The organism is Bacillus cereus group sp. MG4 (assembly GCF_040460055.1).
In the GTDB taxonomy this organism is placed as follows: domain Bacteria; phylum Bacillota; class Bacilli; order Bacillales; family Bacillaceae_G; genus Bacillus_A; species Bacillus_A wiedmannii.
In genome coordinates this window covers 57,672-115,342 of record NZ_JARVGZ010000002.1, presented here as the reverse complement: position 1 = coordinate 115,342, position 57,671 = coordinate 57,672, and the positions used below count along the sequence as shown (strand labels likewise).

Below are 57,671 nucleotides of genomic sequence, written 5' to 3'. Positions count from 1 at the left end.
TGTTCTAGCATGATATGTTTGGCATGCGGAAGATGTCCCTCGTTCCATTCCGATTGATTTCGAACATCAATAACGGGATGGGTTCCCGATTGTATAAGAGGAAACAATTCTTGAACAGTTCTTTCTTCATACGTCTCTAATGACTCTATATCTTCCAGTGTGTTTGAAGGCATATAGGCTATCGTACGATCTAGTCCAATTGCTTCCAAATCTCTCCGTACCTCGTTTATATTTGCAGACAGAGGATCGATAACGATGATAAGGTCCTGGCTATCCTCTAGGAGCCAACCACACCAGGTTGTAAAAGACTGGTTATAAGGAATATTCAGGGACCCCTTTACGTGACCAGATGCAAAAAACGTTGGTTCTCTTGTATCAATGATTTGTTGGTCGGTATGTGCTAGTTGTTGCCATGCAGGGAAAGAATGTATTTCTTTTATGAGACCCTGTGTACGAATCGGCGGACCATCTTGATTGATTCGTTTCATTTTAGAAAAATAAGGTGGTGGTTCCGGCTGGCCACTTAATACATGCATCACAAAAGAATTTTGTTCCTCTGTTTGAAAGGCCCAATTAAAAAGTTTCTCATAGCCCATTGTAGAAGAGGGAATGGCGCCTAATGATTTTCCGCATGCGCTACCAGCACGATGGGAGGGCCAAATTTGTAGGTATATCGGCATCGTTTTGATTTTTTGGATCGAATGAAATAAGTCTTTGGCACTACTCTTCGCATGATGTGGAATACCAACAGCGGTTTCTAATAAATCTGGTCTACCTACATCACCAACAAATAGAAAATCTCCTGTAAAAATCCCTATCGGTTTGTCATTGGTTTCATTATGCTGTTTTGTATCTATGACTAGAAATGAAATACTTTCAGGCGTATGTCCTGGCGTGTGAATAACTTGAAATTGAATCGTACCAATATGAAATGCACTACCACCTCTGACAAGATGGTATGGCACTTGATCGAGATACTGATACTGCCACGTACTGTCCCCTTCAGCTGATGCATAAAACATTGCGTTACAAGATAACGCAAGCTCTTTTGCACCAGATACAAAATCAGCATGAATATGTGTTTCCGTTACCGCAATGATGTCTAATCCTCGCTTTCTAGCAAATTCCATATATTGTTCGATGTGACGTCCTGGATCGATAACGATGGCCACTCCGTGATCCTGGCACCCCATGATATAAGAAGCATGAGCCAATTTTTCATGATAAAAACATTCTAATAACATACATCAGCCCCCTTATATTTCAAACTCTTTTTTAACCAGAATTCCTTTTGACAATGTTTTATTTCTTATACAATGCCTTTTAGCATATATCTCCAATATAGAAAAGGAAGTGCATATCTCTTTAACAAAAACATACTATATCTTTCTTTTGATTGATCAAACGGAAATGTTTCTTGTTCTTCCTGATGATAATCAAATTCTGCTAAAATCAAACTTTTATATCCCGTGACAATGGGGCAAGATGTATAGCCATTGTATGTCGCTTGTACCTCCTGTCCCTGTAAAAATGCCAACAGGTTTTCTCTTACAACAGGGATTTGTTTTCGAATAGCCGCCCCCGTTTTAGAAGTTGGCAAATTGGTACAATCCCCAATCCCAAATATATTGGGGTACCGTACATGCTGCAGTGTATAAGGGTTTATATCTACCCATCCTTCTTCGTCTCCTAGTAAACTATTCTTGATCATATCAGGTGGTCCCATAGGCGGGACAACATGTAAGAGGTGATACGGTATGCTTTCTCTATTACCTGTTTGTATATCTTCAAAAATCGCTTCTTTTTTTTCAGCGTTAATTTCTACTAAATTCTGATGAAAGTTCGTTATAATTTGTTTCCTCTGAATTACCTTTTCTAAAGAGGAAGCATAGCGAGGTACATGAAAAATATGTGGATTTGCTGTTTGAAACATAATCTTACTTTTCTCCCGGACACATTGGCGACAAAAGTATTCCTCGGCTAAATACATAATTTTTTGGGGTGCACCGCCACACTTGATAGGGGTATTCGGATGCGTAAAGATAGCGTTTCCTCCTTTAAATTGTTGGATTTCTCTCCAGGTTGCATCCGTATAGTCATACGAATAATTACTACAAACCCCATTTTTCCCAATCGATTCTTTCAATCCTTTAATGTGATTCCAATGCATTTGAATACCCGCAGCTACAATTAACATTTCATAGGCAATAACAGTTCCATCCTCTAGCAGCAACCTGTTTTCTACAGGGCTTATTTCCACAACGTTCCTTTGTATCCAATGTACGCCTTCTGGAATGAGGTCGGATTGCTTTTTCATCGTTGCTTCTTTTTTGACAATCCCAGCTCCCGCAAAGGTCCATAGTGGCTGGAAATAATGTGTTTGAGCAGGGTCTATGATGGCCACCTGTTCTGTTAATACAGGGGCATGACGGAGTAAATGAGCAGCCAAGGAAATCCCAGCTGTACCAGCTCCGATAACAACAATTGTATATGCTTGTTTCATGTTTATTCACGTCTCCCAAAAGTTTATTCGAACGTATGTCTTCCGTTCTACTGTAATTGAAAAACAGCACTCACAGGATTATGATCACTATGTGTAAACTGTAAATCGTGTCCCTTGACTTGAAGGATTTCCACATTAGGTGAGACTACAAATCCATCAATAATGGTCACAAAACTTTTTCCTTTGATGTATGCCGTACGATTATCGCGTACCGTATACACAGAAGAATCTACAGCCCATTGAAACCCTCCTTCTGTAAAATCTTGGGGCAAACGCACTAACCATTTGGGCCAGGCGGCTAGAAATGCGGGGTCTTGTAACTGAATATCTGACAGTAGCTGATTCCAGTCGCCACCTATAATCACATAATCCCCCTTCTGATACTGTGTATGCATATACTGTTTTATGTATTGCAGTTGTTGTTTGCGGATATTCCCACCTGCATCATATGCCGAGACATGTAGATTTACGATTCGTAAGTTCTTTCCATTTTCAACCGGGATCATGTGTTCTACCATCGTACGATCTAAATCAAAGAGTTGTTTGGGCCAAGGTTCTCTCCCTGGTAATTGAAAACGAGTTGCCTGTTGTATGAAGTAGGTAGAAAAAGTAGCCAGTCCTGATTCCACATATCCCATGGGACGCAAAAAGGGAACCGGAACCCATGGATTCCTATAATTATAACCGAATGTAGAAGCGTGGTAGGATAACTCCTGTTGAAAAAATTGATATTCATTTTGATCAAAAGAACGGAATGCTTTGATATCGACTTCTTGTAACAAGACAAAATCTGCATGGTCTTCTTTTAAAAAGGACGACATGTGCTGTAAATTCTGTTTGGTTTGTTCTTTACTACGAGAACGTGAGCCTGTTCCTCCGTCCATGAAGAAATCTTGTTTTGCATCTAATCCTGCGTAACCAATGTTGAAGGTAGTAACTTGGAATGGCGTATAGGATGGTAATCTGTTTTCTTGCGAGTTTTCTATCATAAGATTTACAGATTCGGATGGCTTTTTATGCTTCCATGTAATAAAAGCTAAAAAGATGATAGGCAGTCCGAGCAAAACCAATGAGAAAGTAACCAATATTCGGGTTCCCCTTTTCATCCTCTTCCCCTCCTTTTTCTATGTTCCTAGACAATCCTGCCAGGTCTCCCCATTATATATCGGATATAAGGGAAGTATTTTGAGAAATATCTCGAAACGGCTAGAATAAAAGGTTTTTCTCTTTTGGAGACCGAATATCATGAGAAATTATATGTACAAAAGGGGGCCGAGAAGATGTAATCTTCATTTGAAAGTGTATGTAAAGATAAAAACATGAGGGGGTATTCATTTGAAACATTGTAAAAGACTACTGCAATCCTTTCTTTTGCTTTTCTTATTTTTCATTTTTTATAACGCACCTTCTGTATCTGCAGAAACACATCCAAATTACGGAAAGGTATTTCCACCAAAAGAAACATTCCAGCCAGGGGATTGGTTTGTGGGAGCAACGCCTACACAGGTAGATCCTACCAAATCACCGATTGTATTTGTGCAAGGAAAAAACGGAAAGGCAAATGATTGGTATGGAGATACTTACTATCATGGAAAAAATACGATGTATGACCTTGCTTACGATGCTGGCTATCAAACTGCTTTTGTACAACTGTACGATGCGGCGGGAACAGGGTCGGTAAGTCCTTGGACAAATGGGAAACTATTAGCTGCAAAATTAGAAGTCATTTCGCAACATTTTGGAAAAAAAGTCAACATTATCGCGCATAGCAAAGGGGGCATTGATACACAAGCGGCTCTTGTACAATATGGGGCGCATCGTTTTGTGGATAAGGTCATCACACTTGGATCCCCTCATTATGGGACACATCTAGCAGATTTATCCTATAGTTGGTGGGCGGGATGGCTTGCCTCTTTACTAGGGCAACAAGATGAAGGAACGTATGCGTTACAAACCGGGGAAATGGCACGATTTCGTTCGATTATTGATAGTAATCCTGCCACAAAATCCAATCAATATTACACGATAGCAGGAACCAGTTGGGGGCCTACTTTTTCTGCTTTATCTATGGGAGGATTGTATTTGTCACCATATGGAAATAACGATGGCCTTGTCAGTGAATGGAGTACCACTTTGCCGTACGGTGCCCACCTTTTTTCTGATGTTACATTAGATCATGATTCAATTCGAACGGGAAGTGCCGTCTTTTCTCGCATAGAACCTTACTTACGAACGAAAAAAATGGGGCCAGCATGGTCACCGTCTGCCGCGCCTTCTAGGAATGAGCCCTATACAGAGTTAGGACCGACAGAAAACCAAACGGTTTTAGGCGGAGAACTGATCCCACATCAAGAAAACCGCGCTGTGTTTTCTGTGGATACATTGACATCAGGAACTGTATCGGTTTTGACTGCGCGTAAACAAGTAGAGATACAACTTATTTCGCCATCAGGGAAGGTTTACACCAAACAGGATGCGGTAGTAACAACGGGTGATGATACCTTTTTTAAAGGGGCCTTTATTCATACATTTCAAATAAAAAGTATGGAAGTGGGAGACTGGAAGATACGTATGAATACGAAAGGGAAAGATGCTTATTTAGCGATAATACAGTATCAACAAGAAGCACCTTTCCATTTGAAAATACCGGCTAAGCTGAAAGCAAATCAAGCAAAATTACAAATCCAATCTGCTGATAAAAACCCAGTTGAAGCGGAGGATGTCTCTATGACGGTTCGAATTGTCGATGAGACAGGTACACTGATTTCACAATCTGATGGCGTTCAGCAAGTAGATGCACATACGCTATCTACCACGTTACAGCATATAGAGCAATCCGGTGTATACAATCTTACCATTGATGTGAAAGGGAAAAATAAGGCGGGGCATCCATACACACGTACGATTATACGTTCTATATATATTGAGAAGTAATATATATATTAAAATTCTATAAACAGAAAAAGGTGCCCCTAGGAGCACCTTTTTCTGTTTATTACATGTATTCATTTTCAATCTTATCATGATCCATGTAACTGTTTCTGGACTAGGATGGTCCATACCCATGCATGTTCTAATAAGAAAGGTATACAAATAGTGATGGACCTTGTAGGATTTGAACCTACGACCGGACGGTTATGAGCCGTCTGCTCTTACCAACTGAGCTAAAGGTCCTTAGAAAAGCATATGGATAAGGAGCATATATGTATTACATACTCTTTTTCTTAGCACTCATTATTTTTGGAAAAAGAAAAACACTCTCATGAGTGTCTTCCTTTGACTTGATAACCACTTTAATTTTAATAACATCTCTTGATATACTGACAAATATACATAAAATTCCTATCTAGATTGATTCTATCATATGTACCTAACATTTTTGTTGAGAAAATAATCGCGCTCACTATGACTTCGCACATACACAGCTGATATATGTGATGGGAGAAGGAACTTACTGTGAATTATTCAGGTACCATTTCAAAAGTGACAAACTCTTCAAGATGTTGTAACGTATCATGAAATTCATTTTTATCAAAGGATGCACAGCGCCCCCTCACTTGTACCACTTTTCCCTTTTCATATTGAGGTTCAAGATATGTGATTACAAATATATCTACATTACGATCTGGAAAACAGTAAAAAATCACTTTTTTTCCGGACCAAGCTAATGGATAAATGTTTTTTAATTTTTTCCTTGTGGCTTCATCTCCAAGATGCGGTGCAGTATCTGTTTGTCCTACAAAATCAGTTCTTTGTTGATGAACAGTTTGTAATAATGCCTGATTCACATCAGTAAAAACATAGTCCCCTTCGTCTTGTTTGAACATAAAATACATACGTGAATGATGTTTCTCATAGTCTTGCAGCAACTCTTCTAATAATGAACATAAGACCATTTTCATCTCTTTTTAATCCCTTCTGTGAGAATGATAGAATATAGGTTTATTTTAATTCAAATGTTGAGAAAAAACAAATTAAAAATTCTGAATTTTAAAGTTATTTTTATTACCCTCGAATATCTACTGGTCTGTAATTACATTGCTCCTAAAAAGTTTATCCCTTCGGAATATGCATGATCTTACACATTCATTTTAAGCGCCATGCACCCTATATGTAATAAAAAGTTGTTACATATAGATTACAAAACATCTTTATTTCTCAATCATTTAGCTATAAGGACAATATGTTTTTTCTAATATAATAAACTTGGTTCATTTCATACAAATTATAAATAAAGGGGGTTTTTTATAAAAACATCTAACAAATTCTATGTTATTCTCAAGCAAATTAGCCTCCATTTATGAAAAACTTCATCAAAAAACAGAGAACCACTATCATCTATTTAATACATTTGATGAAGTAAGATTAGATATTATTATCCCCTTTTGAAATGCATGGACAAACGAAATATGGAAGGATTGATCATGTTGCATAAAGAACAAGCTTATACATTTCTAAAACAAGTGTATCAAGATGTTATTTTAGATTTGAAGTTAGATAAAATATCAGAGTATTTTAGTGACCAATATATGCAAGTTACGGATGGTACCGAGGTGAATATACAAGGGTTTCATACTCACATGGAAACTTTAAAAAGTATAGTAGACACACTAGAATTGTCTCCTTTTTATGATTTTTTATTTGATGAAGAGAAGCAAACAGCAACGCTAAGATATGAGATTCATGTAAAGAAGAAAAATGGGAATAGTGGTGTCGTAGAAATCATAGCGATTTTTGAATTGAAAGATGGGAAAATTTTACGTTGTAAGGAACTAATTCGTTCCTTACAACCTGATGATGAATTTAATACTATTGGAAAAATTAATATAAAAAAATAATACCTAAGTTTGCATGCATCATATGTTGCGAAGCCAAAACCTAAGCTCAGGTTTTGGCTTCGTTTGGCTAGTATACGGCTTATGTTCATCCTATTGAAGCAAATTTACTTCCTTCCATACCCACTAGCATGTCTCTCAATAAGAACTGGCAGATGAGCAAAAATACCGCATGCTAACATTGCAAGCTTTTTATGCACTTTTAAATACCATCCATATTCTTATAACATCGTTGATACATCATTCATATAGTCCACGCTTTTTCAAATGCTCACGTAAACTACTGGCGCGACATTTTAACCGTTTTGCAATTTCCACATATCCCATTCCTGTATTCCGTAACTGAACCGTATCCTCACACAATTGATCCCATTTCCATTCTGCATTCTTTGCTCTCACATTTTCCTCCCCAGACAAATGCTTTCCTAACTGGTATACTTCTTTCCCCCATTTACAATTTGCAATGCAATGTTGATAGGAGCCGAATAGATATTCACATCCACGGCAATGCTGTTCTTGTATATTTATAATTTGAATTCTCGTTTCTTTTGCATTCATCTTCCATTCTCCCCTATGTTTCTTTTTCCTTATGATAACAAAAGAAACATATTTTGTTTATGAAACTAATTCCGGCGCTAAAATAGCTTGTTTTACAATTTTCGACACAAATAACTCATAGAGCATCTTATTCTTTTGTAACATGTATCCAAATTTTAATTGAGAAAATTCGGATTGTGTTTACAAGAGGAGAGACTCGATTTATTATATACGCATATATAAATTGAAAATTTAAAGGAGGTTTGTTATGCAAGCGAAAATAGGAGAAACAATCGTATTTGAAAGAGATGGTATGGAGATTACTGGTATCGTGATCAAAAAGTATGAACGATCCATATTAATTGAAATTGTAACCGCTATGGGTGGCGACTTTCCATATGATAGAACCGTTGTGAATCATAAAAAATATCGACTTTGTATAGACAAGACTAAATAACGGGGAGACTTTTTATGTATAAAAATAAGCGAGTTTCATTTTAAAAAATAATAATTCTCAATGGTATTGATGTTTCTTGTTTCATGATATGGAACTTGATTACGAACCGCTATGTCTAATTAGTATGAATCGTAATACAAGATTTTAGAAATATAAATTGGTAAGGTCACTGAAGATAGAGCGATACAAAGGTAACCCCCCTCCGCTGATTCAGAGGATAATCAATCGAAATAAGGAGCATACAGTGTATATGGAGTTGTATTTCACCTACGAAAAACACCTATTGTATTTAAAGGTATCTAAAACCTTTATAAACGGTTAGTAATCGATTTATTCGTTTTGCTATTCAACTTAATTTAAAACGTCTTACAATAGAATATCAGCGCCACAAATGAACTGACAGCGAGAACGTTTGGTCGTTACAACCAATTCATATGAATTATTGGTTGTAACGATAGGTGCTTTTTCTGCAGGTACACACAATAAATTAGATACATTGATTATCGCAACAATGCATGAATCTTTTTAGCTATGCCTGATTGTACAAAATAGTGGTTCTGGTGCAAAAAATTCGAGGAATTGCAAGTAATCTCTAAACTTTGGACATACTGATAGTATTACTCTATAAAAGATGTGTGATTAGTATGCAAAGGGATAATTTGTTTAAATGGAAGCATTACCAACCGGATATCATTGTATTAACTGTACGTTGGTACCTACGGTACAATCTAAGTTTTCGAGACTTGGTGGAAATGATGGAAGAAAGAGGATTATCCTTAGCTCATACCACGATTATGCGCTGGATCCATCAATACGGGCCGGAACTGGATAAACGGATCCGACGTCATCTTAAACAAATGATTCATGGCGAGTGGATGAAACGTACATAAAAGTAAAAGGGCAATGGGTGTATTTATACCGCGTGGTTGATTCTGAGGGAAATACGATTGACTTTTAGCTCAGTAAAACTAGGAATCATAAGGCTGCAAAGCGATTCTTTAAGAAAGCTTTGCAGTCTTTTCATGTCTCAAAACCTTGTACAATCACAATTGATAAAAATCCTGCTTATCCAGTTGCCATCACTAAATTAAAGAAAGAGAAAAAAGTGCCGTTAGGCACTCAAATTCGACAGATAAAATATCTAAATAACGTAGTGGAGCAAGACCATCGGTTCATTAAAAAACGTTTACGCTCTATGTTAGGATTTAAATCTTTTGACACAGCTATATGTATTCTTGCAGGAGTAGAAGCCATACATATGATAAAAAAAGAACAGGTTGATTTACGGAATCAGTCTGTTCAAAATCAAAAAGAATTTATTCATCAATTATTCGGATTAACAGCGTAAAGAACGATTCCGATAGGAATCCCCATTGCTCTTTGGAATGTATCCTTTATTTGCACCAGAACCATATGACGGAAATGGTATATTTTAGAGGGGCACAGAAACCCATATAAAGAGATGGGGGATCAAGTTTTTGTAAGATACCTTGTTGTAGACAACACTGGCGTTTTACTTTCACCTGATAGTGGGCTAGGTATTGGAGGAAGGGGGTTACGTACGCATCGCGTGCAGTTTTTTCGTAAAGTGTTCAAAATCAATAAGGAGATATACAAAATTTTGTATATCTCCTTATTCTTATTCTATATTTGTAGTGTCCAACTATGGCACAGGACTTTATTACGTGTGTTTTTTATGTTTGCTTTCATTCAATACGCCATCAGCTAGAAATTTAATGCTAGCTCCAATACTTAAAGCAAATATAACTCCCCCTATTTTAGTCTGATAGAAATTAAATATAAATAATACAAGAGAAAGTACAATACTTAAGATGGCAATCATATAATACTTATTCATAGACTCACTCCTTTTATTGTAATGTTGAAAGAGTTTTATTTCGAATCTCATAGATAAAATCACTTAGTTGATTTTTAAACTCTTCAATATGAGTAACAAATAGTAAACTATTTCCTTTTTCAAGAAAGGTAATTAAAACTTTATATATTTCTTGTTGAGAATTTTTATCAAGTGCTGTAAAAGGTTCATCTAATAATAGAAGGTTAATATTACGACTAATCATAGAGATAAGAAAGAGTTTATATTTCATTCCCAAAGAATAAGTATGTACTTGATCATGTAAAGATTCTTGACTAAGTTCAAATAAATCACAGTACATTTGAACATTTTTCAGGTAATTCTCTTTATCTTTTATTTTCCACAAAGAGCATATATACTGAATATTTTCCCATCCTGTAAGTAAATCAAAAATGGGTGGGTTGTTAGGAATAAAAGCGGTAGTTCTTTTGAACGCTAACAAATCAATTTGTTTTTGATTCTTATAAATTTTTGTTTCAGTTCCTGTCAGTATATAATTTAACAACGTAGTTTTACCAGAGCCATTTGCTCCGGTGATACAGTAGGATTTTCCATCTTCAATGACTAAAGAGGATTCTTGTAATATTATTTTATTTTCAAATTGTAATCTCGGTACTTGAATCTTATATGTCAATATCTATACCTCCAAATAATTGAACCATGTTTAAGCTGATAACTATAATAAATAAAATGGATAAAATAATTTTTGAAAATTTTGTACTAAACCCTACTAATTTCGTGAATCCAACATACATAGCTATACAAACGAATCCAACACTTAGTAATGAGAATACTACAAAAATAAACTGAGGTAAATCTCCTCCAAAATTTATAATGGTTAGAAAGTTTAATGCTTGTGTAATTAAAAAGATTGAAGTTCCTGATAATATTACACTATACATTCTTTTTATGGATAGATCCGGTTTATTCATTAGACCTATCAATGACCAAAACATTGTAAAAATAAAACATAGTATGAGTATAAAGGGTGTTATCATTGCCGTTATTAACACCAGTATAGTTAACCAATCTTTGAATTCATGAAAGGATTTGAAATTGAAAATAATTGTAGATAATAACGTGTTAAAAAATAATAAAGAAACAATATTAAATAAAACAATCTTTTTTTTGTTATTAAAAAATGAACTAGAATTCTTTTCGTTTTCTTTCATAGAAATTCTCCTTTTAAAATGAACTATAGTAACCTTCAATTAAAGATGCGAATCCACAACATATCGATGCAATTAAAATCACACTTCCTATTTCTAAATAGACTTTTTCCCAAAAAAAGGATACGGTTTTTATTTTTATTAGAATATAAATAGGTAAACAAGTAATAGAAGACATTAAAAATATGGACAATAATTCGGGTAATGCGTGTGGTAAAAATCCAGTGAATATAGGTGAAATCCCTACACTTTTAAATATCGTATATAAAGTCTCACCAACTATTACGCCGTTAAAAACGACAACAAAAAGGGAATAGACACCTCCTGTTAAAGTACCTATAACTAAAATACTGAAAAGCACTAAAATGTTATTATGAAAAACTGTAGATGTATCTAACTCTTTTGGGTGTAAATGAATAATTTGATCATTTACAGAGAAACATCCGTAAATAAACCCACTCAAAAATAATAATAATTGTAACAGTATGAATAACTTCCAAGGAAAAATTATAAGTTTGGTTTTCATTTTTTCACAACCTTAACCATGTAGAGTCAAATTTTTTAATGTTATTGACAGCATAGTTTTTTGAAACAAATATAAATGCTCCGCTTATTAAAATATAAAAGATTACATAGGTAGAAAAAATATAAAACATCACTTGTACTGGAATCTGCATAAATAACAAGAAATATAAAAAATATAATAATGGTAGAACTAATATCTTTCGTGGTAGGGCTTGCATTTTATTAATAAGTTCCTCTTCTTCTGTGGCGCCCACATCCATATAAGTAATATAGTCTGTTTTAATTAGAAAGGTAGTGGCCCACATTTGAACGATAGGCACTAATATGAATGTAATACATATTATGATTATCCCGAAGATATATGTAATATGTATAAACATCATATATATAGTAACCATCAACAAACATATGGTAGGAATACTCATTAAAGTATACATGAGTAAAATTTTACTTCTATATAATGGATATATACCTGTTCCAGAAAAACGAAATAGTATAATTTTTTCTTTTATTGCACCTAATAAAAATAATTGAGGGTACTCTGTTCTTAATTCAAAACAATGATTAAACATAATTAACAATACTAACGCCATAAATAGTAAATATTCTAAGACATTATCATGTGAAGATTGAAATAAGTTCACAAAAAGTCCCATATAAAATAAAGATTCATATGTAAAAAAAATCATTTGAAAGAATTTTGGTGAAATTAAAAACCTTTCTCTTTCCAATAATGTAATTTCAAATCCCAAAATATCATCTTTAAATATTCTCCTATTAAATGATGAATATAGTTTTGAGAAATAATACAGTAAATCTTTTTTATTTGTTAGTGAAACTATAAACCTATTTAGTAAAGGTTTACTTTTTATAGATAACACAAGTGCTATACATAGCAATAAAACGAAGCTCATATACGGTGAGAAAATGATAGAATCACAAATTGCCTTTGATACAAATAATATTTTATTTATGCTATCTTGCAAGGGATGCATAATGGAATGAAAAAACTCTTGTGTAACTTTTTCTGCATAATCTTCATCCGTTAAAATCTTAGATGTAATAATACGCTCACGTACTACATAAAATGGTGTTTTTAAAATATCAACTAATTTGTAACCTAAGAAAAAAAAGAGGCATGAAAATACAGCATAAAATAAAAAGCGAATGGCTCCTATTGGCCTTTGAATTTTACTAATGAAATAGGAAGCGGAAATTTTATTAAATAAAGTGAATATGAATATTAGTAACAATATACAATTTGTAAGTGAAATAATTGTATATATAAATCCTTTTAAATACATGTTCAATAGCAACAAGAGAGATAGACTACTAATATTTCCAAACAATGCCCATAATAAAGAAGAAAGCATGTTTAAATTGTAGATTTTCTCCATAGAAAAAAGGCTGTAGATGTATATGTCAGACTTCAACAGTGCTGTTTCTTTATAGGAAGCAATTGATTTTATAAAGCAAGAAATTATGAGAAAGCCAACATTTGTATATAGAATATTCCATATATATTTCTCGTTAAATACAATAGTTGAAATATAAAACATAAAAATACCTATGGCTATTTTAAGTAACATACTACAAAGAATTAAACTTCTATTAGATATACGTTTGGTAAAAGCAAATCTATTTAATATTGCCGAATATTGAGTTGTAAATTTCAATTTAAAATCTATTGCTAGAAGTTTTAATATATTCAAAACGACCTCCATTATTTTTTATATTTAATGTAAGAAAGAGACTGAATAGTAGTATCCAGTCTCTTTCTTCATTTTAAAAAATTAATAAGCAATTGCAGCTTTTTTCCCTTTTTCTTTAGCTAAATCCGTAAGGTATTTTCTAATACCTTGTGCTCCAGCTGCAGCAACTAGAGATGCTCCACCTGTTCCAAGAGAACCAATTAAAGCAACAAGAGAAACACCCCAAGAGATATAGTCAAGCCATGCAAAGACTTGTGCAGCCGCTACAGTAGATAAATTGAATTCTTTTACTAAATTCATTTCAGGTAAAATTCCTAATAAGAATGCATATGAAGCCAATAAAGCACCACCTACTGCAAGTAAAGCACCAAAGCTGACTGCTCTTCCTTTAACTGAGTATGTCATAATATCGCCTCCTTCCAAATGTAATCCTAATATATAAATTTAAATATCTCAATATCTTTTTTTGTCCATAAAATGCACAAAAAAATTCTTATGAATTTTTAAAACACAAAACATATAAAAATCCCTTACTTGAGTAATGAAGTCAATAAAAATTACATGTATAGTGTATTTATATGCAAAATTCATAAAACATGCAATATTGCATGCTATCTTCATATTAAAGTTGTGCTATATTAAATTGTTAATACATTTAACACATATCATTACATCAAAAGGAGACATCGTATGCAATCAACTATCATTCCCCATTCAAAACGGAAGAAAAAGTGGATTATTATCGGGGTTATTGCACTAATTGTTATTGTAGCAGCAATTAATATTTTTGTTATGCAAGGTAAGAAGAAAGGTGCATCAACAAATGCTGATGCTGTAAGTTTTGAGAAAGTGACAGAGCGTAAGCTGAATAATACAAAGTTAATTTCTGGTCAGGTGAAGCCTGGTAATATTGAAAGCTTCTATGCAGATCCGGCCAAAGGAAAAGTGAAAGATATTGAGGTAAAAGAAGGGCAAGAGGTAGAAAAAGGTACGAAGTTATTCTCTTATGACAATGAAGAGATTAACCTTCAAATGAAGCAAGCTGAGCTTGATCAGAAGATGGCGGATATGCGTTATGATCAAGGGAAAAAGAAGATTGATTCACTCAAGAAAGAAATTAAGAAGGCAAAAGATAGCGGAGCTGGGAAAGAAGTAACAGATCCGATGGACGAGCAAGTAAACGAATTAGAGATAGCTCAAAAGACAACTGACCTTGAGAAAGAAAAAGGAAAGTTGCAGAAAGAAGAGTTAAGTAAGAAGCAGAAAGAGCTTACGATCTATAGTAATTTCGCTGGTGTTGTTCAAAAGTTAGATAAAGATGCGGCACAAAGTTCATCTCAAGCGTTAGGTGGTCAAGGAAAATCGTTTTTACAAGTAGCTTCTAAAGATCCATTCCAAGTTCAAGGTACGTTAACTGAGCTTCAGAAGTCACAAATTCAAAAGGATCAAACGTTCACTGTAACGGCGAAAGCAAATAATAAGAAGAAGTGGACAGGTAAGATTACAGAGGTAAGTGAGTTCCCAACAAGTGCAGAGATGGCGCAAGCTGGCGGCATGGGTGAAGCAACTCAAAATATGTCCCAATATACATATAAAGCTAGCCTTGATAGTCAAGATGGTTTATCTCCAGGTTATCATGTTTCCCTGCAAGTAAACTTAGAGAATAAGACGATGATTGCTGTTCCAAGTAAAAGCATTGTAGAAAAAGGCGATGATGCATTTGTTTATGTTGAGGATAAAGGGAAGCTTCGTAAACAAAATGTGAAAAAAGGTTCTACTGATGGAGACTGGACAGAGGTTGTAGAAGACGTAACAGTGGGGCAAAAGGTGGTTAAAAATCCTTCCGACGATGTGTATGACGGAATGGAAGTGAAAGAGAAATGATTACGTTAAATAATATTGCTAAAACGTATTATCAAGGAAAATTGGCGGTGCCGATTTTGCATGGTATTAGTTTAACGATTCAGAGTGGTGAGTTCGTTTCGATTATGGGACCGTCTGGTTCTGGTAAGTCGACGCTTATGAATATTATTGGTTGCTTAGATCGTCCAACAGAAGGCGAATATATGCTGAATGACGTGAATATCTTAACAGCAGACGAGTCAAAGCTTGCTTTAATTCGTAATGAATATATTGGCTTTGTATTCCAGCATTTTAATTTACTGCCTCGTCTTTCCGCAGTGGAAAATGTTGAGCTTCCGCTCGTATACGGTGGCGTGAAGAAAGCGGAGCGTCACAAGCGTGCTTTGGAGGCGTTAGGTAAAGTTGGATTAGCAGACCGCGTGCATCATTTACCAAATGAGTTATCCGGTGGACAGAAGCAGCGTGTAGCGATTGCAAGAGCGATTGCGAATAACCCAACGTTCATTATGGCCGATGAACCGACTGGTGCACTTGATACGAAGTCTGGTGAGCAAGTTATGGATATTTTCACGAAGCTTAATGCAGAAGGTACAACAATTGTTATGGTTACGCATGAAGAGGAAGTAGCAGCGTATTCTTCCCGCCGCATTGTACTGCGAGACGGGAAAGTTACAGAAGATAGAAGGTGTGCGGTATGAGTTTACTAGATAGTATAAAAATTGCCCTATCTTCTATTTTAGCTCATAAATTACGTTCAGCTCTTACGATGCTCGGTATTATTATCGGGGTAGGTTCGATTATTACGGTCGTTGCAATCGGGCAAGGCGGGGAAGCGGCATTGAAATCGCAGTTTGTTGGGGCAGGTAATCAAACAGTTCCGATTCATTATAGTGCAGATATAAACGATCCTTTCGGTATGGGAATGGTAGAAGCACCGAAGATAACTGAAGAAGACATTTTTGAAATTAAAAAAATTCCAGAAATCGCACATGTGGTAACAACAAATTCAACCATGGAACCACTTGATATTGAAGATAAAAAAGAAATGGTGAGTATTACGGGATTAGATAGTGAGTACTTTGCAGTAAATAAAGTAAAGTTGTTAAAGGGACGTTCTTTACAAGAATCAGATGTGGATCAAGGTAATAACGTTGTCATGATTAGTAAACAAATGGAAGAAAAGGTGTTTAAGGATACCAATCCAGTCGGTAAAATTATTGAAATGAAAGGTCAACCGATGCAAATTATTGGTGTCTACAAATCAGATAATGAGTTTATGGGAATGGGACCATCAGAAGCACTAGTTCCCATTTCATTATGGCCGACACTGTATGGAAAAGATGAAATTCAAAATATTTCTGTTCAAGCAAAAAATGTAGATAATCTAGAAAAAGCAGGTAAAAAAGCTGCAGATGTTTTAAATAGTCGTAAACCGACTGATGCAACTGGTAAATATGAAGTTATGAATTTAAAAGAAATTCAAGAAGGTATTTCGAAGATGACCGGTATTATGACAATGATCATCGGTGGTATCGCTGGTATTTCATTAGTCGTTGGTGGTATTGGTGTTATGAACATTATGCTCGTATCTGTAACAGAACGTACGCGCGAAATTGGAGTACGTAAAGCACTTGGAGCGACGCGTAGTAAAATTTTATTACAGTTTTTAATTGAAGCAGTTATGTTAACGCTTCTAGGTGGTTTAGTCGGAATTGGTCTTGGGTATGGCGGGGCATATATCGTTTCCACATTTGCGAAGTGGCCACCGCTTGTTTCATGGGAAGTTGTCGTTGGCGGCGTACTATTCTCCATGACACTGGGGATTATTTTCGGATTAATTCCAGCGAATAAAGCTGCGAAATTAGATCCGATTGAAGCGTTACGTTATGAGTAATTAACTTGTATGATAGAAATGCTATTCAACCATACAGGATATAAAATATGAGGGGTGTAAAACATGGAAACAAACGTAGTAAAAGGGAAATGGAAAGAAAGACCATCATTAGGGGGCATGCTTCTTTCGCCGAGTGTGCAATTTTCGAAACTGAAGGTCACACAAAAAGTATGGGGTGCTTTCTTTTTAGTTGTTTTTTTTCAAGCAATTGTAAAAGGGATTTCTTCTTATGCCGCTCAAAATACTGCGGAAATGATAGAAATACAGAAACAACTGGGTGATGTGCAAGAATCTATGGGATTGATGATAGGTAAGGCGATGGGAACTAGTTTTTTCGGGGCGCTTATCGGAACTTTATTAGTAGCAATGATCTATAAAGTCTTTCTCATGTTTTTTGGAAATGATACGTCTTATAAGATGGTACTTGCTATTATAGTGTATGCAAGTATTGTACTGATTATTGGTGATCTATTCAATGCAATTTTAACACGTATGTTTGGTGGAAATATAACAGGATATACGAACTTATCCCCATTATTCCAACAAGGTACACTACTCCATGGAATGGCTAGCGCATTTGAGGTATTTTATTTATGGTATTTATGTTTAATTTGGATGGGATTACGAACAGTAGCCGGATTAAGTACAGTAAAATCTTCTATTCCAGTTGTTGTAATCTTTTTGATACAAGCGGCTTTTATTACCTTTGGCACCATGATTGTATCAAAATTCATGTAATCTAACTAACGGTTTCGTCCAAAGTATATGTTATGCTCTACTTGAATATATCCAGGTAGAGCATATATTTTTAGTGTATATCATCTAAGGGGATAGAAATCTATACGAATACATTTGAATCCTTTGGGTGGATAACGAATCGTTTATCCTAACAGGTGAAAACTGCAGCCAATGTCCCCAAAAAGCAGTGTTACTATAATTTTTAAGTGCTTAGCTATGTTGACAGAATAGAAAGGGTTGTATGTAAGATGGTATATGTAGAGCTAACCCCTTCGTTTCAGGGGAGTTTTCGTTCTGATTTATGTAAAGTATTGCGCTACTATTTAGAAGACACGAAATATGCATGTGTGACAGAAGATACATCGATTGTGACAGATTCATTTGTGGAGATATTGATGGTATATTTTCAAGGTTCCCCTGTATTTTTTAAGTGGGAGAAGATGGGTTTTGAAATGGACCGTATTTCGTGTAAGCAGGTATTGCAAAAAATTGAACATGCCATGCGCCAAAGAAGTTCTACGTTAAAACATAGAAATCATTTTTATCGTTTACTACGAGAGGTAGGCCTGCAAGAAGATATACCACAAGACTTTTTATGTATGAAGAAAAGAATATTAGAATTGGAAATGCTAAAACAACAGGGGGTATGACAACCAAAAGCGAAATATGGGGCCATATGCAAATATATTCCAATTAAACTCTTGATTGGTAGTTCAAAAGAATCTACAAATATAGTGGATTCTTTTTTATTTTTTCTAAAGAAAACCCGATAATGAAAATTCCCGTTGTCACAAAAACGACCATTTTTGTGACAGGGGTGGGGATCAAGAACTGAAGTCAAGTGAACTAGCAATCTCGCTGTCACAAAAATATGTAACAAAATTATTTTGTAACAATACCTATTTCATATCGTTTTTGATACAATATAACAGAAAAGGAGGAATTATATGAAGTTTGGATATATGCGGGTATCTACCATTGATCAAAATTTAGACCGCCAGGAACAGCAACTAATAGACGCTGGGTGCGAGCGTATGTTTTTTGAAAAAGTAACAGGAACCAAACGAGATCGTCTGGAGCTAAATAGAATGTTAGAGTTTCTGCGTAATGGAGATACAGTAGTAGTAACAGACCTGACTCGACTTTCACGTTCTACAAAGGATTTAATTGAGATTGCCGAGATCATTTCTCGAAAAGAAGCGAATTTAAAAAGCTTAAAAGAGTCCTGGCTTGATACAACAACTGCACATGGAAAAATGCTGTTTACTGTTTTTGCTGGTATTTCTCAATTTGAACGAGATTTAACTTCAGAGCGAACAAAAGAAGGGATTCTGGCAGCAAAAAAAAGAGGCAAATATCCTGGTAGACCATCTGTAGACAAAGAAAAATTAAGTTATGCATTTTATTTAATAGAACAAGGAACAAGTATCACAGAGGCTGCCGAAAAAGCCGGTGTATCTAGAATGACCCTTTATCGAAACATGGACTAATAAAAGATTGTATTAGTAGTTAAATTCATATAAGGAGTTTTTTTATGCCTAGTATTGAAGATACAGCTTATCCTCGACTGAAAAGTAATCCATCCCAAAAAGAATTACAAGAGCTATATTCTCCTACAATTGAAGAAATTCATTGGATGAAGCCACATGTAAAAGGAGATGTAGCTAAATTAGGATTATTCGTTTTACTAAAAACATTTCAACGATTAGGATATTTTCTTCCTGTAACAGAAATACCTGAAGACATTGTCATACATATTGCTCAAAAAATGAATCTTACTCTTGTATCACGAAATGATTTACAGAAATATCATAACTCAGGTACTCAAAAACGTCACCATGCCTTGATTAGAGAATATAAAAACATTCATTTCTTCAATGACCAAGCTAGAAAAATTATGACTGATACAATGAATCAAGTATCATCAACAAAAGACGACTCAGCCGATTTCATTAATGCTGCAATAGATGAATTAATTCGTCAGCGTTTTGAATTACCTACTTTTTCTACTTTAAATGAGACAGCTAAGAGGTTGCGATCTCAATCGTACCATGTGGTGTATGAACAAATATATCAATCGATACATGAAAACGATAAAAATAAGATTGATTCTCTCTTTCAAACGAATGATGGTACGGTGTATACTCCCTGGCATCATCTCAAGCAAGATGCCAAAAGTCCTACTATAAAGCATTTCAGGGAATTAGTAGCACAAATGGAATGGTTAATGGATCAAAAAGTAAATACTACTATACTGAAGAGTATTCCTTCTGTTAAAGTACGACAAATGGCCTCGGAAGCCAAAACGCTCGATGCAGCACGAATGAAAAAAATGGAACCTAAAAAACGATATGCACTTGCTCTCTCTTTTATCCAATCTCAACTCGCCCATGTTTTAGATAATATTGGAGAAATGATGGTTAAGAGAATGATGTCCGCCCGTAATAAAAGTCGTGATCAGTTACAACACTATCAAATGAAGAACCAAAAACGGACCGATTTGTTAATTACAACTCTTCATGATGTCATTCTTGCTTATCGTTCAGGAAATGAATCTCAAGATAAAATGGAAGCGATTGAACAAGTAGTAGGAAACCGACATGAGGAGATATTACATGATTGCGAATCACATCTTGCTTATAGTGGTGATAACTACTTTGTCTTTGTCTGGGATTATTATAAAAGTAGTCGTTCTACGTTGTTTAAAATTTTAAACACGGTTTCCCTACGCTCTACAAACCAAGATCAAGGATTAGAAGATGCGATTGCGTTTTTAAAAACTCATCAAAATTCCCGAAAAGAGTCTCTTTCTATCGTAAGTATTGAAAAAAAGGGATACTGGAAAAAGGAAATAAAACCTCTACTCGATTTATCGTGGATTCCTGATGCATGGTGGAGATGGATAGCTCCAAATCGAAAATCTGGGTGTTATCCAGAAGAAGTGAATCGCCGTCACTTTGAAGCTTGTGTATTTACCCAAATTATGTGGGGTTTAAAATCTGGAGATATTTACATTGAGGGAAGTGAAAAATACGCTGATTATCGACAACAACTTATCACTTGGAATGAATATGAACAAAAATTATTGGATTTTTGTCATAAAAACAATCTCCCCTCTACAGGTAAAGAATATGTAAAACAATTACGGAAAAGGTTTATGAAAATAGCAAAGAAAACAGATGCTTCTTTTCCATACAATAAACAAGTGCGTATTGAGAATGGTGAAATTGTTATTGGAAAGTCAAAGAAAAGAAAACCTTCTCCTAAATTAAAAAGTTTAGAAAAATATATTGCTCAAAATCTAGTTCCCATCAATGTTTTAGATATGCTAGGTGATACAGAACATTGGTTAAACTGGACTCGATTTTTTAAACCCATTTCAAAACATGAGGCTCGATTAGAAGATCCGATTGAACGCTATTTAACTACTGTGTTTTGCTATGGTTGTAATCTAGGGCCTGTTCAAACTGCAAGATCATTAGGAAATATGGACCGAAGGCAAATTTCATGGGTAAATCAAAGACACATTACGACAGAAAATCTAGATCAAGCAATCCAATTCATTATTAATTCCTATAACAAATTCGGCCTACCTAAGTATTGGGGAGACGGGAAAAGCGCATCTGCTGATGGAACAATATGGGCCTTATATGAACAAAACTTGTTATCTGAGAGGCATATCCGTTATGGAGGATATGGGGGAATTGGCTATTATCATGTTTCTGATAATTACATTGCATTATTTAGTCATTTTATACCGTGTGGTGTATGGGAAGGACTTTATATACTAGATGTCTTAATGAATAACAATTCTGAGATTCAACCAGAAGTCATTCATTCTGATACACAAGGACAAAGTGCTACCATTTTTGGATTATCTACCTTAATGGGAATCGAGTTAATGCCACGAATTCGAAATTGGAAAGATTTAAAAATGTTCCGTCCAGATAAAGAAAGTCGATTTAAGCATATTGACGATATTTTTACCGATGAAATTGATTGGGATTTAATTGAAATCCATTATAAAGATATGCTACGAGTAGCCATGTCAATTGAAGTAGGAAAAATTACCCCTTCAACTATCTTAAATAAGTTAGGAACCTATAGTAAGAAAAACAAATTATATCAAGCGTTTCGTGAATTAGGACGTGTGATTCGTACCATGTTTTTATTAAAGTACATAGCTGATGAACAATTGAGACGTACCATTCAAACGGCTACAAATAAGAGTGAATCATTTAATGGGTTTACCAAATGGCTATTTTTTGGCGGAGAAGGAGTCATTACTGAAAATAATAGAGAAAACCAAAGAAAAGTGATTAAGTTTAATCATTTAATAGCCAATTGTTTAATCTTCTACAATGTATTTGCATTAACACAAGTGTTACATGCTTATCGGCAAGACGGAAATGAATTGGACGAAGAAGTATTAAGCGAACTAAGTCCATATATCACAGCTCATGTGAATCGGTTTGGCAAATATGGAATTGATCCAAATAGACAGCCACCGGATTTACAGTTTGATATGCCAATTTACCAAGTAGCTAATTAACAAAAAGGGTATGTGGCGAATAAAAACTTCTTCACATGCCCTTTATAAATTGGAATATATTTGCATATGGCCCCATATTTCGCTTTTGGTTGCCATACCCCAAGTAGATTTTGGGAATATGACAGTTGTAAAAAACGGTGCATACAAAGACATTAAAGCACTTTTACTGAGCTTTCCTTACAGTAATGCAGCATTTGTATATCCATTACCATCTGAAAATACGGAATGCTTTTTAGAAGGCTTAAAACAATTATTTCATCAAGCTGGTGGTGTACCAACACATCTTCGAATTGATAACTTATCTGCCGCTGTAGTCACAGTAGGAAAAGGCGATAATCGAACTTATACGGATGCATTTTTGCAATTTCAAATGTATTATAACTTTGAAGTGCAACCTTGTAATCCTTATAGTGGACACGAAAAGGGGAACGTTGAACGGAAAGTCAGTTATACACGAAACAATTGGTTTACGACCGCTCCGATTATGGAGAGTTTTTCCCAACTCGCACAGTGGTTAGAAGTACAAGCAATGGAAGATCAAAAACGTCTACATTATGAGAAGGAAGTCATGATTGAAGACCTTTGGAAGGATGATAAGGCTGCGTTGAAGCCATTACCTTTGGAAGACCTAACGGTCTTCTCAATGGACACAACAACGGTAAATAAATATGGAGAAATCACAGTGGATCAAGAACGTTTTGTTTTACGTAAAACGAATGTAAAACAAGTAATTATTATTAAAAAGGAATGGGATCAATTTACGTGTTATACATCGGAAGGTGAGAACATTTTCACAGAATACAGACCGTATATGCACACGAATAGACCGATTCCATGGGAAGAAATTTTTGAAGATTGGGGAAGGAAACCACGTGTTGTTCGTTATTCGAGATTCTTTAAATATTTACCTCAGCGGGTTCAAGATTATCTGCTCTTTCATAAGGATGAAAGAAAAGCTTGTTTAACAGGGTTAAAATATTTAATTCAAAAATACTCATTACAGCAGCTACACCTACTGTTAGAGAATGAAGAATGGTTGAAAAAAGCCCCTCACGAACTCGATATCATATTGCAAACCAAACAAGTGACGTATCCACAAAAATGGAAAGAAAACCATACGCCATCTGTTTTAATAGATTACGAAACAGATCTTCAGCAATATGATCGAAAGCTTTGTCCAACTTTAGAAAGGGGTTCATTCTCATTATGATACAACGAAATCTGCAAGACGCCTGTAAATCATTGTATTTAAGTTATATCATGGATCATTATGATGAAATATCTTTTGAAACCAAAGAACAATTTCTACGGGATATTTTCAATATAGAGATTGAATCTCGTCAAACGAAAAAAGTAGCAAACTTAATCAAAAAAGCGAAATTTCGAGAGTTAAAATGGCTCAAGAATTATGAATGGAGCGAACAAATTCATCTGCCATCTACAACGAGTCAAGAACACATTTGTGAATTGCGATTTTTTGAAGGGAAACAAAATCTTTTGTTACTTGGATCTCCTGGAACTGGGAAAACGCATTTAGCTACAGCATTAGGTTTGAAGGCTTGTGAACAGGGATATCAAGTGAAGTTTTTCCGTGTAGCAGATTTAGTAGGCCTATTAGAAGAGGCTTTAAAACAAGGGAATTTAACCCGTATCAAGAAGCAAATTGAAGCCTGTGATTTATTAATTTTAGATGAACTAGGTTATGTACCCTTTCAAAAGCAAGGAGCGGAGCTCCTATTCCATATTATTGCTGACTGTTACGAACAAAAAAGTGTCATAGTTACTTCAAACTTAGAATTTGGTCAATGGAATCGTATATTTGGTGATAACCGGCTTACTTCTGCATTGGTGGACCGTTTGGTCCATCATGCTCATATCATTGCATTTACAGGCGAAAGTTATCGTTTGCGAAATGCCTTATCTTCTGGAAATACTAAAATCGAGATTTAAAAAGGTAGCTGCAAGCCTCTGCACTTTTCTCTGCATTTCTCTGTACTTTCTGCTTGCACAAAACAACGGTTCCTTGGAATCGCACAACTTCATAAGAGAAATTCTCTATTTGATCTAGATTCTTTCTCTTATTGGAGTATTTTCTTTTTCATGTTTTCGAATGGAAAACATGTATTTGATATGCCTTTTTTCTTAACTAAGCTGAGTAGTTACAATTTTTTCTTTATACTCTCGACTGTTTCTCGACATATCTTTGATAATATCTCGAATGGTGGAAGAGTTTACAATTGGATATAATGTATCCTGAATGATTCCATTTGGGTGATCAACAGTTGCTTTTAACAAATTAAGAATGTGTTTATTTTTTCCTTGCACTTTTTCTAATTCTGCCACTGTTTCATTACGAGTTGTATTTTTCGCTTTATTCCCAAACTTAAGCGTGATTTCATCTAACAAGTCAGCTAGATAATCGATGATTTCAGATTGGCGATGATAAAATAAGATAGCAAGTAAGGTGTAGCGAATAGATATTGGATGTGCGCGTAATTCTGTTACTGTCTCAGTGGCTGCACGAAGTCGATATTTCTTTATTAATTTTGGAGTCAAATTGTGAAATAGTTCATTTGGAATTTGAAGATGTCTAATAGCCAATAATTTTTTGACTTCCATTTCCATCGTATTGACACCGGGTTTGCGGGGAGAAGATAGTAGTTGTCGAAAAGCTAAAATATCACTTTCTTCTTCATTTAAGATTACATTATCATGTGATTCTAATAAAGCATCTAAACGAGCACATGTCTTAGAAGATAATTGTTGATAGGTGTCCTGATACAAATTCTTTTCAAAAGTATCGATAGCAGAATCAATCATTCGCTTTAAACTCCCGATAGAAGGGGGTTCCACTTTCCATTTGCGAAAAAGACTGTATGCTTGGTTTGTTAAGTAATCCGTATCATGGGTAAAGGGAACTTGTTCTACTAGCCATTGTTCAAAGCGTTCATTGTCTGTACGTGTAAGTTCTTGAAAACCAAAGAAATCCCTTATATTTTTTCGATGTCGAGTATAAGTCTTTTCTTTTCCACCCCAGCGATATTCTTTAAAACGCTCAGGTGAAATATCTAATTGCTTAGCTATATATTCAATAATTACTTTGGGAACATCTTGTTTTGTACTAGGAAATCTAGCTTCCTGTTGGAAGTATTTTAATAACAAAGCAAATCCTAAACGATTTGCCTCTGTTTTATTCACCATAGATACATGTAGTTCATTTGGCATTAATAAAAAGTCTGTTAAAAGCTCGTCTTCATTCCAATTCTTCTTCATAGGTTCTCCTTCTAATTTGCGTAGTTTACTACTATTATAATTTTAATTAAAGAGAACCACCAACGAAAAACTGAAAATTATTATAATTATATCATTTACACTTATTGGTATTTATCTGACGGACTAGATCAGTAACCCTGTGACTAGGCCTTAAGGGGATAATATAAGATCCCACAAAGCAATTTGTTCTTTTTTAATCATATGCATCGCTTCTACACCACTTAAGATAGACACAGCCGTTTGGAATGATTTGAATCCCAACATAGAGTGTATCCGTCTTTTAATAAAACGATGATCTTGTTCCACAATGTTATTTAAATATTTGAGTTGTCTCGTTTGGATGCCTGCAGGCATCTTTTTTTCATTCTTCAGTTTTTCAATAGCGATTGGATAAGCTGGATTTTTGTCAACTGTAATCACACGAGGTTTAGAAGCATGAAGAGACTGCAGAGCTTTCTTGAAGAAACGCTTTGCAGCCTTATGATTTCTCGTTTTACTCAGATAAAAATCAACCGTGTTTCCTTCAGAATCAACGACGCGATATAAATACATCCACTGTCCTTTTACTTCTATACACGTTTCGTTAACCCTCCATGAATCGTTTGTTTGCTGTCGGATACGCTTATCCAACTCCAGCCCATATTGATGAACCCAACGCATAATGGTTGTATGGGCTAAGGATAATCCTCTTTCTTCCATCATTCCCAACAAATCGCGAAAGCTGAGGTTGTACCGCAGGTACCAACGTACAGTTAATAAAATGATATCTGGCTGATCATGTTTCCACTTGAATAGATTTTTCCTTTCCATACTGATCACACACCTTTTATAGAGTAATACTATCGGTATATTCAAGGTTTAGAGCTTACTTGCAAGTATCTTCGTTTATTTGCACCAGAGCCAAACTTTGCACAAGAACAAAAAAGTACTTTTTAAAAGTACTTTTTAAGAATGATGAAAATGTAAGCGTCAGCAGATGCCTGTATACTTACAACCGATGAAATATTTTTTCATTAATTTTGTTTTTTGGTAATTTTTTCTGGTTTTATACTATGCCACCATCTTTTAAACTATTAACTTCAAGGAAGGAGGATGCTAATATGTTTCCAATATAAAAATAAATAATAATGTTAAAATATCTGTTTAAATTAATATTCAATTTAAAAGGAGATGTGTAATGAAAAATTTTCTAAAAGTACTCATGGTATTAATCATGTTTAGCAATGCGTTCCCTCTGAACGTGATTAAAGCTGAAGATGAAGAAAAAACATATGGTATGGAATATATTACAAAAGTGGAACTTTTGGATAAGGATGGAAAAGAGAAAAAGGAATTTTCTATTCATGAAAGTATCACGGCAAAGTTTAAATGGAAGCTTCCGAATGGTAAGGATGTCAAAAAGAACGATAAAATGATTATACAAGTTCCTAAGGAATTAAAAGTACCGACGGGTATTCAGTTTGATGTGCGTACACCTACTGGTGCTGTTCAGGCTAACGCGATAACGAATTCAGACAATAATACAGTCACCTTAACTTTCACAGAAGAAGTACAAAAATCTAATGTACAGGGTGAGTTAAAGTTAACGTTAAAGTGGAATGAGAAAATAGTAAAGGCAGGAGAGCCAGTAAATGTTGTTTTCGCACAGAACACTATCGCTATCCCTGTTCGATTCGCACCGCCGCCGCCTCCTGGGCCACCTGGACCACCAGGAGAGCCAGCCCCCCCTCATGTAGCTCCATGGGATTGGGATATACAAAAGAGCGATGGAAAGGCAGATCCTAGGGATGAACAGATTATCAACTGGACTATCAAAATGAATGGAAAAATGACATCGATTAATAATGCGGTATTCACTGACTTTGTCGGGGAAAACCACGAATTAATTAAGGACTCTGTAAGTGTGATCAGGGGAAAATGGGGTTCTCAGGGTTGGATAATAGATGAGAAGAAGGTAGAGCCGGGTATTCAAATAAAAGACAGGGATAGCAAAGGTGAGCAGGCATTTAGCATTAGCCTTGGTAATTTAAATGAAGAGGGGGTTCAGGTAACCTATCAAACTAAAATATTAGATGGCTTTAAAGCTAAAAAATATCATAATAGAGCTCAACTGGAAGGAACGGAATTCTTTAAAGAAGAATCTAAAGTTTATGAAGCCAAATTTAGTGCAGGTGGAACTGGGAGCGGGGAACTTGGATCATTAAAAATTTTAAAAAGAGATGCAGATGACTCTATGAAATACTTAGGAGGGGCTGAATTTAAGCTAGTTGAAAAAGATACTAAAAAAGTTGTACAAGAAAATATAACTACGGATAAATATGGGAGTGTATTAGTTAAGGGTTTGAAATACAGAAAATACTTACTAACGGAAACAAAAGCACCTGAAGGATATGAACTAAATACAGAACCAAATGAGATTGAAATTTCCGAAAATAAAGGCGAAGCTATAGAGATTACAGTAGAAAACAAACCCAATCGAGGTTCTATGGAAATTACGAAAGTGGATGCCGCGGACGGAAATACTAAGCTTCCAAACGCAGAATTTACGATTTACAACGAGCAAGGTCAAAAAGTTGCAACAGGGAAAACTGATGAAAAAGGAATTGCCACATTTGAAAATCTTCCGTTTGGTAGGTACAAATACCGCGAAACGATTGCTCCGGAAGGTTACTTGATCAACGAGACTGAATTTACTTTTGAATTATCAAAAAATAGGAAAATCATCCAGCAAACAGTGGAAGATGAAAAGCTTCCTTCTATTAAAACAACAGCAACTGATAAGTATGACGGTACAAAAGAAATGCACGCAAATAAAACTGTAACGATCCAAGACAAAGTAGAGTACAAAGACCTATTAGTAGGTAAAGAGTACCTAGTTAAAGGTAAGTTAATGGATAAAGAAACGAATAAACCACTAGTTGTAGGTGGAAAAGAAGTAATAGCGGAAGCGAAACTTACACCTGAAAGACCAACTGGCTCTATCACATTAGACTTTACGTTTGATGCGACTGGTTTAGAAGAGAAAGAAGTAGTAGTATTTGAAGATTTAATTAAAGCAGGAAAAACAGTTACAACACATGCTGACATTAACGATGAAAGTCAAACAATTAAATTTGTGAAACCAGCTGTACAAACAACAGCGACAGACAAGGCGGATGGTACAAAAGAATTACACACAACTACATCTGTCACAATCCAAGATAATGTGAAATACGAAAACTTAGTTGTAGGTAAAGAGTACACGGTAAAAGGTAAGTTAATGGATAAAGCTACTAACCAGCCATTACTTGTAGATGGGAAAGAAGTAACAGCGGAAGCGAAACTTGTACCAACAGAAGCAAACGGTTTTATTCCGTTAGACTTCACATTTGATGCAACTGGTCTAGAAGAGAAAGAGGTAGTAGCGTTTGAGGATGTATGGTATGGCGATTTAAATGTTGCCACACATGCTGACATCGAAGATAAAGGTCAAACAGTGAAATTTGTGAAACCAGCCGTACAAACAACAGCGACAGACAAGGCGGATGGTACAAAAGAATTACACACGACTACATCTGTCACAATCCAAGACAATGTGACATACGAAAACTTAGTTGTAGGGAAAGAGTACACGGTAAAAGGGAAACTAATGGATAAAACTACGAACCAGCCATTACTTGTAGATGGGAAAGAAGTAACAGCGGAAGCGAAACTTGTACCAACAGAAGCAAACGGTTCTATTCCGTTAGACTTCACATTTGATGCGACTGGTTTAGAAGAAAAAGAAGTAGTAGCGTTTGAGGATGTATGGTATGGCGATTCAAATATTGCCACACATGCTGACATCGAAGATAAAGGTCAAACAGTGAAATTTGTGAAACCAGCCGTACAAACAACAGCGACAGACAAGGCGGATGGTACAAAAGAATTACACACGACTACATCTGTCACAATCCAAGACAATGTGACATACGAAAACTTGGTTGTAGGAAAAGAGTACACGGTAAAAGGAAAATTAATGGATAAAGCTACGAACCAGCCATTACTTGTAGATGGGAAAGAAGTAGTAAAGGAAGAGAAACTTGTACCAACAGAAGCAAACGGTTCTATTCTGTTAGAATTCACATTTGATGCAACTGGTTTAGAAGAGAAAGAAGTAGTCGTGTTTGAGGATGTATGGTATGGCGATTCAAATGTTGCCACACATGCTGACATCGAAGATAAAGGCCAAACAGTGAAATTTGTGAACCCAGCCGTACAAACAACAGCGACAGACAAGGCGGATGGTACAAAAGAATTACACACGACTACATCTGTCACAATCCAAGACAATGTGACATACGAAAACTTGGTTGTAGGAAAAGAGTACACGGTAAAAGGAAAATTAATGGATAAAGCTACGAACCAGCCATTACTTGTAGATGGGAAAGAAGTAGTAAAGGAAGAGAAACTTGTACCAACAGAAGCAAACGGTTCTATTCTGTTAGAATTCACATTTGATGCAACTGGTTTAGAAGAGAAAGAAGTAGTCGTGTTTGAGGATGTATGGTATGGCGATTCAAATGTTGCCACACATGCTGACATCGAAGATAAAGGCCAAACAGTGAAATTTGTGAACCCAGCCGTACAAACAACAGCGACAGACAAGGCGGATGGTTCTAAAGAATTACACACAACTACATCTGTCACAATCCAAGACAATGTGACATACGAAAACTTAGTTGTAGGGAAAGAGTACACGGTAAAAGGGAAACTCATGGATAAAGCTACGAACCAGCCATTACTTGTAGATGGGAAAGAAGTAACAGCGGAATCGAAACTTGTACCAACAGAAGCAAACGGTTTTATTCCGTTAGACTTCACATTTGATGCGACTGGTTTAGAAGAGAAAGAAGTAGTAGTGTTTGAAGACGTAGTATACGCTGATAGTGTAGTAGCGGCGCATGCTGATATCGAAGACAAGGGTCAAACAGTTCAATTTGTGAACCCAACAGTAAAAACAACAGCGACAAACAAAGCAGACGGTATAAAAGAAATGCACACAAATCAAACTGTAACGATCCAAGATAAAGTGGAATACACGGATCTAATTGTAGGGAGAGAATACACTGTAAAAGGTAAGTTAATGGATAAAGCTACAAATAAACCTCTAGTAGTTGGGGGTAAAGAAATAACAGCGGAAGCTACGTTTACTGCGGAGAAGAAAGACGGTTCGATTACACTAGACTTCACATTGGATGCTTCTGAACTACAAGGAAAAGAAGTAGTAGTATTTGAAGACGTAGTATACGCTGATAGTGTAGTAGCGACGCATGCTGATATCGAAGACAAGGGTCAAACAGTTCAATTTGTGAACCCAACAGTAAAAACAACAGCGACAAACAAAGCAGACGGTATAAAAGAAATGCACACAAATCAAACTGTAACGATCCAAGATAAAGTGGAATACACGGATCTAATTGTAGGGAGAGAATACACTGTAAAAGGTAAGTTAATGGATAAAGCTACAAATAAACCTCTAGTAGTTGGGGGTAAAGAAATAACAGCGGAAGCTACGTTTACTGCGGAGAAGAAAGACGGTTCGATTACACTAGACTTCACATTGGATGCTTCTGAACTACAAGGAAAAGAAGTAGTAGTATTTGAAGACGTAGTATACGCTGATAGTGTAGTAGCGACGCATGCTGACATCGAAGACAAAGATCAAACAATTCAATTTGTGAACCCAACAGTAAAAACAACAGCGACAAACAAAGCAGACGGTATAAAAGAAATGCACACAAATCAAACGGTAACGATCCAAGACAAAGTGGAATACACGGATCTAATTGTAGGGAAAGAATACACTGTAAAAGGTAAGTTAATGGATAAAGCTACAAACAAACCATTAACAGTTGATGACAAAGAAATAACAGCCGAAGCTACGTTTACTGCGGAGAAGAAAGATGGTTCTATTACACTAGACTTCACATTGGATGCTTCTGAACTACAAGGAAAAGAAGTAGTAGTATTTGAAGACCTATTATATGAGGGCTACATGGTAGCAGTTCATGCTGACATGGAAGATAAAGGTCAAACAGTGAAATTTGTGGACCCAGCCGTAAAAACAACAGCGACAAACAAAGCGGATGGTTCTAAAGGGCTAGATGCAAGTAAGCTTGTAACGATTCAAGATAAAGTGGAGTATACGGATCTAATTGTAGGGAAAGAATACACTGTCAAAGGTAAGTTAATGGATAAAGCTACAAATAAACCTCTATTAGTTGGGGGTAAAGAAGTAACAGCCGAAGCTAAGTTTACTACGGAGAAGAAAGACGGTTCCATTACACTAGACTTCACATTTGATGCTTCTGAACTACAAGGAAAAGAAGTAGTAGTATTTGAAGACTTATTATATGAGGGCAACATGGTAGCAGTTCACGCTGACATTAACGATGAAAGTCAAACAGTTAAGTTTAAAGTGAAGCCAGAACAACCAAAACATGAAATTGCACAAACTGGTGGTTCTGTTTCAAAACTTCCGCTGATTGGATTTGTATTACTTGCTGGTGCTTTCTTTGCACTAGTATTAGCAAGACGTAATAAAAAAAATAAAGAAAACTAAAATACAACTTTCAATTATTTATAAAGTAACTAGGAGCATAGTCATTCACCAGCCAACCATGGTGAATGACTATGCTTTATTTAATTTTCGATTCTGTTGAAAAATTTTCCAAGTGAAATTAAAATGTAAGAAAAATGATTCGAGGAGCATGATGCATGAAATATTTGTAACTACTCAGCCACCTATCATCAGACAAACGCGTCGGTATCGTATACGGAATATTGGAGAAGAGCTGTTACCATACTATAGATAGAAACATCTGAAATTATTTGATAAACAAAAATTATACACGTATGAAGAGTTGAAACACCGAGCGGTGTATTATTATTTTCCTCATTTGACAATTCATCGTTAATCCATGTATTCCATCAGCTTATTCTTTTTATTAAAAAATAGTAAAAACATCCAGTTTATTTGTGGAGATTATAAAAAATATATACTCAGGTTCCTTTCTAACAAAAGGAAACGACACAATGAATGCATTTCGATGTAATAAGACGAACGCGTCGAGTAACAACTGATAAGGATGTTTAAAGAGAACGGAGGGAATATCCGGGTAGAAAGGGTACAGGAAATAAAGAATATGTGCATGTTTAGGGAACATATTATAATTTTACGTACCGTATTGTTTATAAAAACAAAAAAAACTCAACCAAAGCTAACAAGGGTTGCGTCTTCCCTCCTTTCTCCGATACAATAGACATATAGGTTCTTTGCCCATCCCCCGACAAAAGGGATTAACAAAAAATCATATAGAATATGAAATATGAAATATGAAAGGTGACTCACTTTATGAATCAGCCTTTAGTGAATTTGCGAGTCGATTTTGCTTTCAAGCAATTATTTGGTGTACAAGGACAAGAGGAATTATTGATTTCTTTCTTAAATGCGATTTTACATGAATCCTTATCTACACCGATTGTATCTCTAAAAATTGAAGACCCACATTTGCATAAAGAATATGAAGAAGATAAATTATCCATACTAGATATATTAGCGACACTCCAAGATGAAACAAAAGTCAATATTGAAATTCAGTTGCGAAATACACAAGAGATTCTGAAACGTTCCTTGTACTATTGGAGTAAATTATATACATCTCAATTAGAGCAAGGTATGCCTTACCGCTCTTTGCGAAAAACCATTGCCATCAATCTATTAGACTTTAAGCTCTTTCCTCATTATGATGATATGCATACAGTCGGACAGTTTTGGAGCAGGCAGCAGAAGGAAGTGTTACTCGATGATTTAGAAATCCATTTCATTGAGATTCCTAAATTGTTACAACAATGGAGAGAAGAAAAAATTAATCCGTGGGAAAATGAATTCGCTCGTTGGTTACTCTTATTACCAGCGCATGAAGATGAACATTTAACCCACACGTTGGAGGACATCGCCATGAAACAAGACCCGATGTTACAAAAGGCAATCCACAAATGGGAAAATATGAGTCAGAGTAGTTCGTTCCGTCTCGCATATGAAGCACGAGAAAAAGTATTATTTGATGAACAAGCGAAATTAGCACATGCTCGTGAGGTTGGTATAGAAGAAGGTATGGAAAAAGGTATGGAAAAAGGGAAAATTCAACTGATTCAGGGTATGCATAAAAATGGCATGGATATAGAAGATATTGCAAAGTTTACGAATATGGATATGTCGGAAATACGCCATATGTTAGACCGTTAAGATGTATGGTGCACTTTTTCAAAGGGGCAGTTGTTCCTGCTGGACCTACTGGATCATCTAAACCAAAAGAACGAATCTTTATCGGTGGATAGAAAATTCAAAAAAATATAGTGGTAATGAATCTAGGGTGTGTCTAAAAACTGTTGTTCATTGTGTTAATCGAAAAATGGCAGCGATATACACAAAGGCTAAAAAAGAAGATGCCAGCTTATCATAACGTGTTGCGATTCTACGGAAATGCTTGATTTTATTGAAAAAACACTCCACTAAATGGCGTTCTTTATATAAATACCAATCCACATTCCAAGGAGCTTTCGCATTTGACCTGGGTGGAATGGTATAGGTTGCTTCATGATCGGTAATATAGTTACGAATCGTATGAGAACCATAGGCCTTGTCACCAAGAATATTGCTGCCCTTAATCGGTATTTCATCCAAAAGCTCGCAAACAGGAGTGCTATCAAAAATATTTCCGCCAGTCAAATGAAATAAAATGGGGTTGCCTAAACCATCAACAATTGCATGGATTTTGGTAGTTTTTCCACCGCGACTCATGCCAATATGCTGATGACACTCATGATTTACAGCCTTTTTTTTGCACCAGCACTATGTTGATGCGCTTTGATACTGGTTGAATCTATGCTGAGGTTTTCAAGATCCGGTTCAGCATTTAATTCTTGAAAAATAGTCAGTAAGACACCTTCATCACGCCATTTGCAGAAGCGAGCATACACGGTTTTCCATAATCCGTAATGGTCCGGCAAATCACGCCAGGGAGCGCCGCTCCTAGCTATCCATAAAATAGCATTGAACATTTCACGATTACTCCTTTTAGGCGGACGACCAGTAAAATACGGTGGGAAAAAGTCTTTGATTTGTTCCCATTGTTCATTTGTAAGTTCGTAGCGGCGTGGCGTCATAGAAAATACCCCTCTCTAAATGATTTGAGGTAATCCTATCATAGAAATAGTTTTTAGACACACCCTAGTTATGCTACACTCAGTATAACCGATACTGTACTACCTTTTACTCCCTCATTTGTATCATGAATGAGGGAGTTTTTCGTGTGTATCATGTTTTATATCTTTCGATCCATTGATTATTAATGTATAAAAAGAATAGTGATAATGGCTATCCTTTCTCCAGTGCAAGAGGTCCAATCGTTACATTGCTAAAGATAAACGAATACCATCTTAGTATGCCATAGAAAGAGATTATTTTTAATTCCGCATGAACGGTTAATCAGGCTCCTACCTCAAAATCCGGCGAATCTGAGGCAGTTCTTTGGAAAATCACTGCCCGTTCCTGCTTGATTATTTCACTTTATTTGCATTTTGATTCTTATACTCTGTGTAGCGCTTTAATGATAGATGAGAAAGGAATCCGGTTCTTTTTATAACCTCGTTTGTAGATATATTTTGTTCCAAACAGCGTAGAATATAAGTATTCCGCAAGTGTTGTGCTGAAATTCCTTTTCTCAGTTGCGCCCTGGCTACTTCTAATCGAATCATCTTTTGTACAGCAATGGCTGTTAGTGCTTTCGGAGCATTATTGTCATACACCCACCGAAATGTGCCTCGTTTAAAATCAAATGCGACCAATAAAGGATCCGTACTATGATATCTAGGACGAACGGGTTCAGGTATCGTTTTATAGTACGTAAATAAACGTATTTTATCCTCTTCCTGTAACATAACCCTTCTCTCTGTTCCCTTGTTATGTAAAACAGTAACCATGTTCTTTCCAAAGTGCACCTGTTGCATCTGTAACGATACGAGTTCTTGGAGTCTGTGTAGTAATGGAACAAGAACGGCAATAAGGTTTAATCACATTATCAAAAATGAAGATTTTTGATAACAATAAAAACAGTGTTAAATAAAGCTTGAATACGTTAATGCTGTGTTATCAAAACTATTATTATAATCAAATTAACAATAATAACCGTTTTTGATAAATTTAATAAATATTGGGTTTTTAATCAGCAAAATATTTATTTTTTTTGATAAAAAAACCTATTGTTAGCTACTTTGAAGTAAAAACGTAGGTTATTGCTGTTTCTGTTCTGTTACTACACAAACCCCAAATTTATGGAATCGCTTCGTCAAATATGCTGATAGAATTCTAGCATTCTTGGAACATCCAGACATTCCATTTGACAACAATCAAGCCGAACGGGATATTCGAATGACGAAGGTCAAACAGAAAGTGTCTGGGACTTTTCGAAGCAAGAAAGGCGCAGAATCTTTTTGTCAGATACGAAGCTATATGAGTACCATGAAAAAACAAAAACAATCTGTCTTACAAGCAATAGGCCAGGTTATAGAAACCGGAACGGTTCCTTGGAATCGCACAACTGAATAAGAGAAACTCTCTGTTGGATCTAGATTCTTTCTCTTATTGGAGTCTTTTCTTTTTCATGTTTTCGAATGAAAAACATGTATTTGGTATGCCCTTTTTCCTAATTAAGCTGAGTAGTTACGTAAATTTAACATTATTAATAGTAAAAAGGTCCATTGTATAAGACAAAATTGAAGTGTATTTTTTATATATTAAGTGTTATTATTTTAAAAGTTGTTAAAGGAGTACCATGATAAACAGAAGAAAATATGTTATAGATTTCATAGAAAGTATTAATGTTTAAATTAAAAGATCCAATTGATATGTTAAAATCAATCGGATTGAAAGTAGATTGATTATGTATATTTTACTTTTTATTGATTTAATTATGTTTATTAAAAATAATTAATAGTTAATGTGCTCAATACAAAGATTAAAAACTATTATTTTAAATGTATAAAAAATAGAGGTTTTTGTAGTAATGGAATAAAAATAAGGTTTAATTATATTTCAAAATATTTATTTTGTGATAATAAATTGTTTCTTGTTTTAAAAAATATAAGTTATTTCTGTTTTTATTTTATTACTACACAAATCTGAAATTTATTATTTATATATTAGAATTCAAATAATCGCGGATATAATTTTTATTTGTGTAGACAACTTTTATTTTATAAGAGAGGGGGATAAAATAGATGGAATTTTTAGATCCTATTTTCCAAATCGCAGATACTTTCTATACAAGTTGGGATACTTCTGAAAAGGTATATAATGCAGCAATGGCTGGTGCTGATGCTTGGGCATTATATGCTATTATTGCTGGAGCCGTTGGACCACTTGCAATTGGTGCTGGTGTAGTCGCGTATATGATTAAGAAAAAAATTAAAGGCTTTGCACGGGCGGCTGCTATAGCTTGGTAACCAATGAAACAGAAAGTCTATGATTATTATCATAGACTTTCTGTATTTTTATTTAGTGGAGGTTTGTATGGAGGTAATAAAGAGAATATTTGTTCTTGTTTTAATGCAGCATATTTTACATTTCCGCTGGATTATTAGTCGTTTTAATCCTTATGTAGTTTTAAGTTCCAAAAAAATCTTAAATACTATTATTACTGTCTCAATTTTGTTGAGCATTAGTTATTACTTTTTATTATCAATATTTATTTATTTATTTAAAATGAATGATATTAATATTTCTCTAAGTTTAATGGAAAAGCTATTTTGTTTATATTATCTATTAATGTTTTTTTATTTAATAGGAAATTCATTTAGGGAAGTATACATTCGATCATTTTTTTCTAATGATTATAAGTTGTTGAGGCTAAGGAATTTGGGTTCTTTTAGCATTCATTTTGCAAAGCTTGTGGATGCTTTTTTCTTGGAAATAATTATCTTAGTTATTCCTTTTCATATAGGAATGTATTTTTCAATAACTAGGGCTTTTAATCTGGAAATCCCATTGAGTTGGTTTTTGGGGATTTTTAGTATACCTATTTTAGCTCTTTTAGTTAGAATGATAACGATGATATTAATGTATATATTTGGGAATAAGACAGCGGATTGTTTTTCAATTTATACAAAGATTTTGTTTTTGGGTTTTCAACTTTTGTGTACTGGCGTTATATCTTTTACTATAGTTTCTTATATTAAAGATAGAAATATTTTAAATGCCTGGATAAATATATTAAGTACATCGAATTTTAATCCGTATTTTATATATTATTCTCATATAGTGATGATTATCATAATACTAGTTTTAAGCCTTATAATATTGAGTTTATTACATCGATATAAAGATCAATTAGAATTATACAAATTGAATAATAATGATCACTTTCTCCCGAATAAAGGAAAATATCTTAGTAAATTATTTATGTTGGAAAAAACATACTCTAAAGTGCGTAGTCTTATTTTAAAAGATTTGCTTTTATTAATTAGAGGAGAAAATTTATCATTAGGTTTTATTAAAGCCGGTCTTATTTCGTCATCTGCCTTTTTAGGAATATTAATTGCTCTTTCTCAAAATTTTTCAGCTAATAAACATCAAGGGCTTTTCATTTTACTGATTTTAATTCATCAAATGATTTTAGCAGCTTTGTTAACTATGGGGTTGGGAAAGATCTGTAGCTTAGATTTTGAGAGAAATTGGATTTTTGTCTACTATTCGAAATTGAAGAACCCTTATTTTATTTATTGGGCAAAAGGGTTACTACATTTTCTGATTTTATTTTCAGTTTTAATTTTGTCTACTATTCTACTGTCAATTTATTTAAATAGTTCTTACTTAGGTTCAATTGTTTTATTTATTAGTGCATTTTGTATTTGTTTAACTGGAACTTTGAGTTTTTTAATTGGAAGTGTATGTTTTCCTAATTTCACTTGGGAAAGTAAAGATCAAATTAATACGTCATTTTTAGGTCATGTAACTGAGAATATATTTATTCGTTCCTATGAAATGATAAATATTAGTTTTATTGGAGTAAAAGTTGTCTTTCTATTTGCTGAAAAGATTACTTTGTCTATATTTTTACTTTCATTTTTAAAAATCATTGCGATTACAACAGTAATTTGGTGTTTAATTATTTTCTTAATTTTAAAAGCACCTTTATGGAAGGGATGGAAAGTTAAGTGTTAATTGTAAATAAGTTAACACATCAGTATGCAAATACAGATGTGAAAGCATTAGATTCAATTTCATTTTCATTAAAACAAGGGGAAATTGTTGGCTTATTGGGACATAATGGAGCAGGTAAAACCACTCTATTGGAATGTTTAAGTAGCCTTCAAAAATCACCTAGAAATGTTATTACCGTAGATAATGTTAACTTATATAAATATCATCATATAAGTTATATACCTAATGATTTATATGTATATAACATGTTAACTGTATTAGAAACTTTTATTTTTATGGGACGGTTACATTCATTAAGTACTAAAAAAATATTAGAAATAGTGAATCCTCTGTTAGAATCTTTTTCTTTATTAGATAAAAAAGATGAATATGTTAAAAATCTATCTTATGGTATGAAGCAAAAAGTATCTTTAATATTAGGGGTTCTTGATTCACCTAATTATTTATTGCTTGATGAGCCAATGAATGGGTATGATGCTTTGGCAACTAAAACCACAAAAGAATTTTTGGTTCATTTAGCAAAAGATAAATCAACTGGAATTTTATTATCTTCACATCGTTTAGATATTGTAGAAGATATTTGTGATCGAGTTATTATTATAAATCAAGGCGCTTTGATTTATGAAGGAGCAATCTCTACTTTAAAGAATAGTAATTCTTTTGAAGAAGCATTAATAAATATTACTACAGGTGAAAACATTAATGGAACTATTTAATATAAAAAAACTAAACAGTAGATGGTTTGTTAAAAATACTATTTATAAGCTTTTTTCATTATCTTTAATATTGTATATAATTTCATTTTTTATAGGTTTTAGTCTATCTGAGAGTATCGGAATTAAAATAGATAAGCAAATAGCTGTGCCTCACAGTTTTTTGTATTATATAGATCATAATTTAAAAAGCGCGATGTATTTAGGTAGTGGTATATTATCATTTTCACTAACTACAATTTGGTATTTATTTATAAATGGTTGTTTCTTAGGGGTGACGTTTGCTGGAATTAGTTCTATTCATTCATATGGATTTGCTTTAGGTAGTATATTAACTCATGGTGTTTTTGAAATTCCAGCAATTAATTTGATAGGTGCAGTTGGTCTATATCCTCTTTATTTTATTTACTCCATATTAAAAAACAAAAAAGTTCTTTTCATAGTGCATATAAAAAATATAATTTCAATGATTATATTTTCGCTGTTTTTGTTTGTGATCGCGGGTATTTTAGAGGCATACATTTCTCCTATGATTATTGAATGGATGAATAAATAGGATGAAATATAGAATTATATTAAAGGAGAATTTTTGTAAATATGATGAATTTTATTAATATATTTTTTTCACCTAAACAAGTATTTGAGAAAAGGTTAACAGAAAGCAATGCTTTGTTGCCTCTTCTTTTTATAAGTTGTTTTTCGGTTATTTTATCTGTATGTACAGTTTTGACTGTAGGTGAAAAGGTTTTACTAAAAAATAACATGGAGTATGTAAAAACAATTGTTTTGGCTTTTGCGGTAGTAGCAGGTATATTTTCACCATTAATGGGTGTTTTAATTAATTCTATTATTAATTATATTGCTTTAATAGTGAATGACATTCATATTGAATTTAGAAAATTAATGATTATTGGTTTTTATGCCTATATGCCTGTATTATTAGAAGTTTTATTAAAATTAATAGTATCACTATATTTAAAAGAAAGTATCCAATATTCTCCGACATCATTAGGGATGTTTTTATCAAATCAAAACTCTGTATTGTCAGGATTCGTGAATAGCTTTAGTGGTTGTATAATATGGAGCGTAGCTATTTATATTATTGGAGTGTTAGTTTTAGCTGAAGAGCAGAATATAAAAGCTAAAAGAAAAATTGTTACGATACTTATTTGTACCAATTTGATTTTGACTATAATTACATCTTTAATATTTTCACCATTTATTTAACATGTTTGATTCCAACAAAATTTACTACTGAAAGGAGACATACTATGCAATCAAATATCATTCCCCATCCAAACAAGAAAAAGTGGATTATTATCGGGGCTATTGCACTAATTGTTATTGTAGCAGCAGTTAATATTTTTATTATGCAAGGTAAGAAGAAGGGCGCATCAACAACGGCTGATGCTGTAAGTTTTGAGAAAGTGACAGAGCGTAAGCTGAATAATACGAAGTTAATTTCTGGTCAGGTGAAGCCTGGTAATATTGAAAGTTTTTATGCAGATCCGGCCAAAGGAAAAGTGAAAGATATTGAGGTAAAAGAGGGACAAGAGGTAGAGAAAGGTACGAAGTTATTCTCTTATGATAATGAAGAGATTAATCTTCAAATGAAGCAAGCTGAGCTCGATCAGAAGATGGCAGATATGCGTTATGATCAAGGGAAAAAGAAGATTGATTCGCTCAAGAAAGAAATTAAGAAGGTGAAAGATAGCGGAGCTGGGAAAGAAGTAACAGATCCGATGGAAGAGCAAGTAAGTGAGTTAGAAATGGCACAAAAGACAACTGACCTTGAGAAAGAAAAAGGGAAGTTACAAAAAGAAGAGTTAAGTAAAAAACAGAAAGAACTTACGATTTATAGTAATTTCACTGGTGTTGTACAGAAGTTAGATAAGGATGCAGCGCAAAGTTCATCTCAGGCATTAGGTGGTCAAGGGAAAGCATTTTTACAAGTTGCTTCTAAAGACCCGTTCCAAGTTCAAGGGACTTTAACAGAGCTTCAAAAGTCACAAATTCAAAAAGATCAAACGTTCACTGTAACTGCGAAAGCAAATAATAAGAAGAAGTGGACAGGTAAGATTACGGAAGTAAGTGAATTCCCAACGAGTGCAGAGATGGCTCAAGCTGCTGGTGAGGGAACTCAAAATATGTCTCAATATACATATAAAGCAAGTCTTGATAGCCAAGATGGTTTATCTCCAGGTTATCACGTTTCTCTGCAAGTAAATTTAGAGAATAAGACGATGATTGCTGTTCCAAGTAAGAGCATTGTAGAAAAAGACGAAGATGCATTTGTTTATATCGAAGAGAAAGGAAAGCTTCGTAAACAAAATGTGAAAAAAGGTGCTACTGATGGAGACTGGACAGAGATTGTTGAAGGCGCAACAGTGGGGCAAAAGGTGGTTAAAAATCCTTCCGACAACGTGTATGACGGAATGGAAGTGAAAGAGAAATGATTACGTTAAATAATATTTCTAAAACATATTATCAAGGGAAATTGGCAGTGCCGATTTTACATGGTATTAGTTTAACAATTCAGAGCGGTGAGTTTGTTTCGATTATGGGACCGTCTGGTTCTGGTAAGTCAACGCTTATGAATATTATCGGTTGTTTAGATCGTCCGACAGAGGGCGAATATATGCTGAATGATGTGAATATCTTAACTGCAGATGAGTCAAAGCTTGCTTTAATTCGTAATGAATATATCGGCTTTGTGTTCCAGCATTTCAATTTACTGCCTCGTCTTTCGGCGGTGGAAAATGTTGAGCTTCCGCTCGTATATGGTGGCGTGAAGAAAGCAGAGCGTCGTCAAAGAGCTCTGGAAGCACTTGGTAAAGTTGGTTTGTCAGACAGAGTTCATCATTTACCGAATGAGTTATCAGGTGGACAGAAGCAGCGTGTCGCTATTGCGAGGTCGATTGCGAATAATCCAACGTTCATTATGGCCGATGAGCCGACAGGTGCACTTGATACGAAGTCTGGTGAACAAGTTATGGATATCTTTACGAATCTCAACGCAGAAGGTACGACAATTGTTATGGTTACGCATGAGGAAGAGGTAGCCGCATATTCTTCTCGTCGTATTGTACTAAGGGATGGGAAAATTACAGAAGATAGAAGGTGTGCAGTATGAGTTTACTAGATAGTATAAAAATTGCCTTATCGTCTATTTTAGCTCATAAACTACGCTCGGCTTTGACGATGCTTGGGATTATTATCGGTGTAGGCTCTATTATTACCGTCGTTGCGATTGGGCAAGGTGGGGAAGCTGCATTGAAATCTCAATTTATTGGGTCAGGTAATCAAACGGTTCCGATTCATTATAGTGCCGATATGAATGATCCTTTTGGTATGGGGATGGTAGAAGCACCGAAAATAACTGAAGAAGATATTTTTGAAATTAAAAAAATTCCAGAAATCTCACATGTTGTAACAACAAATTCGAGTATGGAACCACTTGATATTGAAGATAAAGTAGAAATGGTGAGTATTACTGGATTAGACAGTGAGTATTTTTCAGTAAATAAAGTAAAGTTGTTAAAGGGACGTTCTTTACAAGAATCAGATGTGGATCAAGGTAATAACGTTGTTATGATTAGTAAACACATGGAAGAAAAGGTATGTAAGGATGCCAATCCAGTCGGTAAAATTATTGAAATGAAGGGTCAACCGATGCAAATTATTGGTGTCTATAAATCAGATAACGAGTTTATGGGAATGGGATCATCAGAAGCACTCATTCCAATTTCATTATGGCCGACACTGTATGGAAAAGATGAAATTCAAAATATTTCTGTTCAAGCAAAAAATGTAGATAACTTAGAAAAAGCAGGTAAAAAAGCTGCAGATGTCTTAAACAGTCGTAAACCGAGTGATGCAGCTGGTAAATACGAAGTTATGAATTTAAAAGAACTTCAAGAAGGTATTTCAAAAATGACCGGTATTATGACAATGATCATTGGCGGCATCGCGGGCATTTCACTAGTCGTTGGTGGTATTGGTGTTATGAACATTATGCTCGTATCCGTAACAGAACGTACGCGCGAAATTGGAGTACGTAAAGCACTTGGAGCGACTCGTAGTAAAATTTTATTACAATTTTTAATTGAAGCAGTTATGTTAACGCTTCTAGGTGGTTTAATCGGAATTGGTCTTGGGTATGGCGGGGCATATATCGTTTCCACATTTGCGAAGTGGCCACCGCTCGTTTCATGGGAAGTTGTCGTTGGAGGAGTGCTATTCTCTATGACACTTGGTATTGTTTTTGGATTAATTCCAGCAAACAAAGCGGCGAAATTAGATCCAATCGAAGCATTACGTTATGAGTAATTAATAGTGTAGTAGAACTACATATTACGGTTCTAGTGGGCGGTTCGTAGCCTCTTGCATGAGGGAACCGCCCGTTAGAACGGGTTATATAAATAGAAGGAGGCGTTATAATGGAAGCGAATTTGAATACGCAAAAGGTTGAAGGAGAGAAGTCGTCATTGTTTGGAATGATTACTTCTCCGTGCTTACAGTTTGAGAGAATGAAGACGAGTAATGCTGTATGGGGTGCGTTTTGGATACTTGTTTTATTAGGAGCAGTTGTTGGTGGACTTGCTGCTTATGTAGGCTCCTTAACCCCAGAAGCCATTAAGCTTAATAAGGAGTTAGGTTTTGACGTTCCACCTGCAGTGACGTTTGGTATGGGTGCATTATTTTGTGCTATTGGTATGGCGGTAGGTTTCTTTATTAGCGCAGCAGTGTATAAAGTATTCATGATGTTTATGAGCAATGATACTTCTTATAAGAAATTATTAACAATTATTGTGTACTCAAACATTATTTCATTACTTGGTTTATTAATAAATACAGCTTTAGCATTTGTTTTAGGCGGATCAGGAAAAGAAATGTATACTGGTTTAGGACCAATTTTCACTTCAAGTGGTGGTGTTGTAAAAGGTATTGTAAGTAAATTTGAAGTATTTACAATTTGGGGATTTGTAATTACGTGGTTAGGTCTTCAAATTACAGCTGGTTTAAGTAAAAAGAAAGCAACAATTCTTATGGTTGTCTTCTTCATCTTAACTATTGGATTGGGTGCGTTACAAGGAATGTTCCAATAATAATAAAATAAAAAAGGTGGCTCTTCCTTAATCTGTAGGGTTCTGGTGCCAAACAAGTATTTCCATTATTGATGCTTCAAAAAAGTTGTATCAGAAAAAGATTATCAAAAATTCAGCGACTCCTGTTAAAACAAAACCATGTTTATGTTCGTTACTGTATGCTAGATGGTTTGTAAACAACCACATGAATTTATTATGTAGTATTTATATAATACCAGTTCTGAATGGATCATTAAGAGTTTACATACACATAACTGTGAAGAAAGGGCTATCTGGTGCTCTATGTTCTTCATCCATGATATTTTTATTCATTAACAAAATTATATGTTAGTAATTGTTTATCATTTCATCTAACTTGTCCTATACGTAAGACAAGTTAAGGTTAGTTTTAAGCTATAGTTCATGTTAGACTAAAATTACCTAAAGAACACTTACCCTCTAAAAATTGCAAATAAAAACTTCACCTTCTTCAAATGGTGAAGTTTTTGTTTTGTGGAGATTCGTCCTGTCCCCGCGAGTTATGACGAATAAAACGTTTGTTTAAAGGCAGAGATACGTATATAAATGGTATGTGTTTACTATACCAACGTTTGAACGTCAAGGGGATTACCTTGACGCTTGTTACGTCTTCGTCAAATTCTGCAAAATCCCGAGCAAATCGAGTATTGTTCTCCGCTACATGTTACATCTACCTATTAGTGAGAACCTATTTTTTCTATGTATGATCTAACAAATAATTTATCATTTATTTGCACCAGAAAATTAGCTTATATTTTTAAATTGTTCGCTACTATCTTTAGCTCCTTTTGGAATGAGTAGACCAATTATCCCGCCAAGTATAGCTAGTAACAACCAGCCCATCCCTTCTGTATAAAGAGGAATTTTCTGCATAAACTTCAGTAAAGAATCATTAGCAAGACCTGCGCTTTCTAAGCCTTGTACAATACTAACAAGTAAAGATCCCATTACCGCTCCCACATATACCGCTTGCTTTCCTCCTATTAATGAATCTAAAAATGCTAAAATAATGAGTACGACTGCTACTGGGTACATGATAACGAGAACGGGTACAGAAATTTTAATTAGAGTAGATAAACCAAGATTTGATACGGAAAAGCTAAACAAACAAATAATAAAAACAATTTTAGAGTAGGAAAAATTCGGTAGTAACACTGCGAAAAATTTACCGCAAGCAGAGACAAGCCCAATTGATGTTGTTAAACAAGCAAATAAAATCGCAATTCCTAATAAAAACAGGCCAGTATCCCCAAATAAATGCTGTACAGCCGCAGCCAATAGCGCTGCACCATTATCAAATTTGCCAAGTTCTATTGAAGTAGCTCCGATATAAGCAAGAGACAGGTATATACCAGTTAATCCAATTGCCGCGATACAACCAGCAATTATGGTAGATTTTGCAATGGCTGTTCGACTTTTTATACCTTTTTCTTTGATTGCGTTAATTATAATACCTCCTAACACAAAAGCTCCGAGAGCGTCCATCGTAAGAAATCCTTTAGTGAATCCCTTAAAAAAAGCAGCTTCCTCGTATCCTTGACTAGGTGTTGATAGAGGTCCAATTGGTGTGATGATGGCTTTAACAACAATAACTCCAATAATTAGCAATAAAACTGGTGTCATATATTTTCCAATTATATCGACTAATTTAGAAGGGTTCAGTGATAAGTAAAATGTGATACTAAAATATAGTAAAGTAAATAGAAATAATACATCCCATCTTCCTTGTATACCTTCATTTAACCAAGGTGACATTGCCATTTCATAGGAAACTATTCCTGTACGAGGAACTGCAAAAAAAGGACCAATGGCTAAGTAAATAATAAGTGGAATAATAACTGCACATGCGGGATGAATTCTACTAGTAAGTTTACCTATATCTCCATCAAAAAGTGAAATAGCTGCAATAGCCAGTAATGAAAGACCAACACCACTAGCAATAAAGCCAAGACTCGCAATCCAAATGTTTGTTCCTGACATTTGTCCTAATTCTGGTGGTAAAATCATATTTCCTGCACCGAAAAATGTAGCAAATAGCATGAGTCCAATTGGAATCGTTCCCTTAAATGATAAGGATTTTTTCATAAGATGCCTCCTATTTCGAATAATGTCGAATTTTATTTGTTATGTACCTCATAATAGCATGAAAATCAGAAAGGAAGCACTTTTCTAACAAGGTAAATACTACCAAGCCGCTAATTCTGCTGCAAATTTTTCTGACTAAGGTTACACTCTAGAAAAAAGAGCGAGGAGACGGTTCGGTTTCGTTTATATAGAGCATGAATCGTTTCGATTCCTTTCAAGGTACGTGAAGCATGGCGAAGACTTTGCAACAGAACCAAGAAAACCTATGTAAACTGCAGGAGTAAATTTCTTAAATTTCTGAATTTTCTATTCCTATTTGTTTTCTATCGTGATATGATGTTTCCAACCCTTATACATGACACGATTTGACAAGTTTCGCAAATAGAGGAGAAAAGGGAGGAATACAAATATGAAACGGTATAAAGTAATCAGTGCCACAGCTCTAGCCACAATGTTAGTAACAGGCTCATCCACATTCGCATTTGCTGCAGAAAAAGAAATGGGCACGCAACAAGTACAAGCATCTCATGTGTTTTCATCAAACTTTATTGAACAAACGCAAAATCTAGATGCTATTCCTATGAATAATCTAGATAAGGCGGTTCAAGCAGCTTTGTTAGGGCCTGAAATTAAAAAATTAAAAGTATTTGATCATGAATTCAATGTAAAACCAGCTTATATTTCTAAAATGGGCAATCAAACTGTGGTGAATGGTCAAATTTCGCATCACCTGAGTTTTCGTTTAGATGATCAAGTATATTATAGATTTGTAAAAGAAAATGGAGAAATCAAAAATTTAGAAATTAAAATTGATCGTGGTGGATGGACGAAAATTACTGCACCTATCGGTGCTATTATTGCTCAATATTTTGGTATTCCGATTACGCCTAATCTCCTATCTCAAATCGGACAACAATTAGGAGCTCTAACGGATGGAAAATGGGAATACGCTTCTGAAGCGATTGTTACCGCAATTGGTTTATATGTAGAATAAAAGGTACATACCATTCGGGGTTCTGTTGCAAAGTTTCTTAACAGATAAAAATCAAGTTTTCCCCCTTCGGAACTCCCAGTACAATATAGTGTTTTTATTAAAAGGTACTTTTCACAATGGACTTTTTTCAAATGTTTGTTTTTGTATTTTCATGGTATAGTTACATTCGTTAATTCCTTAAAGTTGCTGTACAACGGCATCGCTAAATATTGATCAAGATGTTTAGCGATGTAATAAAATGAGTGATTAGGTAAAGTAGTAACAACCTATGTTTCTGTTGTATTCTTCCACCCATAAATCCCTACGTCCGCACGACTGTTGTCGAATCAAACAATTATTGTAACTACTCAGCTTCCTCACGGAGGGTTTTTTCATTTACTAGTCTGATATGTACTTTTTGTGTGAATACTAGATCTATCTGTAAATGTCAAGATGATCATGTACATTTTCACTTGTTTAAGCATGTACAAATTTAATCGTTTTCTTTACTGAAATGATCTTTAATTCGGTATGATTGTCCTACAATGCTAACAACGGTAGCGTGATGTAATACACGATCTAGTATGGCATTAGCTATTTTAGGGTCCTGAAAGATTTCATCCCATGATTTGAAATTTACATTTGTAGTTAAAATCGTACTACGTTTTTCATAACGCATATCAATGAGTTGGAAAAATAATTTTGCATCCTCCGGATCAATTGGTAAATACCCAATTTCATCGATGATAAGCAATTTATACTTTGTGTAGTGTTTTAATCTTGATTCTAGACGATTCTCAAGCTTTGCACGCTTCAAATTTTGAAGTAAATCATGACACTTAATAAAATAAGTGCTTGTTCGTTTTTTAGCTGCTGCTATACCTACCGATGTCGCTAAATGGGTTTTACCAACACCACTAGGTCCTAAAAATACTATGTTTTCTTGTTGTTCTAGGAAACGTAGAGAAATAAAATCTAAGATTTGTTGTTTATTAATACTTGGCTGGAATTCAAAATCAAATGCATCAATCTCCTTTCTATGAGGGAATGCGCCCATTTTTACCATAGAGTGAATCATATTTTGTTCTCTTACATCAATTTCATAGTTTGTCAGCTTAACCAGTGCTTCCACGAATGACAATTGATTATTAATACTAAAATCAACGACTTCCCCTAAATGTTGTGTCATTTGTTTTAATTTTAAATACTCTAGGTTTGTGGTTAACTGTTGATAGCTATTCTTCATTTCTATATACCTCACCAATTACTGATAAATTTTGTTTCGCCAAATTGTCAATGTTCGGATATTTTGGTAGTGACTTAGCCAATGCGTTTTTATAATGTTCTTCTTTATAATTAAGCTTAGATTGACTGATTTTATGTTGTACAATTAACTTCATGTTATGATAAACATATATTTGATTATCATAGACTTGTAGACCAACGGTCTTACCTTGATACTCAGCTGGCACTGAGTATTGATTTGATTTGTAAGATATCATTCCTGACGCATTTACTTTTACAAGCTTATGTTTAATCTTATAGGAATCTCTTATTGTACTCGTAGGGAGTGGCTGTAAGAGATTCTTTTCTTGTTTTAAGGCAAACACCGGAATCTTACCAGTTCCCTGATGAAACGTTTGATTAATTCTTTTACATAACCTTTGTACAAATTCATGCAATTCTTCAAAAGTAAACTTGCCTTGATAAGCATGAATTTCATCTAGAAGTTTCATTGGAGCTTCTATTTTTCCTTTTGTATTTGGACGTCCTGCAATACAAGGTTGTACCTTAAATCCGAAATCCTGGGCAAATTGTGCAAACTTATTATTAATTGTTCCTGAAAAATGTTCTGTTCGAGCCTCATCCATTACAGTTTTCATATTATCTGTAACGATTACCTTCGGTACGCCACCAAACGCTTCAAATGCCTCTGTCATAAATGACAGTAATACACTTTGGGATTTTGAAATATTCAAGTGGAAAACTCTAAAGCGTGAATAAGATAGTAGAAGTACAGCCACATTTACAAATATCGTTTCACCATCTTTCGTTTCAAACTTTATGCTTTCTTTCCAATCTAATTGCGCTTGTTCAGCAGGAGGTGTTTCATAACGAACCTTTCCTGGTAAGTTTGAAGCAATACGTTTACCATCCTTAAAATATTTTTTGAATTCAGGTTTCCTATTGATATAGGCACGAAAAGTAGACTGGGAACATTGCAAACCATGATTATCCGTTAGATATTGCCATAGAACCCGCATATAGTAAAAAGTTTGTTTAGATTCATCTGATAAAAGATCTACAATCACTTCATAATAGGCATCGATTTTTGATGTTCTATTTTTGGTTCCTTTTGGTATAAAGCCATTCATGTATTTATCAATGGTACGTCGATCAACCTTCAATTCTCGCGCTAGTTGACTTTTATTTATTTTCATCTTTAAGTTCTCCATTAAATTTTTAAAATTAGACAAGTCTGTAAGACTTTTAATTGTAAATTCCGTTGGAATATCTAGTTTGATATACACACTAACCACCTCAAAGTCAGTATGTAGAATCCTGTTGAAAATGTACATGCTTATTCAAGTGTTAATGTGTACATTTAAACTAGCATTTATATCTATCATACAAGGAGGTGATATTTATGTTGAAAAAACAAGAAATTCTAGCTGTCTATCAAAAGGGACCTGAGGCTATTTGCGATTTCATTCATCAATTAGAACATCAAATACAGAATTTAAAAGGACATATAGGCCTCACGATACATGCCCATCAACTTAAGACTTTTTACTACCCCCAAGTACAAAAAAACGTTATTCTTTCTTAACAAGCTAGATAAGAAAGGATGACGTTTTTTATGAATCTCTCGATTCAAGATGAATTACAACCATTTGCGGAAGAACTAAAACGATACATTACACCTGTATTTTTAGAAGAACTGGCAAGAGAAATTGGATTTATAAAACGAAAACGTAAGTTTTCTGGCTCAGATTTAGCTACAATTTGTATTTGGATTAGTCAACGAGTGGCTAGCGATCCCTTAGTCCGATTATGTAGTAGACTTCATGCAGCCACTGGTACTCTTCTTAGCCCTGAGGGCTTAAATAAACGTTTAAATACAAAGGCAGTTTTGTTTTTACAACATATTTTCTCTTTATTGTTACAACAAAAAATATGTGAACAAACTCAAATCTCTAACCAACTTTTTTCTTATTTTAAACGCATTCGTATCCTGGATGCTACTGTATTCCAAGTGCCAAATGCTTTAGAGAATGTATATCCCGGCTCTGGAGGATGTGCCCAAAAAGCTGGAATCAAAATTCAATTAGAATATGACCTACATAGCGGACAGTTTTTAAACTTTCAAATAGGACCAGGAAAAAATAATGATAAAACATTTGGTACGGAGTGTTTAGCTACCTTACGACCAGGAGATTTATGTATTCGTGATTTAGGCTATTTTTCATTAGAGGATTTAGATCAAATGGATCAACGTGGCACCTATTATATTTCTCGATTGAAATTAAACACAAATGTATATGTGAAAAATCCAAACCCAGAATACTTTAAAAATGGTGCAATTAAGAAACAATCGGAATACATACAAATCGATGTAAAACAGATTTTGAAGCAATTACAACCAGGAGAAACATTTGAATTAAAAAATGCTTATGTCGGTGATAAACAACAACTGTTTGCACGCGTCATTTTTAATCGATTAACAGAAAAACAACTTCAAAAACGACGAGATAAGATAGCTGAAAAAGAAAAATCAAAAAATAGAACGTACTCAGAAAAAAGTAAATTGATAGCGGGGTTAAACGTGTACGTGACGAATACACCTTGGGAATGGGTTCCGATGGAACAAGTACATGAATTATATACATTACGTTGGCAAATAGAGATTATTTTTAAAACGTGGAAATCATTATTCAAGATAGATCATTATTCTACGGTAAAGCAAGAACGATTAGAGTGCCAATTATATGGGAAACTCATTACCATTTTCCTATGTTCCTCTACTATGTTTAAAATGCGGCAATTACTTCTACAAAAAAAGAAAAAAGAATTAAGTGAATACAAAGCAATTGGAATGATCCAAGATCATCTATATCTGTTATATCAAGCTACGCAGAAAGACACCCAAGAGATAACAAAGGTCCTAATCCGCCTGTTTACCCTACTACAGAAAAATGGACGGAAATCTCATCGATACGAGAAAAAAACAGCCTTTGATATTATGGGTGTTGTCTATGAGTATAATGGATTGAGAAAACAAAAGAAAGCTGCATAGTGAAAAAATGAAACCCGTTAGGGTTTATTTAGTATGTCTATTTTTAAGAAAATCAAATATTTTAAGAACTTTTTAGTTTATATGAAAAAAATTCATTTTATTTCCGTTCTTAAGTTGATGGGCATGGCCTCACGATACCATTTCGGGAAAATTGTACGTTTAGACACAATTTGGACACATCTTACCAATTCCGTATTTACATAGGAAATCGGTAAGATGGTTAGTATCTATTTCTTGCATATTTTGTTCGCAAAGGTCTTAAATGATGAATCGATGTCTTTTGCTGTACATTCCAGATATAATCACCTGTTAATGCAATATGTTCCCAACCTATTGGAGAAACGTGCTGCACATATTCTTCTGGAATTTCCATTCCTTGCGATTGTAATAATTCAATCGCTTTTTCAATATACACTGTATTCCAAATAACAATTACAGAAATTAATAACTGCAGACCATTCACTCGATGCAATTGATCTTCATAAGAACGATCACGTATTTCTCCTAACCGATGAAAGCACACGGCTCGTGCAAGCGAATGTTTCGCTTCTCCTTTATTAAGTCCTACTTGAACTCGCCTTCTCAGGGTAGGGTCTTGCAGCCATTCTAATGTATATAATGTTCTTTCTATACGTCCAATTTCTCGTAATGCTACCGCTAAACTATTTTGCCGTGGATAAGATGCTAACTTTTTTAAAATAAGAGATGCAGTAACCGTTCCATTTTGCACAGAACTGATTAATCTTAATAATGCATCCCAGTTGTCTCGTATAGGTTTCATTTGTATGGTGCCGCCAATCATAAAGTTTAGCTCTGGATAATAGGAAGGTTTGTCGATTGTATAAATTTTTGTCTTATCTATACTTTTAATTCTAGGTGCGAATCGAAACCCTAACATGTGACACATAGCAAATACATGATCTACAAATCCAGCAGCATCCGTATAATGTTCTTCAATTCTAGTATCGGCTTCATGGTATAATAATCCGTCTATAATATGAGGCGCTTCCTCAGAAGAACTAATGACTTGGGCGTAAAAAGGATCATATTGATCTGAAATATGAGTATAGAAGTTTAGGCCAGGATCTCTTCCGTGTTTGGCATTCACTTGAGCTAATGGACTAGAAGCACCACTTGACCTAAAATATTGTCCATCTGAAGAAGAAGTGGTTCCATTGCCCCAATGGGCAGCATGCTTATTTTGCCGTTGAAAATTTGATAAGACTCCCAGAGCTTTTGTATAATTTTCATCACTGATATACCAATCTGCTATCCAAGCAAGTTGTGTGTAGGTAACAGTAGGACATGCATCAGCCATTTTACTTAATCCAAGATTAATCCCTTCGGCTAAAATTGCCGCAAATAATGCAGTTTCATCTTTTGGCCCTGTTTTCGTATGAAGATGTACAAACTGTTGACTAAAGTGGGTCCAAGAGTCTACTTCTACTAATAGTTCTGTTAGTTTAATACGTGGTAATACATCATAAATAGCCCTTGTAAGATCTGCCACATCGTCTGGAACGTCCTTTTTTAAAGATGGAATGTGGATGTGACCGCCATAAACAGAAACGTCCGATAATTCTTGGTTTCGAATGAGTTGATTTACCATTGTTAATTGCTCTTGCATCAATCCGCATCGATTTTGTATATACTCCCTACATTTGTAGCAATAGACAATGGAATTTGTTGTTTCCTTTTGATTTCTTCCCAGGTTTGTACTGGTAATAAGTACTCATCAAAGTTTTTGTATTGTTTGCTTCCTGGTACCCATATATCTCCCGAACGAAGGTGATTACATAATTCTGTCCATACACTAAATTCATAGTAATGACGGTCAATACCATCTTCTTTTAAAACATGTTTTAACCATTTGGATTTTATAAAATCCACGGGAGCACATTCAGGAACTTTTCTTTTCTTGGATGTATTCAATTCCTTTAAGATTTCAAGTGCTTCGCATAATGTTTGGGTGATACCAGAAGATTGAAACGTATAAACCTGTAAAAGTCGCGGGGCAAACTTGCGAAATTGTCCATAATAGGTATCCAGTAACTCTAAATAATCGAATTCTGCAGGTCTCGCCAACGCTTCCGCTTGTTCTACCGAATGCACAAATTGGTCCCATGGTATAACAGCTTGTAATGATACAAAAGGATCTTGTTCGGTTTCTTTTGCTTCAATTAACACCTGCCCAAGTTTTGCAAATAAACGGATTTTCTCATTAATTAATTTTCCGTCATTTTGGAATGAATCGTTATGTATTTTTTCTCCTCGTTTAAACATGCGCCCAAGTAATTTTTCATTTACATATAAACCTTGATCAATTAAAAAAGCATAAATGTGAATTAAAAATGCCATTAAAGTTGCATACCGTTTCAGGGAATGGAATCGAGACAAATGTTGAGTTGAATATCGAGAGCCTTCCCTAGCTAATTGTAGTAATCTATTTTGGTGAATCTCTTGTCCGTTTTCTAATGGTAATGCAAGCCTTTGAATAAATTGAACGCGGTCTAATATTTTATGAAAATTTTTAAGAGAAACCGTCCCAGGTGGTTTTCGTAACCAGGATAAATTCGTAATATGTTTGTCTGCAGACTTTGTTAATAGCTGGTCTAATTGTAAAAGTTGTTGTGGAGATAACGCTTTTGTTAACTTTTTAAACGTTCGCCTTTCTGCACGTTCACATACCGCCCAAACTAAATGTTCTACGGCATACATGGCAGGAAGAATGATTTTTCTTTTTCGCATTTCTTGTATCAAAAGATCAACTAAAACCAGACCTTTATCTGTCCCCATAGCAGTTGGAAGAAGCCAATTTGCTAATTCTCGATATTCTCGTAAGGTAAAAGAATGGAATCCAAAATGTTTTCGAATTTTGCTGATGTGTTCTCGCCTTGTTGTATCGCGAATTTTCGCATAATGATGTATAGCTGCAGGCACGATTCCTAATCTTTTTGCAAGTAACGATACAAGAAAATCGGGTATTTTTTCTCCAGAAGCGAATGGTCGACCAGGAAATCGTAAATAGGCCAATTGAACCGCAAAACCTAATTGATTCGTTGCGCCACGTTGCTGACGGATGATTTGTATATCTTCTTCAGATAATGTATAGTATCGTATCCGCTCTCGTTCACTCACCTGGTCTGATAATTCATAAAAGTATTCTCGTTGCGTTTGAGTCAGGACTTCTCTCGTCGCCATCTGAACATCCTCCTATTTTTGTAAATAACGATACACTGTTGTACGAGAAATCTTTAATATTTGCGCAATATCTTTAATTGGGGTTTTCTTAGACACGAGTGTTTGTATCATTTGTTGTTCTTTTTCTCCTAACTTTTCAGGTCTTCCACCAAAACGTCCCCGAGCCCTTGCCGCAATTCTTCCCGCCTCTGTACGTTCACGAATAAGGTTTCTTTCAAATTCTGCAAAAGAAGCAAATAAGTGAAACATTAATTGCCCTGTAGCGCTAGAGCGATCCATCGTGATATTTTCTTGTACACTATAGAAGCTAACTCCCTGTTCATTTAATTCATTTACAATTTGGATAAGATGATGCATCGTTCTCCCCAAACGATCAAGTCGCCAAACTACAAGAGAATCACCAGGTCTCACATATTGAAGAGCTTTTTCAAGGCCGGGCCTTTTTCCGGCAATGCCACTCAACTTATCTTCAAATATTTCATCACATCCATATGCTTTTAAAGCATCTATTTGTAAATCTGAATTTTGATCTACAGTTGATACACGCACATAACCAATTTTCAATTTGTAGTCTCTCCCTGTTCAATAATTTAATTTTAGATAGATATCTGAACATACATAATTGTACACTGTTTATGGACACGATAGTAGGAAAAAATGTAGTGTTTTTTACTAAAAAATAAAGTGTACAGAAATATACAATTTTCTGTACACAAAAGAAGTAACTTTCTTTTATTTGAAACATGCTTGTATACTTATAGAGCAAAGAAAAAATGGAGAAGATATCATTCATCAGGAGGAATTATATTGCCACTACTCTTTATCTTGCTATTTTTTATCGTAAATGTTCTTATTTATTTCAAATCATCTCGATGGAGAAAACAACAACATCTTTACGTTCAGTCCTTTACATTTCTTATCGATTATTATATTTTTATTATTCCTATTACCGTACTAGTATTTGTATTAGCTCTTCCTGGTATTTTTATTACTGGTAACAGTACGTTAGATACGATTATGACAAACATATTTATTATTGAGATGTATTTATTTAGTTTACCTGTGCTCTTATTATGGAATTCTTATATGGCATATCCGAATCTACAATTTCTTTGTTCTTTATATGACAAAAAAATTTTAAATTACGAAGTTTTAAAAAGAAGTACCCTATGCTTAGAAGTCATTCTATGTTGTATCCTTATTCCATCGATTCACTACATAAGCATCATCTTTTTAATTGGGGTAAGCCTGTTTTTAGAGTATAAAATGGCAGATGATTCTTAAATCAGATCATCATATAAAAAGACTGCTGTGTGAAATTCAACAACAGTCTTTTTTATTCAAAATATATAAATCAGGGTTTCTTTGTACTGTAGGCATTCATTAATCGCAATAGGCTAATCCCTTATTTACTTCTTGTATATCGAAGGAAGTAGGATCAAAATCTAATAAATCCCATTCTGCGAAGAGTTTATATTGTGGATGTGAAGAATCTTTTATTGCCTCTAAAAATTCAATATATCCCGGAATACCTCCGATATCCTCTAAAGGAGCTGCATTTTCTCCTCCAATGCATGTTATTTCATCAGAATCTTGATTGAGTACATCTTCAACTTGAATCTGTAGCAACCAGTGATCTCCAAAGTCGTATACATATTGAAAAATTTGACCCTTCTTTTTGATTTGTTCAAGTAGCATGGTTCTATGAGCACGCAGCATTCGAGATGGTGTTGTCAGTTCCAACATGGAAAAGGGAATACTCGAATCAGGTGGATCCGATATCGTATATTTTCCTACAGTGAATTCAAATAAATGTTGGTGCTCCCATTGAAATAAGCATTGAATCACATCATGTAAATCATCAAAAGTTAATTTCGCAGGTAAAATAACTTTTCTCCAAATAGGGAAAGGGCATCCCACTAATTCCAAATGTAATTGATAGCATTTCATTCTTGTTTCCTCCCGCCTGAAGTAATAACATATTTCTCATTTTCACCGAAATCATGAAAAATAGATAGTAAAAGTCAAATGAAGGAATCAAAAATTTTGATATTTTACAAAGAATCACTTGAAATGTGTCCGAATTGTGTCTAAACGTA

47 protein-coding genes, 1 tRNA gene and 7 pseudogenes (1 of these 55 only partly in view) are annotated in these 57,671 nt (G+C 34.7%); 31 read left to right on the top strand and 24 right to left on the bottom strand.

What is annotated here, in order from left to right; genetic code table 11:
• The 3 genes from QCI41_RS29210 to QCI41_RS29200 all read right to left on the bottom strand — a co-directional run.
• Positions 1-1,244 carry the 5' portion of an MBL fold metallo-hydrolase gene (locus tag QCI41_RS29210; protein ID WP_353838959.1) on the bottom strand. The gene continues 178 nt to the left of window position 1, outside the view, so 1,244 of the gene's 1,422 nt are visible here — the first part of the coding sequence; it begins with the start codon at positions 1,242-1,244; its stop codon lies off the left edge, out of view.
• 65 nt (positions 1,245-1,309) lie between these two features.
• Complete coding sequence (locus QCI41_RS29205) at positions 1,310-2,509, bottom strand: NAD(P)/FAD-dependent oxidoreductase (protein ID WP_353838984.1); 1,200 nt, start codon at positions 2,507-2,509, stop codon at positions 1,310-1,312.
• Positions 2,510-2,550: 41 nt separating this feature from the next.
• On the bottom strand, positions 2,551-3,609 hold the full coding sequence (locus QCI41_RS29200; protein ID WP_353838960.1) for an endonuclease/exonuclease/phosphatase family protein: 1,059 nt from the start codon (positions 3,607-3,609) through the stop codon (positions 2,551-2,553).
• 229 nt (positions 3,610-3,838) lie between these two features.
• On the opposite strand from QCI41_RS29200, the gene QCI41_RS29195 reads away from it, so the two are divergent.
• On the top strand, positions 3,839-5,437 hold the full coding sequence (locus QCI41_RS29195) for an esterase/lipase family protein (protein ID WP_353838961.1): 1,599 nt from the start codon (positions 3,839-3,841) through the stop codon (positions 5,435-5,437).
• Positions 5,438-5,603: 166 nt separating this feature from the next.
• On the opposite strand, the gene QCI41_RS29190 is transcribed toward QCI41_RS29195, so the two are convergent.
• Together QCI41_RS29190 and QCI41_RS29185 are read right to left on the bottom strand one after the other, a co-directional pair.
• A tRNA-Ile gene (locus tag QCI41_RS29190) sits at positions 5,604-5,677 on the bottom strand.
• 287 nt (positions 5,678-5,964) lie between these two features.
• Entirely contained in the window at positions 5,965-6,405 is a 441-nt protein-coding gene (locus tag QCI41_RS29185; RefSeq protein WP_353838962.1) for a hypothetical protein, read from the bottom strand.
• A 522-nt stretch (positions 6,406-6,927) separates the two neighbouring features.
• On the opposite strand from QCI41_RS29185, the gene QCI41_RS29180 reads away from it, so the two are divergent.
• Positions 6,928-7,341, top strand: coding sequence for a nuclear transport factor 2 family protein (locus tag QCI41_RS29180; protein ID WP_353838963.1), 414 nt, complete (start codon positions 6,928-6,930; stop codon positions 7,339-7,341).
• Between the two features lie 237 nt (positions 7,342-7,578).
• Here QCI41_RS29180 and QCI41_RS29175 read toward each other — a convergent pair whose 3' ends face one another.
• Positions 7,579-7,896 carry a hypothetical protein gene (locus QCI41_RS29175; protein WP_065486709.1) on the bottom strand — a complete coding sequence of 106 codons (318 nt, stop codon included), beginning with the start codon at positions 7,894-7,896 and terminating at the stop codon, positions 7,579-7,581.
• A gap of 247 nt (positions 7,897-8,143) precedes the next feature.
• Here QCI41_RS29175 and QCI41_RS29170 point away from each other — a divergent pair, with 247 nt between their 5' ends.
• On the top strand, positions 8,144-8,332 hold the full coding sequence (locus QCI41_RS29170) for a DUF2187 family protein (RefSeq protein WP_087967839.1): 189 nt from the start codon (positions 8,144-8,146) through the stop codon (positions 8,330-8,332).
• 644 nt (positions 8,333-8,976) lie between these two features.
• Positions 8,977-9,680 (top strand): annotated as a pseudogene (locus tag QCI41_RS29165) (IS6 family transposase).
• Between the two features lie 333 nt (positions 9,681-10,013).
• Here the strand turns inward: QCI41_RS29165 and QCI41_RS29160 are convergent.
• The 6 genes from QCI41_RS29160 to QCI41_RS29135 all read right to left on the bottom strand — a co-directional run bounded on the left by QCI41_RS29160 (position 10,014) and on the right by QCI41_RS29135 (position 14,019).
• Positions 10,014-10,190: a hypothetical protein gene (locus QCI41_RS29160; protein ID WP_164727829.1), complete on the bottom strand. Its 177-nt coding sequence runs from the start codon at positions 10,188-10,190 to the stop codon at positions 10,014-10,016.
• 13 nt (positions 10,191-10,203) lie between these two features.
• The gene (locus tag QCI41_RS29155; RefSeq protein WP_069356915.1) at positions 10,204-10,842 is read right to left on the bottom strand and encodes an ATP-binding cassette domain-containing protein; all 639 of its coding nucleotides are present in this window, start codon (positions 10,840-10,842) and stop codon (positions 10,204-10,206) included.
• Positions 10,832-11,380 (bottom strand): hypothetical protein, encoded by a 549-nt coding sequence (locus tag QCI41_RS29150; RefSeq protein WP_069356916.1) that lies wholly within the window; start codon positions 11,378-11,380, stop codon positions 10,832-10,834. The genes QCI41_RS29155 and QCI41_RS29150 overlap by 11 nt, the downstream gene beginning before the upstream one ends.
• A 13-nt stretch (positions 11,381-11,393) precedes the next feature.
• The gene (locus QCI41_RS29145) at positions 11,394-11,903 is read right to left on the bottom strand and encodes a stage II sporulation protein M (protein ID WP_069356917.1); all 510 of its coding nucleotides are present in this window, start codon (positions 11,901-11,903) and stop codon (positions 11,394-11,396) included.
• Positions 11,904-11,907: 4 nt separating this feature from the next.
• Complete coding sequence (locus QCI41_RS29140) at positions 11,908-13,614, bottom strand: hypothetical protein (protein WP_353838965.1); 1,707 nt, start codon at positions 13,612-13,614, stop codon at positions 11,908-11,910.
• Positions 13,615-13,695: 81 nt separating this feature from the next.
• Positions 13,696-14,019 (bottom strand): circular bacteriocin, circularin A/uberolysin family, encoded by a 324-nt coding sequence (locus QCI41_RS29135; protein WP_016106960.1) that lies wholly within the window; start codon positions 14,017-14,019, stop codon positions 13,696-13,698.
• 285 nt (positions 14,020-14,304) lie between these two features.
• On the opposite strand from QCI41_RS29135, the gene QCI41_RS29130 reads away from it, so the two are divergent.
• The 9 genes and pseudogenes from QCI41_RS29130 to istB (QCI41_RS29090) all read left to right on the top strand — a co-directional run bounded on the left by QCI41_RS29130 (position 14,305) and on the right by istB (QCI41_RS29090) (position 24,611).
• A complete protein-coding gene (locus QCI41_RS29130; RefSeq protein WP_353838966.1) occupies positions 14,305-15,498 on the top strand; it encodes an efflux RND transporter periplasmic adaptor subunit in 1,194 nt (397 codons plus the stop codon).
• Positions 15,495-16,175 carry an ABC transporter ATP-binding protein gene (locus QCI41_RS29125; RefSeq protein WP_000631622.1) on the top strand — a complete coding sequence of 227 codons (681 nt, stop codon included), beginning with the start codon at positions 15,495-15,497 and terminating at the stop codon, positions 16,173-16,175. The genes QCI41_RS29130 and QCI41_RS29125 overlap by 4 nt, the downstream gene beginning before the upstream one ends.
• Positions 16,172-17,371 carry an ABC transporter permease gene (locus QCI41_RS29120; RefSeq protein WP_353838967.1) on the top strand — a complete coding sequence of 400 codons (1,200 nt, stop codon included), beginning with the start codon at positions 16,172-16,174 and terminating at the stop codon, positions 17,369-17,371. The genes QCI41_RS29125 and QCI41_RS29120 overlap by 4 nt, the downstream gene beginning before the upstream one ends.
• A gap of 63 nt (positions 17,372-17,434) precedes the next feature.
• A complete protein-coding gene (gene yknW / locus QCI41_RS29115) occupies positions 17,435-18,109 on the top strand; it encodes a YknW family membrane protein (protein WP_277546930.1) in 675 nt (224 codons plus the stop codon).
• A gap of 248 nt (positions 18,110-18,357) precedes the next feature.
• Positions 18,358-18,759 carry a hypothetical protein gene (locus QCI41_RS29110; protein WP_353838968.1) on the top strand — a complete coding sequence of 134 codons (402 nt, stop codon included), beginning with the start codon at positions 18,358-18,360 and terminating at the stop codon, positions 18,757-18,759.
• A 297-nt stretch (positions 18,760-19,056) separates the two neighbouring features.
• Positions 19,057-19,599, top strand: a complete 543-nt coding sequence (locus QCI41_RS29105) for a recombinase family protein (protein ID WP_353838034.1) — start codon at positions 19,057-19,059, stop codon at positions 19,597-19,599.
• A 44-nt stretch (positions 19,600-19,643) separates the two neighbouring features.
• Positions 19,644-22,661, top strand: a complete 3,018-nt coding sequence (locus tag QCI41_RS29100; protein ID WP_353838033.1) for a Tn3 family transposase — start codon at positions 19,644-19,646, stop codon at positions 22,659-22,661.
• Between the two features lie 100 nt (positions 22,662-22,761).
• Positions 22,762-23,871, top strand: a pseudogene (locus QCI41_RS29095) (transposase); the annotation flags it as partial.
• On the top strand, positions 23,868-24,611 hold the full coding sequence (gene istB, locus QCI41_RS29090) for an IS21-like element helper ATPase IstB (protein ID WP_326267841.1): 744 nt from the start codon (positions 23,868-23,870) through the stop codon (positions 24,609-24,611). The pseudogene QCI41_RS29095 and the gene istB (QCI41_RS29090), both read left to right, overlap by 4 nt.
• A 213-nt stretch (positions 24,612-24,824) precedes the next feature.
• Here istB (QCI41_RS29090) and QCI41_RS29085 read toward each other — a convergent pair.
• Both QCI41_RS29085 and QCI41_RS29080 read right to left on the bottom strand, forming a co-directional pair.
• A pseudogene (locus tag QCI41_RS29085) lies at positions 24,825-25,934 on the bottom strand (DUF4158 domain-containing protein); the annotation flags it as partial.
• Between the two features lie 150 nt (positions 25,935-26,084).
• Positions 26,085-26,744: an IS6 family transposase gene (locus tag QCI41_RS29080; protein ID WP_353838971.1), complete on the bottom strand. Its 660-nt coding sequence runs from the start codon at positions 26,742-26,744 to the stop codon at positions 26,085-26,087.
• Between the two features lie 367 nt (positions 26,745-27,111).
• On the opposite strand from QCI41_RS29080, the pseudogene QCI41_RS30790 reads away from it, so the two are divergent.
• The 4 genes and pseudogenes from QCI41_RS30790 to QCI41_RS29065 form a co-directional block, all read left to right on the top strand.
• Positions 27,112-28,671 (top strand): annotated as a pseudogene (locus tag QCI41_RS30790) (SpaA isopeptide-forming pilin-related protein); the annotation flags it as partial.
• Positions 28,669-31,938: pseudogene (locus QCI41_RS29070) on the top strand (VaFE repeat-containing surface-anchored protein); the annotation flags it as partial. The pseudogenes QCI41_RS30790 and QCI41_RS29070, both read left to right, overlap by 3 nt.
• A 12-nt stretch (positions 31,939-31,950) precedes the next feature.
• Complete coding sequence (locus tag QCI41_RS30785; protein ID WP_483299555.1) at positions 31,951-32,517, top strand: VaFE repeat-containing surface-anchored protein; 567 nt, start codon at positions 31,951-31,953, stop codon at positions 32,515-32,517.
• A gap of 792 nt (positions 32,518-33,309) precedes the next feature.
• Positions 33,310-34,203, top strand: coding sequence for an Rpn family recombination-promoting nuclease/putative transposase (locus QCI41_RS29065; RefSeq protein ID WP_353838972.1), 894 nt, complete (start codon positions 33,310-33,312; stop codon positions 34,201-34,203).
• Between the two features lie 147 nt (positions 34,204-34,350).
• On the opposite strand, the gene QCI41_RS29060 is transcribed toward QCI41_RS29065, so the two are convergent.
• Together QCI41_RS29060 and QCI41_RS29055 are read right to left on the bottom strand one after the other, a co-directional pair.
• Positions 34,351-35,123, bottom strand: a protein-coding gene (locus tag QCI41_RS29060) for an IS5 family transposase (RefSeq protein WP_483299041.1) whose coding sequence is annotated in 2 segments (ribosomal slippage) — positions 34,351-34,793 and positions 34,793-35,123 — 774 coding nt in all. Because the reading frame shifts where the segments join, the coding sequence is not laid out codon by codon here.
• Positions 35,124-35,516: 393 nt separating this feature from the next.
• On the bottom strand, positions 35,517-36,020 hold the full coding sequence (locus QCI41_RS29055; RefSeq protein ID WP_483299074.1) for a tyrosine-type recombinase/integrase: 504 nt from the start codon (positions 36,018-36,020) through the stop codon (positions 35,517-35,519).
• Between the two features lie 256 nt (positions 36,021-36,276).
• Here QCI41_RS29055 and QCI41_RS29050 point away from each other — a divergent pair.
• The 10 genes and pseudogenes from QCI41_RS29050 to yknW (QCI41_RS29005) form a co-directional block, all read left to right on the top strand.
• Positions 36,277-36,564, top strand: a pseudogene (locus tag QCI41_RS29050) (IS66 family transposase); the annotation flags it as partial.
• A gap of 671 nt (positions 36,565-37,235) precedes the next feature.
• Positions 37,236-37,460, top strand: coding sequence for an uberolysin/carnocyclin family circular bacteriocin (locus QCI41_RS29045; RefSeq protein WP_353838973.1), 225 nt, complete (start codon positions 37,236-37,238; stop codon positions 37,458-37,460).
• Positions 37,461-37,527: 67 nt separating this feature from the next.
• Positions 37,528-39,177 carry a hypothetical protein gene (locus tag QCI41_RS29040; RefSeq protein ID WP_353838974.1) on the top strand — a complete coding sequence of 550 codons (1,650 nt, stop codon included), beginning with the start codon at positions 37,528-37,530 and terminating at the stop codon, positions 39,175-39,177.
• Positions 39,171-39,893 carry an ABC transporter ATP-binding protein gene (locus QCI41_RS29035; protein WP_353838975.1) on the top strand — a complete coding sequence of 241 codons (723 nt, stop codon included), beginning with the start codon at positions 39,171-39,173 and terminating at the stop codon, positions 39,891-39,893. Before QCI41_RS29040 ends, QCI41_RS29035 begins: the two co-directional genes overlap by 7 nt.
• The gene (locus tag QCI41_RS29030; RefSeq protein WP_353838976.1) at positions 39,880-40,446 is read left to right on the top strand and encodes a stage II sporulation protein M; all 567 of its coding nucleotides are present in this window, start codon (positions 39,880-39,882) and stop codon (positions 40,444-40,446) included. Before QCI41_RS29035 ends, QCI41_RS29030 begins: the two co-directional genes overlap by 14 nt.
• A 41-nt stretch (positions 40,447-40,487) precedes the next feature.
• The gene (locus tag QCI41_RS29025; RefSeq protein ID WP_353838977.1) at positions 40,488-41,117 is read left to right on the top strand and encodes a YIP1 family protein; all 630 of its coding nucleotides are present in this window, start codon (positions 40,488-40,490) and stop codon (positions 41,115-41,117) included.
• Between the two features lie 44 nt (positions 41,118-41,161).
• Positions 41,162-42,346 (top strand): efflux RND transporter periplasmic adaptor subunit, encoded by a 1,185-nt coding sequence (locus QCI41_RS29020; RefSeq protein WP_353838978.1) that lies wholly within the window; start codon positions 41,162-41,164, stop codon positions 42,344-42,346.
• Positions 42,343-43,023, top strand: a complete 681-nt coding sequence (locus QCI41_RS29015; protein WP_353839254.1) for an ABC transporter ATP-binding protein — start codon at positions 42,343-42,345, stop codon at positions 43,021-43,023. Before QCI41_RS29020 ends, QCI41_RS29015 begins: the two co-directional genes overlap by 4 nt.
• Positions 43,020-44,219, top strand: a complete 1,200-nt coding sequence (locus tag QCI41_RS29010) for an ABC transporter permease (protein ID WP_353838899.1) — start codon at positions 43,020-43,022, stop codon at positions 44,217-44,219. The genes QCI41_RS29015 and QCI41_RS29010 overlap by 4 nt, the downstream gene beginning before the upstream one ends.
• A 110-nt stretch (positions 44,220-44,329) precedes the next feature.
• A complete protein-coding gene (gene yknW / locus QCI41_RS29005) occupies positions 44,330-44,998 on the top strand; it encodes a YknW family membrane protein (RefSeq protein ID WP_353838900.1) in 669 nt (222 codons plus the stop codon).
• 762 nt (positions 44,999-45,760) lie between these two features.
• Here yknW (QCI41_RS29005) and brnQ read toward each other — a convergent pair.
• Positions 45,761-47,101 carry a branched-chain amino acid transport system II carrier protein gene (brnQ, locus tag QCI41_RS29000; RefSeq protein WP_353838901.1) on the bottom strand — a complete coding sequence of 447 codons (1,341 nt, stop codon included), beginning with the start codon at positions 47,099-47,101 and terminating at the stop codon, positions 45,761-45,763.
• A gap of 110 nt (positions 47,102-47,211) precedes the next feature.
• A pseudogene (locus QCI41_RS28995) lies at positions 47,212-47,346 on the bottom strand (IS6 family transposase); the annotation flags it as partial.
• A gap of 164 nt (positions 47,347-47,510) precedes the next feature.
• On the opposite strand from QCI41_RS28995, the gene QCI41_RS28990 reads away from it, so the two are divergent.
• The gene (locus QCI41_RS28990) at positions 47,511-48,095 is read left to right on the top strand and encodes a methyltransferase (protein WP_353838902.1); all 585 of its coding nucleotides are present in this window, start codon (positions 47,511-47,513) and stop codon (positions 48,093-48,095) included.
• 472 nt (positions 48,096-48,567) lie between these two features.
• Here QCI41_RS28990 and istB (QCI41_RS28985) read toward each other — a convergent pair whose 3' ends face one another.
• Both istB (QCI41_RS28985) and istA read right to left on the bottom strand, forming a co-directional pair.
• On the bottom strand, positions 48,568-49,320 hold the full coding sequence (gene istB, locus QCI41_RS28985; RefSeq protein ID WP_098866930.1) for an IS21-like element IS232 family helper ATPase IstB: 753 nt from the start codon (positions 49,318-49,320) through the stop codon (positions 48,568-48,570).
• Complete coding sequence (istA, locus tag QCI41_RS28980; protein ID WP_353836570.1) at positions 49,310-50,605, bottom strand: IS21 family transposase; 1,296 nt, start codon at positions 50,603-50,605, stop codon at positions 49,310-49,312. Before istA ends, istB (QCI41_RS28985) begins: the two co-directional genes overlap by 11 nt.
• Positions 50,606-50,721: 116 nt before the next feature.
• On the opposite strand from istA, the gene QCI41_RS28975 reads away from it, so the two are divergent.
• Both QCI41_RS28975 and QCI41_RS28970 read left to right on the top strand, forming a co-directional pair.
• Positions 50,722-50,904 carry a hypothetical protein gene (locus QCI41_RS28975; RefSeq protein WP_353838903.1) on the top strand — a complete coding sequence of 61 codons (183 nt, stop codon included), beginning with the start codon at positions 50,722-50,724 and terminating at the stop codon, positions 50,902-50,904.
• A 30-nt stretch (positions 50,905-50,934) separates the two neighbouring features.
• The gene (locus QCI41_RS28970; RefSeq protein ID WP_353838904.1) at positions 50,935-52,371 is read left to right on the top strand and encodes an IS4-like element IS231H family transposase; all 1,437 of its coding nucleotides are present in this window, start codon (positions 50,935-50,937) and stop codon (positions 52,369-52,371) included.
• Positions 52,372-52,591: 220 nt separating this feature from the next.
• On the opposite strand, the gene QCI41_RS28965 is transcribed toward QCI41_RS28970, so the two are convergent.
• From QCI41_RS28965 to QCI41_RS28955, 3 genes are read right to left on the bottom strand one after another with little or no spacing between them, the layout of a single operon-like run.
• A complete protein-coding gene (locus tag QCI41_RS28965) occupies positions 52,592-54,049 on the bottom strand; it encodes a Tn3 family transposase (RefSeq protein WP_353839255.1) in 1,458 nt (485 codons plus the stop codon).
• Positions 53,998-55,572: a DUF4158 domain-containing protein gene (locus QCI41_RS28960; protein WP_353838905.1), complete on the bottom strand. Its 1,575-nt coding sequence runs from the start codon at positions 55,570-55,572 to the stop codon at positions 53,998-54,000. Before QCI41_RS28960 ends, QCI41_RS28965 begins: the two co-directional genes overlap by 52 nt.
• A 12-nt stretch (positions 55,573-55,584) precedes the next feature.
• Entirely contained in the window at positions 55,585-56,136 is a 552-nt protein-coding gene (locus QCI41_RS28955; RefSeq protein ID WP_353838907.1) for a recombinase family protein, read from the bottom strand.
• 243 nt (positions 56,137-56,379) lie between these two features.
• On the opposite strand from QCI41_RS28955, the gene QCI41_RS28950 reads away from it, so the two are divergent.
• Positions 56,380-56,856, top strand: coding sequence for a hypothetical protein (locus tag QCI41_RS28950; RefSeq protein WP_353838908.1), 477 nt, complete (start codon positions 56,380-56,382; stop codon positions 56,854-56,856).
• A gap of 99 nt (positions 56,857-56,955) precedes the next feature.
• Here QCI41_RS28950 and QCI41_RS28945 read toward each other — a convergent pair whose 3' ends face one another.
• A complete protein-coding gene (locus QCI41_RS28945) occupies positions 56,956-57,522 on the bottom strand; it encodes a plasmid pRiA4b ORF-3 family protein (protein ID WP_353838909.1) in 567 nt (188 codons plus the stop codon).
• Positions 57,523-57,671 lie beyond the last annotated feature (149 nt).

Bases quoted from the DNA above. Each gene is read 5' to 3' on its own strand.
- QCI41_RS29160 (WP_164727829.1), bottom strand. From the start codon at position 10,190: ATGAATAAGTATTATATGATTGCCATCTTAAGTATTGTACTTTCTCTT.
- QCI41_RS30785 (WP_483299555.1), top strand. From the start codon at position 31,951: ATGGTAGCAGTTCATGCTGACATGGAAGATAAAGGTCAAACAGTGAAA.
- QCI41_RS29105 (WP_353838034.1), top strand. From the start codon at position 19,057: ATGAAGTTTGGATATATGCGGGTATCTACCATTGATCAAAATTTAGAC.
- QCI41_RS29185 (WP_353838962.1), bottom strand. From the start codon at position 6,405: ATGAAAATGGTCTTATGTTCATTATTAGAAGAGTTGCTGCAAGACTAT.
- QCI41_RS29130 (WP_353838966.1), top strand. From the start codon at position 14,305: ATGCAATCAACTATCATTCCCCATTCAAAACGGAAGAAAAAGTGGATT.
- QCI41_RS29200 (WP_353838960.1), bottom strand. From the start codon at position 3,609: ATGAAAAGGGGAACCCGAATATTGGTTACTTTCTCATTGGTTTTGCTC.
- QCI41_RS29175 (WP_065486709.1), bottom strand. From the start codon at position 7,896: ATGAATGCAAAAGAAACGAGAATTCAAATTATAAATATACAAGAACAG.
- QCI41_RS29180 (WP_353838963.1), top strand. From the start codon at position 6,928: ATGTTGCATAAAGAACAAGCTTATACATTTCTAAAACAAGTGTATCAA.
- QCI41_RS29135 (WP_016106960.1), bottom strand. From the start codon at position 14,019: ATGACATACTCAGTTAAAGGAAGAGCAGTCAGCTTTGGTGCTTTACTT.
- QCI41_RS28945 (WP_353838909.1), bottom strand. From the start codon at position 57,522: ATGAAATGCTATCAATTACATTTGGAATTAGTGGGATGCCCTTTCCCT.
- QCI41_RS28960 (WP_353838905.1), bottom strand. From the start codon at position 55,572: ATGGCGACGAGAGAAGTCCTGACTCAAACGCAACGAGAATACTTTTAT.
- QCI41_RS29020 (WP_353838978.1), top strand. From the start codon at position 41,162: ATGCAATCAAATATCATTCCCCATCCAAACAAGAAAAAGTGGATTATT.
- QCI41_RS28975 (WP_353838903.1), top strand. From the start codon at position 50,722: ATGTTGAAAAAACAAGAAATTCTAGCTGTCTATCAAAAGGGACCTGAG.
- istB (WP_326267841.1), top strand. From the start codon at position 23,868: ATGATACAACGAAATCTGCAAGACGCCTGTAAATCATTGTATTTAAGT.
- QCI41_RS29145 (WP_069356917.1), bottom strand. From the start codon at position 11,903: ATGAAAACCAAACTTATAATTTTTCCTTGGAAGTTATTCATACTGTTA.
- QCI41_RS29045 (WP_353838973.1), top strand. From the start codon at position 37,236: ATGGAATTTTTAGATCCTATTTTCCAAATCGCAGATACTTTCTATACA.
- yknW (WP_277546930.1), top strand. From the start codon at position 17,435: ATGGAAACAAACGTAGTAAAAGGGAAATGGAAAGAAAGACCATCATTA.
- QCI41_RS29110 (WP_353838968.1), top strand. From the start codon at position 18,358: ATGGTATATGTAGAGCTAACCCCTTCGTTTCAGGGGAGTTTTCGTTCT.
- QCI41_RS29040 (WP_353838974.1), top strand. From the start codon at position 37,528: ATGGAGGTAATAAAGAGAATATTTGTTCTTGTTTTAATGCAGCATATT.
- QCI41_RS28970 (WP_353838904.1), top strand. From the start codon at position 50,935: ATGAATCTCTCGATTCAAGATGAATTACAACCATTTGCGGAAGAACTA.
- QCI41_RS29120 (WP_353838967.1), top strand. From the start codon at position 16,172: ATGAGTTTACTAGATAGTATAAAAATTGCCCTATCTTCTATTTTAGCT.
- brnQ (WP_353838901.1), bottom strand. From the start codon at position 47,101: ATGAAAAAATCCTTATCATTTAAGGGAACGATTCCAATTGGACTCATG.
- QCI41_RS29125 (WP_000631622.1), top strand. From the start codon at position 15,495: ATGATTACGTTAAATAATATTGCTAAAACGTATTATCAAGGAAAATTG.
- QCI41_RS29030 (WP_353838976.1), top strand. From the start codon at position 39,880: ATGGAACTATTTAATATAAAAAAACTAAACAGTAGATGGTTTGTTAAA.
- QCI41_RS28990 (WP_353838902.1), top strand. From the start codon at position 47,511: ATGAAACGGTATAAAGTAATCAGTGCCACAGCTCTAGCCACAATGTTA.
- QCI41_RS29065 (WP_353838972.1), top strand. From the start codon at position 33,310: ATGAATCAGCCTTTAGTGAATTTGCGAGTCGATTTTGCTTTCAAGCAA.
- yknW (WP_353838900.1), top strand. From the start codon at position 44,330: ATGGAAGCGAATTTGAATACGCAAAAGGTTGAAGGAGAGAAGTCGTCA.
- QCI41_RS29100 (WP_353838033.1), top strand. From the start codon at position 19,644: ATGCCTAGTATTGAAGATACAGCTTATCCTCGACTGAAAAGTAATCCA.
- QCI41_RS29170 (WP_087967839.1), top strand. From the start codon at position 8,144: ATGCAAGCGAAAATAGGAGAAACAATCGTATTTGAAAGAGATGGTATG.
- QCI41_RS29025 (WP_353838977.1), top strand. From the start codon at position 40,488: ATGATGAATTTTATTAATATATTTTTTTCACCTAAACAAGTATTTGAG.
- QCI41_RS29015 (WP_353839254.1), top strand. From the start codon at position 42,343: ATGATTACGTTAAATAATATTTCTAAAACATATTATCAAGGGAAATTG.
- QCI41_RS29150 (WP_069356916.1), bottom strand. From the start codon at position 11,380: ATGAAAGAAAACGAAAAGAATTCTAGTTCATTTTTTAATAACAAAAAA.
- istB (WP_098866930.1), bottom strand. From the start codon at position 49,320: ATGAAGAATAGCTATCAACAGTTAACCACAAACCTAGAGTATTTAAAA.
- QCI41_RS29010 (WP_353838899.1), top strand. From the start codon at position 43,020: ATGAGTTTACTAGATAGTATAAAAATTGCCTTATCGTCTATTTTAGCT.
- QCI41_RS29080 (WP_353838971.1), bottom strand. From the start codon at position 26,744: ATGGAAAGGAAAAATCTATTCAAGTGGAAACATGATCAGCCAGATATC.